This is a genomic window from Hymenobacter piscis, from assembly GCF_018760735.1.
Taxonomy (GTDB): Bacteria; Bacteroidota; Bacteroidia; order Cytophagales; family Hymenobacteraceae; genus Hymenobacter; species Hymenobacter piscis.
In genome coordinates this window covers 342,024-397,607 of sequence record NZ_JAHHZN010000002.1, presented here as the reverse complement: position 1 = coordinate 397,607, position 55,584 = coordinate 342,024, and the positions used below count along the sequence as shown (strand labels likewise).

The 55,584-nt window shown below is 62.4% G+C and carries 52 protein-coding genes (1 of these 52 cut by a window edge); 19 read left to right on the top strand and 33 right to left on the bottom strand.

Annotated features, from left to right (window positions below):
• The first annotated feature begins 66 nt into the window (after positions 1 to 66).
• From KLP40_RS03805 to KLP40_RS03795, 3 genes are all read left to right on the top strand, one after another.
• On the top strand, positions 67 to 1,152 hold the full coding sequence (locus KLP40_RS03805; protein ID WP_215592315.1) for a FecR family protein: 1,086 nt from the start codon (positions 67 to 69) through the stop codon (positions 1,150 to 1,152).
• A gap of 180 nt (positions 1,153 to 1,332) precedes the next feature.
• Positions 1,333 to 4,806, top strand: a complete 3,474-nt coding sequence (locus tag KLP40_RS03800; RefSeq protein ID WP_215592314.1) for a SusC/RagA family TonB-linked outer membrane protein — start codon at positions 1,333 to 1,335, stop codon at positions 4,804 to 4,806.
• A 31-nt stretch (positions 4,807 to 4,837) separates the two neighbouring features.
• Positions 4,838 to 6,358: a SusD/RagB family nutrient-binding outer membrane lipoprotein gene (locus KLP40_RS03795; RefSeq protein WP_215592313.1), complete on the top strand. Its 1,521-nt coding sequence runs from the start codon at positions 4,838 to 4,840 to the stop codon at positions 6,356 to 6,358.
• Positions 6,359 to 6,566: 208 nt separating this feature from the next.
• Here the strand turns inward: KLP40_RS03795 and KLP40_RS03790 are convergent, their stop codons facing one another.
• Both KLP40_RS03790 and KLP40_RS03785 read right to left on the bottom strand, forming a co-directional pair.
• The gene (locus KLP40_RS03790; RefSeq protein ID WP_215592311.1) at positions 6,567 to 9,014 is read right to left on the bottom strand and encodes a TonB-dependent receptor; all 2,448 of its coding nucleotides are present in this window, start codon (positions 9,012 to 9,014) and stop codon (positions 6,567 to 6,569) included.
• A 75-nt stretch (positions 9,015 to 9,089) separates the two neighbouring features.
• The gene (locus KLP40_RS03785) at positions 9,090 to 10,232 is read right to left on the bottom strand and encodes a J domain-containing protein (RefSeq protein WP_215592310.1); all 1,143 of its coding nucleotides are present in this window, start codon (positions 10,230 to 10,232) and stop codon (positions 9,090 to 9,092) included.
• Between the two features lie 144 nt (positions 10,233 to 10,376).
• Here KLP40_RS03785 and KLP40_RS03780 point away from each other — a divergent pair, with 144 nt between their 5' ends.
• Genes KLP40_RS03780 through KLP40_RS03770 form a run of 3 tightly spaced genes read left to right on the top strand, consistent with a single transcriptional unit; the run spans position 10,377 to position 12,336 of the window.
• Complete coding sequence (locus tag KLP40_RS03780; protein ID WP_215592309.1) at positions 10,377 to 10,763, top strand: phage holin family protein; 387 nt, start codon at positions 10,377 to 10,379, stop codon at positions 10,761 to 10,763.
• 9 nt (positions 10,764 to 10,772) lie between these two features.
• Positions 10,773 to 11,519, top strand: coding sequence for a hypothetical protein (locus KLP40_RS03775; protein ID WP_215592308.1), 747 nt, complete (start codon positions 10,773 to 10,775; stop codon positions 11,517 to 11,519).
• Positions 11,497 to 12,336, top strand: coding sequence for a geranylgeranylglyceryl/heptaprenylglyceryl phosphate synthase (locus KLP40_RS03770; protein WP_215592307.1), 840 nt, complete (start codon positions 11,497 to 11,499; stop codon positions 12,334 to 12,336). Before KLP40_RS03775 ends, KLP40_RS03770 begins: the two co-directional genes overlap by 23 nt.
• Positions 12,337 to 12,476: 140 nt before the next feature.
• Here the strand turns inward: KLP40_RS03770 and KLP40_RS03765 are convergent, their stop codons facing one another.
• The 7 genes from KLP40_RS03765 to panC all read right to left on the bottom strand — a co-directional run bounded on the left by KLP40_RS03765 (position 12,477) and on the right by panC (position 18,834).
• Entirely contained in the window at positions 12,477 to 13,400 is a 924-nt protein-coding gene (locus KLP40_RS03765; RefSeq protein ID WP_215592306.1) for a helix-turn-helix domain-containing protein, read from the bottom strand.
• A 158-nt stretch (positions 13,401 to 13,558) separates the two neighbouring features.
• The gene (locus KLP40_RS03760) at positions 13,559 to 14,698 is read right to left on the bottom strand and encodes an acyl-CoA dehydrogenase family protein (protein WP_215592304.1); all 1,140 of its coding nucleotides are present in this window, start codon (positions 14,696 to 14,698) and stop codon (positions 13,559 to 13,561) included.
• Between the two features lie 338 nt (positions 14,699 to 15,036).
• A complete protein-coding gene (locus KLP40_RS03755; protein ID WP_246558611.1) occupies positions 15,037 to 15,732 on the bottom strand; it encodes a zinc metallopeptidase in 696 nt (231 codons plus the stop codon).
• Between the two features lie 64 nt (positions 15,733 to 15,796).
• The gene (rfaE2, locus tag KLP40_RS03750) at positions 15,797 to 16,282 is read right to left on the bottom strand and encodes a D-glycero-beta-D-manno-heptose 1-phosphate adenylyltransferase (RefSeq protein ID WP_215592303.1); all 486 of its coding nucleotides are present in this window, start codon (positions 16,280 to 16,282) and stop codon (positions 15,797 to 15,799) included.
• A 93-nt stretch (positions 16,283 to 16,375) separates the two neighbouring features.
• Positions 16,376 to 17,428: a lysylphosphatidylglycerol synthase transmembrane domain-containing protein gene (locus KLP40_RS03745; protein ID WP_215592302.1), complete on the bottom strand. Its 1,053-nt coding sequence runs from the start codon at positions 17,426 to 17,428 to the stop codon at positions 16,376 to 16,378.
• Between the two features lie 85 nt (positions 17,429 to 17,513).
• Entirely contained in the window at positions 17,514 to 17,861 is a 348-nt protein-coding gene (gene panD / locus KLP40_RS03740; protein ID WP_019948715.1) for an aspartate 1-decarboxylase, read from the bottom strand.
• Positions 17,862 to 17,982: 121 nt separating this feature from the next.
• Positions 17,983 to 18,834, bottom strand: a complete 852-nt coding sequence (panC, locus tag KLP40_RS03735; protein ID WP_215592301.1) for a pantoate--beta-alanine ligase — start codon at positions 18,832 to 18,834, stop codon at positions 17,983 to 17,985.
• A 120-nt stretch (positions 18,835 to 18,954) separates the two neighbouring features.
• Here panC and KLP40_RS03730 point away from each other — a divergent pair, with 120 nt between their 5' ends.
• The 3 genes from KLP40_RS03730 to glmS all read left to right on the top strand — a co-directional run bounded on the left by KLP40_RS03730 (position 18,955) and on the right by glmS (position 23,194).
• Positions 18,955 to 19,767 (top strand): glycogen/starch synthase, encoded by an 813-nt coding sequence (locus KLP40_RS03730; RefSeq protein WP_215592300.1) that lies wholly within the window; start codon positions 18,955 to 18,957, stop codon positions 19,765 to 19,767.
• The gene (locus KLP40_RS03725; protein WP_215592299.1) at positions 19,751 to 21,244 is read left to right on the top strand and encodes a DUF4270 family protein; all 1,494 of its coding nucleotides are present in this window, start codon (positions 19,751 to 19,753) and stop codon (positions 21,242 to 21,244) included. Before KLP40_RS03730 ends, KLP40_RS03725 begins: the two co-directional genes overlap by 17 nt.
• Positions 21,245 to 21,355: 111 nt before the next feature.
• Positions 21,356 to 23,194, top strand: coding sequence for a glutamine--fructose-6-phosphate transaminase (isomerizing) (gene glmS, locus KLP40_RS03720; protein ID WP_215592298.1), 1,839 nt, complete (start codon positions 21,356 to 21,358; stop codon positions 23,192 to 23,194).
• 132 nt (positions 23,195 to 23,326) lie between these two features.
• Here glmS and KLP40_RS03715 read toward each other — a convergent pair whose 3' ends face one another.
• Positions 23,327 to 23,992 (bottom strand): 3-hydroxyacyl-CoA dehydrogenase family protein, encoded by a 666-nt coding sequence (locus KLP40_RS03715; RefSeq protein WP_215592297.1) that lies wholly within the window; start codon positions 23,990 to 23,992, stop codon positions 23,327 to 23,329.
• 66 nt (positions 23,993 to 24,058) lie between these two features.
• On the opposite strand from KLP40_RS03715, the gene KLP40_RS03710 reads away from it, so the two are divergent.
• The 6 genes from KLP40_RS03710 to KLP40_RS03685 all read left to right on the top strand — a co-directional run bounded on the left by KLP40_RS03710 (position 24,059) and on the right by KLP40_RS03685 (position 28,588).
• Entirely contained in the window at positions 24,059 to 24,448 is a 390-nt protein-coding gene (locus KLP40_RS03710) for a RidA family protein (RefSeq protein WP_215592296.1), read from the top strand.
• A gap of 151 nt (positions 24,449 to 24,599) precedes the next feature.
• Positions 24,600 to 24,794, top strand: coding sequence for a hypothetical protein (locus tag KLP40_RS03705; RefSeq protein ID WP_215592295.1), 195 nt, complete (start codon positions 24,600 to 24,602; stop codon positions 24,792 to 24,794).
• On the top strand, positions 24,794 to 25,408 hold the full coding sequence (locus KLP40_RS03700) for a pentapeptide repeat-containing protein (protein WP_215592294.1): 615 nt from the start codon (positions 24,794 to 24,796) through the stop codon (positions 25,406 to 25,408). Before KLP40_RS03705 ends, KLP40_RS03700 begins: the two co-directional genes overlap by 1 nt.
• Positions 25,409 to 25,567: 159 nt before the next feature.
• On the top strand, positions 25,568 to 27,109 hold the full coding sequence (gene gltX / locus KLP40_RS03695; RefSeq protein ID WP_215592293.1) for a glutamate--tRNA ligase: 1,542 nt from the start codon (positions 25,568 to 25,570) through the stop codon (positions 27,107 to 27,109).
• Positions 27,110 to 27,282: 173 nt separating this feature from the next.
• Positions 27,283 to 27,648 (top strand): hypothetical protein, encoded by a 366-nt coding sequence (locus tag KLP40_RS03690; RefSeq protein WP_215592292.1) that lies wholly within the window; start codon positions 27,283 to 27,285, stop codon positions 27,646 to 27,648.
• A gap of 157 nt (positions 27,649 to 27,805) precedes the next feature.
• Positions 27,806 to 28,588, top strand: coding sequence for a TIGR00266 family protein (locus tag KLP40_RS03685; RefSeq protein WP_215592291.1), 783 nt, complete (start codon positions 27,806 to 27,808; stop codon positions 28,586 to 28,588).
• A gap of 71 nt (positions 28,589 to 28,659) precedes the next feature.
• Here KLP40_RS03685 and KLP40_RS03680 read toward each other — a convergent pair whose 3' ends face one another.
• The 5 genes from KLP40_RS03680 to KLP40_RS03660 form a co-directional block, all read right to left on the bottom strand.
• Complete coding sequence (locus KLP40_RS03680; RefSeq protein ID WP_215592290.1) at positions 28,660 to 28,842, bottom strand: hypothetical protein; 183 nt, start codon at positions 28,840 to 28,842, stop codon at positions 28,660 to 28,662.
• Between the two features lie 194 nt (positions 28,843 to 29,036).
• Positions 29,037 to 29,570 carry a toxin-antitoxin system YwqK family antitoxin gene (locus tag KLP40_RS03675; protein ID WP_215592289.1) on the bottom strand — a complete coding sequence of 178 codons (534 nt, stop codon included), beginning with the start codon at positions 29,568 to 29,570 and terminating at the stop codon, positions 29,037 to 29,039.
• 22 nt (positions 29,571 to 29,592) lie between these two features.
• Positions 29,593 to 31,119 carry a GH3 auxin-responsive promoter family protein gene (locus KLP40_RS03670; RefSeq protein ID WP_215592288.1) on the bottom strand — a complete coding sequence of 509 codons (1,527 nt, stop codon included), beginning with the start codon at positions 31,117 to 31,119 and terminating at the stop codon, positions 29,593 to 29,595.
• Positions 31,120 to 31,306: 187 nt separating this feature from the next.
• Entirely contained in the window at positions 31,307 to 32,038 is a 732-nt protein-coding gene (gene lptB, locus KLP40_RS03665; RefSeq protein WP_215592286.1) for an LPS export ABC transporter ATP-binding protein, read from the bottom strand.
• 111 nt (positions 32,039 to 32,149) lie between these two features.
• The gene (locus KLP40_RS03660; protein ID WP_215592285.1) at positions 32,150 to 33,991 is read right to left on the bottom strand and encodes a M61 family metallopeptidase; all 1,842 of its coding nucleotides are present in this window, start codon (positions 33,989 to 33,991) and stop codon (positions 32,150 to 32,152) included.
• Positions 33,992 to 34,148: 157 nt separating this feature from the next.
• Here KLP40_RS03660 and KLP40_RS03655 point away from each other — a divergent pair, with 157 nt between their 5' ends.
• On the top strand, positions 34,149 to 34,508 hold the full coding sequence (locus tag KLP40_RS03655) for a DoxX family protein (protein ID WP_215592284.1): 360 nt from the start codon (positions 34,149 to 34,151) through the stop codon (positions 34,506 to 34,508).
• Positions 34,509 to 34,624: 116 nt separating this feature from the next.
• Here the strand turns inward: KLP40_RS03655 and recJ are convergent, their stop codons facing one another.
• The 12 genes from recJ to pdhA all read right to left on the bottom strand — a co-directional run bounded on the left by recJ (position 34,625) and on the right by pdhA (position 49,209).
• Complete coding sequence (recJ, locus tag KLP40_RS03650) at positions 34,625 to 36,349, bottom strand: single-stranded-DNA-specific exonuclease RecJ (RefSeq protein WP_215592283.1); 1,725 nt, start codon at positions 36,347 to 36,349, stop codon at positions 34,625 to 34,627.
• Positions 36,350 to 36,457: 108 nt separating this feature from the next.
• Positions 36,458 to 38,281 (bottom strand): tetratricopeptide repeat protein, encoded by a 1,824-nt coding sequence (locus KLP40_RS03645; RefSeq protein WP_246558610.1) that lies wholly within the window; start codon positions 38,279 to 38,281, stop codon positions 36,458 to 36,460.
• Between the two features lie 158 nt (positions 38,282 to 38,439).
• Positions 38,440 to 40,572, bottom strand: a complete 2,133-nt coding sequence (locus KLP40_RS03640) for a peptidylprolyl isomerase (protein ID WP_215592282.1) — start codon at positions 40,570 to 40,572, stop codon at positions 38,440 to 38,442.
• A gap of 172 nt (positions 40,573 to 40,744) precedes the next feature.
• A complete protein-coding gene (locus tag KLP40_RS03635) occupies positions 40,745 to 41,026 on the bottom strand; it encodes a hypothetical protein (protein ID WP_215592281.1) in 282 nt (93 codons plus the stop codon).
• Between the two features lie 5 nt (positions 41,027 to 41,031).
• Positions 41,032 to 41,622: an LPS export ABC transporter periplasmic protein LptC gene (gene lptC / locus KLP40_RS03630; protein WP_215592280.1), complete on the bottom strand. Its 591-nt coding sequence runs from the start codon at positions 41,620 to 41,622 to the stop codon at positions 41,032 to 41,034.
• A 10-nt stretch (positions 41,623 to 41,632) separates the two neighbouring features.
• The gene (locus tag KLP40_RS03625; RefSeq protein WP_215592279.1) at positions 41,633 to 42,985 is read right to left on the bottom strand and encodes a hypothetical protein; all 1,353 of its coding nucleotides are present in this window, start codon (positions 42,983 to 42,985) and stop codon (positions 41,633 to 41,635) included.
• Positions 42,972 to 43,724, bottom strand: coding sequence for a type III pantothenate kinase (locus tag KLP40_RS03620; protein WP_215592278.1), 753 nt, complete (start codon positions 43,722 to 43,724; stop codon positions 42,972 to 42,974). The genes KLP40_RS03625 and KLP40_RS03620 overlap by 14 nt, the downstream gene beginning before the upstream one ends.
• Before the next feature lie 170 nt (positions 43,725 to 43,894).
• Positions 43,895 to 45,778 carry a pseudouridine synthase gene (locus tag KLP40_RS03615; RefSeq protein WP_215592277.1) on the bottom strand — a complete coding sequence of 628 codons (1,884 nt, stop codon included), beginning with the start codon at positions 45,776 to 45,778 and terminating at the stop codon, positions 43,895 to 43,897.
• A 165-nt stretch (positions 45,779 to 45,943) separates the two neighbouring features.
• Positions 45,944 to 46,327: a TraR/DksA family transcriptional regulator gene (locus KLP40_RS03610; protein WP_215592276.1), complete on the bottom strand. Its 384-nt coding sequence runs from the start codon at positions 46,325 to 46,327 to the stop codon at positions 45,944 to 45,946.
• A 248-nt stretch (positions 46,328 to 46,575) separates the two neighbouring features.
• Entirely contained in the window at positions 46,576 to 47,052 is a 477-nt protein-coding gene (gene ribH / locus KLP40_RS03605; protein WP_215592274.1) for a 6,7-dimethyl-8-ribityllumazine synthase, read from the bottom strand.
• Between the two features lie 144 nt (positions 47,053 to 47,196).
• Positions 47,197 to 47,973: a tetratricopeptide repeat protein gene (locus KLP40_RS03600; protein ID WP_215592272.1), complete on the bottom strand. Its 777-nt coding sequence runs from the start codon at positions 47,971 to 47,973 to the stop codon at positions 47,197 to 47,199.
• Between the two features lie 57 nt (positions 47,974 to 48,030).
• Positions 48,031 to 49,209 (bottom strand): pyruvate dehydrogenase (acetyl-transferring) E1 component subunit alpha, encoded by a 1,179-nt coding sequence (pdhA, locus tag KLP40_RS03595; protein WP_215592271.1) that lies wholly within the window; start codon positions 49,207 to 49,209, stop codon positions 48,031 to 48,033.
• Between the two features lie 68 nt (positions 49,210 to 49,277).
• Here pdhA and recF point away from each other — a divergent pair, with 68 nt between their 5' ends.
• Together recF and KLP40_RS03585 are read left to right on the top strand one after the other, a co-directional pair.
• Positions 49,278 to 50,390 (top strand): DNA replication/repair protein RecF, encoded by a 1,113-nt coding sequence (gene recF / locus KLP40_RS03590; RefSeq protein ID WP_215592270.1) that lies wholly within the window; start codon positions 49,278 to 49,280, stop codon positions 50,388 to 50,390.
• Between the two features lie 62 nt (positions 50,391 to 50,452).
• The gene (locus tag KLP40_RS03585) at positions 50,453 to 50,776 is read left to right on the top strand and encodes a DUF721 domain-containing protein (protein WP_215592269.1); all 324 of its coding nucleotides are present in this window, start codon (positions 50,453 to 50,455) and stop codon (positions 50,774 to 50,776) included.
• Between the two features lie 440 nt (positions 50,777 to 51,216).
• Here the strand turns inward: KLP40_RS03585 and KLP40_RS03580 are convergent, their stop codons facing one another.
• From KLP40_RS03580 to KLP40_RS03570, 3 genes are all read right to left on the bottom strand, one after another.
• Positions 51,217 to 51,780: an acyl-CoA thioesterase gene (locus KLP40_RS03580; RefSeq protein ID WP_215592267.1), complete on the bottom strand. Its 564-nt coding sequence runs from the start codon at positions 51,778 to 51,780 to the stop codon at positions 51,217 to 51,219.
• A gap of 237 nt (positions 51,781 to 52,017) precedes the next feature.
• Positions 52,018 to 52,416 carry a helix-turn-helix domain-containing protein gene (locus tag KLP40_RS03575; RefSeq protein WP_215592265.1) on the bottom strand — a complete coding sequence of 133 codons (399 nt, stop codon included), beginning with the start codon at positions 52,414 to 52,416 and terminating at the stop codon, positions 52,018 to 52,020.
• 228 nt (positions 52,417 to 52,644) lie between these two features.
• Entirely contained in the window at positions 52,645 to 53,490 is an 846-nt protein-coding gene (locus KLP40_RS03570) for a glycerophosphodiester phosphodiesterase family protein (protein ID WP_215592263.1), read from the bottom strand.
• Between the two features lie 141 nt (positions 53,491 to 53,631).
• Between KLP40_RS03570 and KLP40_RS03565 the strand changes: the two genes are divergently transcribed.
• A complete protein-coding gene (locus KLP40_RS03565) occupies positions 53,632 to 54,243 on the top strand; it encodes a hypothetical protein (RefSeq protein WP_215592262.1) in 612 nt (203 codons plus the stop codon).
• 80 nt (positions 54,244 to 54,323) lie between these two features.
• Here KLP40_RS03565 and KLP40_RS03560 read toward each other — a convergent pair whose 3' ends face one another.
• From KLP40_RS03560 to KLP40_RS03550, 3 genes are all read right to left on the bottom strand, one after another.
• Entirely contained in the window at positions 54,324 to 54,599 is a 276-nt protein-coding gene (locus tag KLP40_RS03560; RefSeq protein ID WP_215592261.1) for a PLD nuclease N-terminal domain-containing protein, read from the bottom strand.
• A gap of 115 nt (positions 54,600 to 54,714) precedes the next feature.
• Positions 54,715 to 55,344, bottom strand: coding sequence for a rhomboid family intramembrane serine protease (locus KLP40_RS03555; RefSeq protein WP_215592260.1), 630 nt, complete (start codon positions 55,342 to 55,344; stop codon positions 54,715 to 54,717).
• A 154-nt stretch (positions 55,345 to 55,498) separates the two neighbouring features.
• On the bottom strand, positions 55,499 to 55,584 hold the final stretch of the coding sequence (locus tag KLP40_RS03550; RefSeq protein ID WP_215592259.1) for a polyprenyl synthetase family protein. The gene runs 886 nt beyond the window's last position; only the last 86 of its 972 coding nucleotides appear in the window; the start codon falls outside the window, past its right edge; its stop codon occupies positions 55,499 to 55,501.

The window sequence follows — 55,584 nt, the reverse complement described above, 5'->3', positions numbered from 1 at the left end:
GGCTTAGGGGATAGGCCCGGATAATATGTCTGTACATTATCCCCTGTGTTATCCGCGCTATCGTTAATGGAACTCTCCACAGTACACGAGCTTATTGGGAAGGAACTGGCCGGCGAGCTAACGGCTGAGGAGGGCGAAGTGCTGGCGGCCTGGCTGGCCCAGGCCACCCCGGAGGAACGCAGTACCTACGAAGCCACCCACCACTACTGGAGCCTGCCCGTAGTCCCGCTCGTGCGACCTGCCGAAACGGCTACGGCCCTCACGGCCCTGCTCAGTCGACTGGAGGCAGACGAACCTGCGGCGGCCGAAGCCCCATCTGCCGTGCCGGTGGTTCGGCCCCTGTATGCGGCACCCGCTCCCTGGTGGCGCAGCCGGGCCGCTGCCGCCGTGGCCGGGCTGGCCCTGGTTGGCGGGGCGGCCGGATACGGTTTCCTGGCTTACCGGCAGGCCAATGGCCAACCACCCCTGACGTACGAAGAGCGCATTACCCCGCGGGGAGCAACGGCCAAGGTGCTGCTGGCCGATGGCACGGCCGTCTGGCTTAATGCCGATACCCGCCTGTGGTACCCGACCGAATTTTCCGGCCGCCGCGAAGTATATCTGCAGGGAGAAGCGTTTTTTGAAGTGGCCCCCAACCCCCGGCACGCCTTTGTGGTGCACATGGGCCGGGAGCAGGTTCGGGTGCTGGGCACCTCTTTCAACGTGCAGGCCTACCCCGAGGAGCCCACGGTGGAAACGGCCGTTGTGACGGGGCAGGTAGCCTTCATTCGGGCCGGAAACGGGCAGCCCGGGTCCCACGACACACTCTATATAGCACCCAATCAGCGCGCCGTTTTCACCAAGCAGACGGCTTCCATGCACCGGGAATTAGGCCGCGGTCAGGACTTCAAGGCCTGGAACAACGGCGAGCTGGTATTCGAGGAAACCCCGCTTGACGAAGTAGCCCGGGTGCTGGCCCGGCAGTACGCCGTAAACGTGGATCTGGACAACAAGCAGCTGGCTCAGTGCCGCCTTACGGGCCGTTTCAAGAATCAGAGCCTGCGCGAGGTAGTCCGCCTGCTTTCCATGACCGGCACGTTCGGCTTCGAGCTGACCAACGAGCGGCTGCTGCTCACCGGCCCGGGCTGCTTCAACCCCATCGCCAGAAAATAGCAGATTGGCGTATATTGGGCAGGTAGTCCGCCTGCTCCTCTATTTGCCGTGTTTTGCTCTCGAAAGTGGGAATACCAGTCTGCGAAGCTCCTGACCCGGAGCCGCACAATGGGGCTGTGGCTATTGATCAGCCTGGCACTTCCCCGGTTAAGTCAGGCTCAGTCGGGGCCGCTGCCCAGCGTGACGCTCTACACCCGCCACCGGCCCCTGCCCGATCTGCTCCGTGAGCTGGAGCGACAAACCGCCTACACCTTCGTGTATAGCACCAGCCAGCTTGGCAAGGTGCTGCCGCCTGAGGCCGAGCTGGAAAATCTGCCCCTCGACCAGGTTCTGCGGCACCTGTTACTGCCGCTGGGCCTGGAATTCCAGGTTTCGGGCCAGCAGATTATCCTGCGCCGCCGGCCGGCCGCAGTTGGGGCAACGTTGCCGGCCCCGCCCCCCGGCCCGGCCCCGCGCCGTCCGAATCCGACGCCATTCCGGGGCCGGGTGCTGGATGCGGCCACCGGGCAGCCCCTGCCGGGAGCCAGCGTGGTGGTACGCAACGATACGCGCGGCACTGCTACCGCCGCTAACGGCACGTTCTCCCTACCCCTCACCCCCGCCGATTCGGTGCTGGTGGTGAGCTCTCTGGGCTTCGCGCCCCAGGAAATCCGGCCGGCTGGCCGCCCCACGCTCGATATCCAGCTCCGGGAAGGTCTGCGGGCCCTGGCCGAAGTGCTGGTGACGGGGCCGGGGCCGGGTCGGGATCAGAAATCAGTGGCCTATGCCGTGCAGGTGCTGCCCGCGGCCCAGGTAGTGGAGGCCCGCGAAGTCAACTTTATCAACTCGCTCAGCGGCAAGCTGGCGGGGGTAGACATTGTGCGCAATGGCTCGGGGCCGATGGGCTCCACCAACATCATCATTCGGGGCTATACTTCCCTGAGCCGCGACAGCCGGCCGCTGGTGGTGGTGGATGGGGTGCCCATCGACAACCAGAGCCCGCTCCAGGCCACGCGCTTCGGAGGCTACGACCTGGGCGACGGGCTGTCGGCCATCAACCCGGAGGACATTGAAAACCTGACGGTGCTCAAGGGCGGGAATGCGGCGGCCCTCTACGGCAACCGGGCGGCCAATGGGGCGCTCATCGTCACGACCAAGAAAGGCCGCCGCGGGCTGGGCCTGCACCTGAGCTCCAACACCACCTTCGACCAGGCTCAGGTGCTGACCGATTACCAGAACGACTACGGGCAGGGTTCCCAGGGGCGTTTTCTGGTGGATGCCAACGGAGACCTGAGCCGCACGCCCGAGGGCTACCCCATCATTGCTCCGGCGGGCACCAGCATCGGTAGCTGGGGGCCGCGCATGGAGGGGCAGCTGGCACGCCACTGGACCGGCGAAATCAAGCCCTTTGTGGCCCAGCCGGGCAACCCGGCCGGGTTTTTCCGGACCGGCTTCACGACCGCGAATACGGTGGTGCTCACAACGGGTTCCGACCGGGGCACACTGCGGGTATCGGCCACCGACCTGCACAACCGGGGCACCTACCCCAACAGTCACCTGCACCGCGACTACCTGACGCTGCGGGCCATCCGTAACCTGGGCAACCGCCTATCGGCCGACCTGAAGGCCGGGTACGTGTATTCCGACAACTTCAACCGCCCGACCCTGGGCGCCAATCCGGACAACGTGATGGGCCAGTTTTCGCGGCTGCCCCGCAGCGTGGATCTGGCGGACCTGCACCCCTACCGCGACCCAGTGACCCGGCAGCCCGTGCTCTGGAACCAGAGCCGGCTGCAACCCTTCCAGCCCACTCCCCGCCAGAACCCGTACTGGGCGGCCTACCTGAATACCAACCGCACGCATCAGCACCGGCTCAACGGCTCCGTGGCCCTGCGTTACGACTTCACCGACTGGCTCTGGCTGCAACTGCGTGCCGGTACTGACCGCTACCAGACCCGGTTCCGGTATCAGTACGCCAGCTACACCTCCTGGAACAGCACGGCCCAGCCCGACCGGGGTGGCTACGCCGAATCGGAGCTGACGATGCGGGAGGACAACATCGACTTCGTTCTGAATGGCCGTCGGCGCCTGAGTTCTGAGTGGGAGCTGACGGCCCAGGCCTTCGGTAACCTGCTCCAGAAACGCAGCGCAACCACCGGCACCACCGGCCTCGGCCTGCGGGTGCCCAACGTGTTCCAGCTCGATAACGTGGCCGCGGCCACGGCGGTACGGGCTTTCTCGCAGTTCGAAGTGCAGTCGTTGTTTGCCCGCGCCCAGCTGACTTACCACGACGCCGTATTTCTGGAGCTGACCGGCCGCAACGACTGGGACTCCACTCTGCCGGCGGGCGACTGGTCGTACTTCTATCCCAGCGCCTCTTTGGCCGTGGCCTACACCGACCTGCTGCCCTGGCAATCGGAGCTGCTGACGTTGGGCAAGCTGCGCGCTTCCTGGGCCCTGGTGGGCAAGGGTACCGGCCCCTACGAGCTTACCACCCGCTACGACCTGACGACGTCCGGGGTGCCGGAAGCGCCCGGCGTGGGCAGCTCCTACCTCGGCCAGCCCTTCGCCAGCCTCCAGAATCAGCTGGCCCCCCGCCAGCTCAGGCCGCAGCTTACCCGGGCCGTGGAACTGGGCTCCGAGATGCGCTTCGGGGCCGGCCGGGCCCTTCTCGATGTGGCCGTGTACCGCACCAATACCTACAACCAGGTGGTCAGTGTGCTGACTGCGCCGTCCTCGGGCTTCCAGACCCAGCTCATCAACGCCGGCAACATCCGCAACCAGGGGCTGGAAATCACGGCGACGGTGGTGCCCGTGCGTACGGCCCGGGGCCTGAACTGGGAGCTGAGCCTCAACTGGGCCACCAACCAGTCGCGGGTACTGCGCCTGGCCGACGCCAACGACCGGTATCAGCTGGGCCTCGAATCGAATAACGTAGCCATTGTGGCCCAGGCCGGGCGGCCCTTCGGCGAAATCTACGGCACCCGGCTGCAACGCGCCCCCACGGGCCAGCTGCTGCTCGGGCCCGATGGCCTGCCCCTGGCGCCCGCCGGCCCCACCGTGCCCCTGGGTAATTTTCAGCCCCGCTGGTTTGGTGGGGTGCAGAACCAGTTTCGCTACCGCCAGCTTCGGCTGAGTGCGCTGGTAGACGGCCGCTGGGGCGGGCAGATTTACTCGGTTTCGCAGCAGCAGGCCGCGCAGTTCGGCAACAGCCACGTCACGCTGGCGGGCCGGGCCGGCTGGTACGCCTCGGAGGAGGCGCGCCGGGCGGCCGGCCAGTTGCCCGGGGCCTGGACGCCCACCGGCGGCTTGCTGGTGGAAGGGGTGGTGAAGAATCCCGATGGGACGTTTTCGCCCAGCCGCCGCTACGTCAACCCCGAGCAGTACTGGAGTCGCCTGGCCACCATTTCGGAACCCTTCGTCTACGACGCCTCCTTTCTCAAACTCCGGGAGGTGAAGCTGACCTGGCAGCTGCCGGCGGCCTGGGTAGCCCGGGTGGCCCACCTGAAAAGTGCCAGCGTGGCGGCCGTGGCCCGTAATCTGGCGTTTCTGAGTCGGGCCACCGTGGGCTTCGACCCTGAGTCGGCGTATAACCTGGGGCAGGCGCAGGGGCTCGAATCGGGGGCGTTTCCTCAGAGCCGGAGCTGGGGCTACCACCTGCAGCTCGATTTTTAACCGGCTCGCCCGCTTCGTATTTTTACCGCCGATGCGTCTGTTTGTTCCCGTTGCGTTGCGTGCCCGGTGGCTGGCCCTGAGTTTGGCGGCCGGGCTGGCCACGGGCTGCACCGAGCGGTTTACCGATCTGAACACCGACCCTACCACCGCCGCCAACGCCACCGCCGACGCCCTGTTTGCCCGCGCCCTGAAGTACGGCACCCTCTACGACGATGATTTTCAGGTGGGCGAGCACCTGCACGCCAACATGTGGGTGCAGTTTTTTGCCAACTCCACGCCCGCCTTCGGCACCGACCGCTACGAAAGCAACGACGAATGGACCACCAAATTCTGGACCCGGTTCTACGCCGGCTACGGCATGGACCTGGCCCAGGCCATCCGGCAGGTAGCCCAGCAGCCCGGCCAGGTAAACCGCCTGAGCCAGGCCCGCATCTGGCGGGCGTTCCTGTTCCAGCGCATCACCGACTATTGGGGCGACGTGCCTTACCTGGAAGCCTTCGAGGGCGGTACCGGCACCGGCCAGCCGGCCTACGAACCCCAGGCCATTATCTACCTGAGCCTGCTGCAGGAGCTCACCGAAGCCGCCGCCGCCCTCGACGACACCCAGCCGGGTAATTTCGGGCCGGCTGATTTGCTGTATGCCAACCCCGCGGCGGCCTACCCCGCCCCGGCCGTGGCCGAGGCCAATCAGCGCTGGCGGCACTTTGCCAACTCGTTGCGCCTGCGCATGGCCCTGCGGCTGACTAAGGTGGCCCCTTCGCTGGCCCAGCAGCACGTGCGCACTGCCCTGGCGGCCGGCGTGATGAGCAGCCACCCGGAATCGGCAATTATGAACAACACCGGTGGCAGCGTGCGCATCAGCCAGAACCCGCTGGCCGTGGTGTTGGGGTTCAAGGACTGCCGCATCAGTGCAACGCTGGTGGCGTACCTGCGCCGCTTCAACGACCCGCGCCTGCCGATCTACGTGGCGCCCGTTTCAGCTACTAACCCCAGTCTGGCGGGTATGCCAAACGGGTTATCGGCCAGCGAACTGACCCTGCCCCAGAACCGGCCGGCCAATTTCAGTCTGGCCGGAGCCCGGTTCCAGGACGCTGCCCACGACCAGTACCTGCTCACGTACGCGGAAGTGTGCTTTCTGCGGGCCGAAGCCTGTCTGCGCGGCTGGGATGCCACCGGCACGGCCGAGCAGTGGTACCAGACCGGCATCCGGGAGGCCCTGGCCCAGACCGGCGTCAGCTCCGCCGCCCTCGTGGAGGCCTACCTGCGGGAGCCCGGCGTCCGGTTCGAAGCAGACCGGGCCCTGGAGCAGATTATCACGCAGAAGTGGCTGGCTTTGTTCGGTCATAACGGCTTCGAGGCTTACGCCGAGTACCGCCGCACGGGCTTTCCGGTGCTGCGCCCCATCCCCAACCCCGGCGAAACCAACGGCCGGGTGCCCCGCCGCCTGCGCTACCCGCTCCTCGAGCAGCGCCTCAACCCCGCCTCTTACCAAGCCGCTATCAGCCGGCAAGGCCCTGATTTACTGACGACTCGGGTGTGGTGGGATAAATAGTTCGGTTTTTTTAGGGGGCCGGTTAGGGGTAATTGTTGCCAGGCCGGTCTTACTATCAAAACCACTTACATTTTTAGGTTTACCGCATTCATTCTTAGGGCATCCGGTGTGTGTGTGATGCCAAGGGCAACGTATAATTAGGCATCATTGCTTGTGTTATGAAAGCCTCTCCTGGTTCCAGGAGAGGCTTTTTTCGTTTCCAACACGGCTAAAACTCCACGATGAACCCAATGGTGGGCGTCACCAAAGCGTCGTCGTTGGCCAGCAGGATGGGGCGGGCGTTGCTGCCGTCGGGTAGTAAAGGCTGGCCGTCGGTGGTGAGGAAGGCTGTGTTGTCGTCGGTGCGCTGGAAGGCGTACTGGGGGTAGGCCGCGCCTTTCTGCAACAGGGCATTCTGAATGTCTACGTAGAAATCCAGCGTGACGCGGCGCAGGTTCACCTTTTTATCGAGCCGGAAATCGAGCTGCTGGAAGCTGCCCAGGCGCTGGGTGTTGAGGCGGCTGTAGTCGAGGATGCCGGTGCCCAGGGTGGCGTAGTTGAGGCGGGAGGCGTCCTCATCGAAGGGCGTGTAGGGGGCTCCGCCCGAGTAGCGGTACTTCAGGCCCAGCTCCCAGCCCCGCCCAAACTTGCGTCCCAGCAGCGCCGATACCAGGTGGCGCGTATCCCAGGCCGAGGGCTTGTACACCCCGTCCTGCCCGGTAAACTCGCTGCGGAAAGCCGTGTACGACAGCACCCCGAACACGTTTTTGGTTAGCTTTTGCTGCACGAAGAACTCGCCCCCGAACGCCCGGCCCTTGCCCGCGCTGCTCACGGCCTCGTTGCCCAGGGCAGTGAAGTCGCCGCCCAGGTTGGCCAGTGAAATTCCGTCGCGCCTCGACACGGGGTAGTGGTCGTAGCGTTTCAGGAAGCCCTCCAGCGTGATGCGGGTGGCCGGGCGTGGCACCAGCTCCAGACCGGCCACGTAGTGGGTGCTGCCGATGTAGCGCGCCGAGCGGTTCACCCGCTGCCCACTGTTGTTCTGAAAACCCAGGATGGTGCTGGGCGGAATCTTGTAGTAGCGGCCCACCGAGGCGTTCAGGCTCAGCTGGGGTGTGAAGGCCAACGAGGCCGATACCCGCGGCGAGAGGGTGCGCAGCAGGTTGCGGCCGTCGTCGGTGAAGGAGTTGCCATCGGTGCGCAGCCCGGCCGACACGGTAAGCCGCTCGGAGGGCAGCAGCCGGCGGGTGCCCTGCACGAAGGCCCCGAAGCGCACCAACTGCAAATCGGTGCGGAAAGCCACGTTCACGGCGGGCTGCACCACGTTGCCGCTGGCATCGAGCACCTCCCGGCGCAGGCGGTTACGGAAGTCGTTGCCGTAGCCGATGAGCTGGGTCACAGCCCCGTAACTGTACGTCCAGCGGCCCAGGGTTTTGTTCACGTCGAGGCGGAGCTTGTTTTCCTGCTCGCCGGACCGGGTGCGCAGCACGCGCTTCGTCTCGTCGCCAATCTGCCGGTCCTCAAACAAGTCTACCTTATTATAGAGCTGGGTGCGACTGAGGGCCAGGTTGAGGTAACCGTTGGGCAGCAGCCGGCGCAAACTCAGGCCCAGCGTGTAGTTCCACTGGTCGTAGGTAGGCGTGGAGCGCAGCAGGTACTCTTTGTCGGCCGAAGTGTTGCGGGGCACGCCCAGCTCGAAGTGGTCGAGAGCCCCCAGCCCCAGGGCCGTAAGGGTGGTTTTGTCGTTGAGCTTGTGGGTAATTTTGAACTGCGAATCCCAATAGTCGGGCCGGATAGGCAGGTCGAGGGCCTTGAACAGCAGCTGCAAATAGGACCGGCGCACCGAGGCCAGGAACGTGGTTTTGGGGCCCAATGGGCCTTCCAGCGTGCCGGCCAGCTCGGTGCCGCTCAGGCGCACGTTGCCCTGCACCCGGTTGGGGTTGCCGTCGCGCTGCCGGAACTGCAGCACGCTGCTCAGGGCATTGTCGTAGCGCGCCTCAAAGGCCGAGGAGCTCAGCGTCACGTCCTCAATAAACGACACGTTGAGAATGCCCACCGGCCCGCCCGCCGAGCCCTGGGTAGCAAAGTGATTGATGACGGGCACCTCGATGCCGTCGAGGTAGTACACGTTTTCGTTGGGAGCCCCGCCCCGGATGATGATGTCGTTGCGGAAGCCACCGGTACCGGCCGTGCCCCCCACCCCGGGCAGCGACTGAATGACGCGGGATATATCGAAGTTGCCGCCGGGGTTGCTCTTGATTTCCTCCACGTTGAGCCGCTGCACGCTCAGGGGCGTTTCAGCGGTGGCCACCCGAATGGCGCGGTTGGCCGTTACCACTACCTCCTGCAGCTCCTGGCCCTGGCGCAGCTCCAGGTTCAGCAGGTTGTCGTTGCCGGACGTGACGTTCACGTTATAGCGCGTATCGGTCTGGTAGCCAATCAGGGTGGCGCGCACGTTGTAGCTGCCGGTGGGCACGCCCGTCAGGCGGAAGCGGCCGTTTTCATCGGTGCTGGTGCCCAGTTGGGTGCCTTCCAGCAGCACGGTGGCTCCGGGCAGCGGCTGCTGGGTGCCCCGCTCCCGCACCACTCCGCTGATTACGCCGGTCGTCTGGGCCTGGGCAGCAGTAAAGCCGCCACTCAGGCCGGCGGCCACCAGCATGAAGGGTATAGCGTGTTTCATAGGAGCGTAATACGGTGGGTCCGATGATTGTTTCGGGCCGCAAACATAGCGTTTGAATAGTATTCCGGACCCAGTTTACCGCTTTATGCAGGTAGTATCGCGGGCGGCTTGGGCAAAGCCGTAGCCCTGCACGATGGCGCGCCCGAAGTATTCGCAGGCGCGGGCCGGGTCCTGCTGCTGCTGAGCCACCCGCCCCAGCAGGAAGTAGAGCTGCCCGCTGCGGGGCGTGATGTCGAGCACCTCCCAGTAATCCTGCTGGGCGGCCTCGTAGTGCTGCTGCTTGAAACGGGCCAGTCCGCGGTAGGTGAGCAGCTGGCCCCGCAGCCGCGAGCCGGCCGGGGCGTGCCGGAGCCCGCGCGTCAGCTGCCGGTCGGCCTTCCCGAACTGCCGCCGCCCAAACAGCGCAGCCTCCGCGCGCAGCAGCCAAGCCCGGGCCAGGGTGCTGTCGAGGGCCGTGGCCCGGGCGTAGGCGGCCTGGGCGGCCCGGGGGCGGCGCAGAGCGGCCTCGCACTGGCCCAGACGCAGCCACAGCTCCCCCTGCTCGGTGCGGGGAGCATCAGCCAGGGCGGCGCGCAGGTCGGGGCGGGCGGTATCGTACTCGCGCAGACCCAGCTGGCTGACTTCCGCCCGCCGCCGCCGGGCCGGGTAGTAGTCGGGCTTGAAGTGCAGGGCATCGGTGAAGTAGCTGTGGGCCGCCACCCAGTCGTGGCGTACATAGGCCCGCAGCCCCCGCTCGTAGTTGCGCACGCCCGAAACGTGGTCCATGGTCATCTTCACGGAGAAGATAAACAGCAGCAGCCCCAGTCCCAGCAGGGCCGTCAGCCAGTAGTCGCGGCGCGTGAACTTTACCTGCTGACGCGGAATGGGCCGGTAGTGCCGCTCGTGGGCCCCGGCGGGGCGACGGGTGCGCAGCGGGGCGGGCGCCGGCATGGGCACTCCGTACACCCGCTGGCCCTGGTGGCGGTACTCCTGCTGGCGGCGCACCTCCTCGGCCCGCCGGGCGGCCTGGCGCAGCTGCTGGTCGTAGTGGGCGCGGCGGCTTTCGTGGCCCAGCACATGGTAGGCGGCGGCCACGGCCTTGAACAGCTCCTCGTACAGGGTATTGCCGCCGTGCTTATCCGGGTGATACTGCACCGCCAATCGCCTGTACGCCAGCCGGATATCCTGGGCCGAAGCCGTGGCCGAAAGCCCCAATACCTGGTAGTGATTCTGAGTCAAGGAAACCGCGCTATACAGTAAAAGTAACTCAATTTCAGACACGCCGCCGCCTTTTCCGTATGGACGACTACCGCGCATTTCGTGGCCCCGTGCTTTGCTGCGTGGGTACTCCGTAACATTGTTCTCCGCAAATAGTCTCTCCCCATGGGCCTTTTCTCCACCGAAGAAGACACTTCCAAAACGCCCCGCACCGATAACCTGATGGGCAATCTGATGGGCTACCTCGATACGCGCATCGACATCGTGCGGCTGGAAGCCCAGGAAAAAGCCAAAAGCACCTTCGTGAACGTGATGCACGGCGTTTCCATGGCCGTTATCGGGCTGCTGTTTTTCGTGTTCCTGAATCTGTTTATTGCCTTGGTGCTCAACGACGCGCTCGACAGCCCGTACTGGGGCTTCGGCATCGTGGCGGCGTTCTATCTGGTGGTGCTGATCATCTTCGTAGTTGGAGTTGACAAGAAGGCGTTCCAGGGACTGGCCGATAAGCTGCTGAACGACACCATTTACAAATCCGACAAACGCCAAGCTTAATTCCCTTCCATGTCCGATCTGCACAACCCCCTGTTTGAGGATGAAAAAGAGTTTCTGGAGCGTCAGAAACTGGAGTATGAGCGCGCTTTGCGCGGCGACGTTGATGAAATCAAAGCCAAAACGCTGGAGGTCGGCAAATACGCCGCCATTGGGGCCAGCGTGCTGGGCGGCATCTGGCTGGTATCGAAAGCCTTTGGTGGCCGCAGCAAAAAGCCCAAAGGACTGAAAAGTCAGCCGAAGCGTGCTCCGAAGCGCCTGACAGCCGGTAGCCGCGCCCCCCGCCCCCTGGCTTCCACGACCGTCGATACGGCGGTGGCCGACGACCTGGGCTTTGGCGCGGGACACCCGCACTCAGCCCGTCCGCGCAGCCGCCGGGCCGATATTGCGCCCGAGGTCTACCACACCGACGCCGACCCGTTTCAGCCCGTGACGAACCGGCATGAAGAGAACGAGGCTGGTTTTGCAGCCAACGGATACCAGGCAGCAGAACCGCAGGGCGACCATTCTTCGGAAGCTTCGTCTATCCTGGCGTCCACTTTCCGGGCCTTTATGCAGTCGGATACCGGCAAAATGCTGGTAGCCCAGGCCTCGGCAGTCCTCATTGCCTTCGTGGCCAAGAAGGCCGGCGAATATTTGCCAGTCCTCAAAAATGTCGACCTTGCAACTCCGGGCGCCCGCGCTACGGAGCCGGAAACCCGGGATATCGACTTCACTTACCACCACGACGACGCGGATGCGCCTCACCAGCCTGCATGATACGTTAAGTAACCGCCGCGCCCACGGCCAGAAGTCACTGGCTGTTTTGTTGGATCCGGATAATCTGGACGAGACCGGGTGCCGGCACCTGCTTGACTTAAGTGAACAGCACGCGGTAGATTTCTTTTTTATGGGTGGCAGTCTGGTGCTGAGTTCGCGCCAGGCTGCCCTCATTCGTTTTATCAAGAGCCGTTCGGCCGTGCCGGTGCTGCTGTTTCCCAGCCACAGCCTCCACCTCGATGAGCAGGCCGACGGCATTCTGCTGCTCTCCCTGATTTCGGGCCGCAACCCCGATTTTCTGATCGGTCAACACGTTATTGCCGCGCCCCTGCTGCGTCAGAGCAACCTCCAGATTCTGCCTACCGGCTACATGCTGGTAGACACCGGCCGGCAGACCACCGCCAGCTACATCAGCGGCACCACGCCCCTGCCCCACGACAAACCGGCCATTGCTGCCTGCACCGCCATGGCTGGGGAGCAGTTGGGTCTGCGCCTGATGTACCTCGACGGGGGCAGCGGGGCCCTCTACCCGGTAGCGCCGGCCATGATCCGGGCAGTGCGCCAGGCCGTGGAAGTGCCCCTCATCGTGGGTGGCGGCGTCAACACCGTAGAGAAGGCCCAGGCGGCCCTCCAGGCCGGCGCCGACGTCATCGTCATCGGCAACCAGATTGAAAAGGAGCCGAGCTTCCTGGCCGATATGGCCCGCACCGTTGCCCAGTTCAACCAGGAACGCGGCTTACACCAAGGATTAACGCACGCCCTGACGGATTCCGCGGATTTTGCGGACGGCTCCGCACGCAGAAACCCCGCGTCATAATTAGGAGTTGAATTGGCCGACTGATTACCCCCCTGAAACGCAGTAAACAGAAAGAAGCGGCCTCACCGGGAGCCGCTTCTTTCTGTTTATGGTTCACCGAGCAATCAGTGAAATCACGATTAATCAGCGACAATCCGTGATTAAATGTTCATGGCCGACTCGCGGCGGCGCATTTTGCCGGCCGGAATCCCGAACATCATCTTGAAGCGGCGGCAGAAATAAGCCGTGTCCTTGTAGCCCACTTCTTTGCCGATGTCGCGGATGCTCTTCTTGGTGGTGCGGAGCAGGAATACGGCGCGCTCCATGCGCTGGTACTCGATGTAGTCCTGGGGGTTGATGCCAGTGAGCATCTTGAAGTACTGGCCCACGTAGTCCTCGCTCACGTTGGCCACGCCCGAGAGCACCTTGTTCGACAGGTCGCCGCCGATGTTCTCCTTGATATAGTTGAACAGGTCGATCAGGCGCGGATCCTTGAAGTAGGTGCTGTTGGTGGCCAACTGCTCCACAAACATCTTGTTCTTGAGGATGTAGCGCACGATTTCCACCACAATATTCTCGGTGTAAATCGTAATCAGCCGCTCGCGGCCGGGCAGCTCCTGCAGACTTTCCTCCACTACCTTAATCACCAGATTGGCCAGCTTGGAGTTGCCCGTGATGAGGAAGGCCGGCACGTCGAGTGAGGCGAAGAAGTTCACCGAGTCGAATACCTTGGCCTCGAAGCTCACAAAGGAGTGGCTTTCCTCAGCATCTCCGATCAGATCGAGGTCGGAGTTGGAGTGGAAGAACTTGTCTTTGTTGGTGATGAGGTCGTCGTTGGTAATGCTCTTGCTCGAAGGCTCTCCGTAGCTCACTTTGGTGGCCCGGCCGCCGGGGATGAAGAGCATTTCGCCTTCTTCCACCACTTGCTCCTCGTCGCCGAAGGAAACCCGGCCCTTGTGCAGCAGAATGAGGTTATTGCCTACGTCGTAGGAATTGCGAACCGTAAAGGGCTGCTGAAGTACGAGGTTTTTCGCTTTGATGTATCGAACACCCAGCGACTCTATCACTTTATTATAATCTTCCATCTTTAACGGGCGGGTGAAATTGTTCTGGTGTGGCCGGGAAATGGCACCCCGGACTTATCTAATGCAAAATAACATATAAAAATTCACACAAACACAAAACCCAGCCTAAAAAAGGCTGGGTTTTGTGCAACGGTTCTGACTTTTAGGCAATTCGCCCGTTATTTTAATATTTCCCGCGAGATTACAATTTTCTGAATCTCCGAGGTTCCTTCGTAAATCTGGGTGATTTTGGCGTCGCGCATCAGGCGCTCGACGTGGTATTCTTTCACGAAACCGTAGCCGCCGTGCACCTGTACCGCTTCCACGGCCGTGTCCATGGCCACCTTGGAGGCGAACAGCTTGGCCATGGCACCCGACTTGGCGTAGTCCTGGTGGGCATCCTTGTCGTGGGCGGCCTGCAGGCAGAGTAAGCGGGCCGCGTCGATGTTGGTGGCCATATCGGCCAGCTTGAACTGGATGGCCTGGTGCTGGGAAATCGGCACGCCGAAGGCCTTGCGCTCCTTGGAGTACTTCAGGGCCAGCTCGTAGGAGCCGGATGCAATGCCCAGGGCCTGAGCGGCAATGCCGATGCGGCCGCCGGCCAGCACCTGCATGGCGAACTTGAAGCCGAAGCCGTCTTCGCCAATGCGGTTTTCCTTGGGCACCTTCACGTCATTGAACATGAGCGAGCAGGTGTCGGAACCACGGATGCCCAGCTTGTTTTCCTTGGGCCCGGTCACGAAGCCTTCCATGCCCTTATCCACGATAAGCACGTTGATGCCGCGGTGCTTGGCCTCGGCGTTGGTCTGGGCAATAACCAGGTACACCGAAGCGGTAGTGCCGTTGGTAATCCAGTTTTTGGTGCCATTGAGCAGGTAATGGTCGCCTTTGTCTTCGGCCGTAGTGCGCTGCATGGTGGCATCGGAACCGGCTTCGGGCTCGGAGAGGGCGAAGGCCCCAATGATTTCACCCGAGGTCAGGCCCGGCAGGTACTTGCGCTTCTGCTCCTCGGTGCCGTACTTCTCCAGGCCCCAGCACACCAGCGAGTTGTTCACGCTCATGATAACGGAGCAGGAAGCATCCACCTTGCTGATTTCCTCCATGGCCAGCACGTAGCTCACGGTGTCCATGCCGCCGCCGCCGTACTCGGGGCTGACCATCATGCCCATGAAGCCCAGCTCGCCCATCTTCTTGATTTGCTCGGCGGGGAATTTCTGGTGTTCATCGCGCTCAATTACGCCGTCCCAGAGTTCAGACTGGGCAAATTCGCGGGCGGCGGCCTGAACGGCTAGTTGTTCTTCGGTGAGCTGGAAATCCATGCGGTAAGAATGGGGTGGGATGGGAAAACGTATCAGGAGCGGCCGAGCGTAAATTCGCTGGCCGCTTCAAAATTAACCTACAGATTTTGGAGATTAGGCAGATGAACTGGTTTTTTTCTCCGCGGACGGGATTATAAGGCCCAGGGCCGGTTTTTTGTTTCCGAGCCGTCCAACTATCTACTATTCCCGCCCGCAGCTTCGGCGGCAGCAGGTTTTGAGTCCGGAAACAGGCTACCGGCTTTTGCAGAATTCCAACAACCTGGCCACCCCTAAACGAGCTGCGCCACCCCGCAAGGGAGTGGCGCCGCTCAGAAAACTTAGCGAGGCTTGCCGTCGGGTTAGTCGCGGCGGCGACCCATGAGCAGGGTGGCGTAGTAGAAGAGCGTGGCCAGGGAGCCCAGGGCGGCTACCACATAGGTCATGGCGGCCCACCACAGGGCATCCTTGGCCATCGCGTGCTCCTGGGTTGTCACGATGCGGCGCTTGTCCATCCAGGCCAACGCCCGTTTGGAGGCATCGAACTCCACGGGCAGGGTCACGAAGCTGAAGAGCGTGGTCAGGGAAAACAAGGCGACGCCGGCCGCCAGGGGCAGCGGGGTATTCTGGAGCATAATTACGCCCAGAAACAAGAGGATGGGCATGAACTTCGAGACGGCACTCAGGGCCGGCACCAGGGCCGAGCGGAACTTGAGGGCACCGTAGGCGGTGGCGTGCTGCACAGCGTGGCCGCACTCGTGGGCAGCCACGGCGGCGGCGGCGGCGCTGCGCTCCTCGTACACCGCCTCGCTCAGGTTCACGGTTTTGTCGGCGGGGTTGTAGTGGTCGGTGAGGCGGCCGGCGGTGCTGATAACCCGCACGTCGGTAATACCGTGGTCGGCCAGCATGAGCTCGGCCACCTGCCGGCCCGAGAGGCCGTTTTGGAGGCCAATGCGCGAGTACTGCTCAAATTTGCTTTTCAGTCGCCACTGGATCAGCCAGCTGGCAATCATCGTAAGGATGACGATGATATAAGCGGGGCTCAGGGAGTACATCATGGAAGAAGAAGATGGAAGGTGAACGGATGGCGGCCCGGGGCGGGCAGCTCTTCTGCGCCGCGCCTTAACCGGAAATGTGCTGACTGATGCGCTCCACGATACGCGTGGTACTGTAGCCGGCCACCAGTGGTACGGTGAGCACCTGGCCACCGTTTTGTAACACCACTTCGTGGCCCACAATTCCGCTGAGGGCGTAGTCGTCGCCCTTGACCAGAATATCGGGCCGCAGGGCTTCAATGAGAGCCAGCGGGGTTTGCTCCTCAAACAGCACTACCGCATCCACGAACAAAAGAGAGGCCAATACCCGGGCGCGTGACACTTCGTCCTGCAGGGGCCGGCCGGGCTTGAGGCGGCTGACCGAAGCATCCGTGTTCAGGCCCACTACCAGCCGCTGGCCCAGGTGACGGGCTTTCTCCAGGTAGTCAACGTGGCCGAGGTGCAACAGGTCGAAGCAGCCGTTGGTGAACACCACTTTCTCGCCGGCGGCCTGCCAGCCGGCCACTACCGGCAGCAGCGCCGCCCGCTCCAGAATTTTATCTTTGGCCCACATGGCGCAGTTCGATAGTTGAGGTGGTTGAATAAGGGGAAGAGTCAGAACGTCAGCGGGCTGTGGTGCTCCGGTACCCGCCCGGGCCGGACCGGGCTACCGCAGCGCCGCGTCGGGCTCCAGTTGCCCGGGGGCGACTTCCGGAAAGGCCGCCGCCTTGCCCGATTTAAGCATGCTGGCCGCAAAGCTGATGCCGCCCATGAGCACTACCAGCAGCGTCTGGGAGCCGTGCACCACCAGGGCGTAGGCAATACCGGCTTCCTTGCTGATGCCGTAAGCCAGCAGAATGCCCTGCACCATGATGTGAAACGGCCCGATGCCGCCCGCCACCGGCGCGGCCATCCCGAAGGCCCCGAAGGTGAGCACGGCCAGACCGGCACGCATACCCAGGTCGTAGGTTTCGGGGAAGGCGAAGAAGGCCAGGTAGTCCATGAGGTAGTACACGGCCCAGGTGAAGAAAGTGTGAAACAGGAACAGACCCTTGTTTTCCAGCTTCAGCACGCTGAAGGCCCCGGCAATGATGCCCTTCACGAAGCTCATCGTTTTGTTGAACAGGGCATTCTGACGCAGACGCTCCAGGTTGCGGAATACCGCGTAAGCCAGTCCCAGCAGCAGCAGCGTGGCAATGCCCAGGGCCAGCACCAGCGGCGCGGGGTTGCGCGACAGCGCATCGTAACGGCCGGCCAGCACTTTATCGGTTACGAAGGACCAGAAGGTGGTGAAATCGAGCAGCAGCGTGCCGCCCAGCAGACTCAGCAGTACCAGTACGTCAATTACCCGCTCGGTTACCACGGTGCCCAGGGCTACCTGCACCGGTACGCCGCTGGTACGCCGCAGCACCGAGCACCGGATAACCTCGCCCATGCGTGGCAACACCAAGTTGGCCAGGTAGCCGACCATCATGGCGTGGTACACGTCCCAGTAGCGCGGACGGTGCCCGGTGGGCGTAATCTGCATCTTCCAGCGGTAGGCCCGGCTGAAGTACCCCAGCACCGAGAGCAGCATCGTCAGCAGCAGCCACCAGTAGTTGGCCCCGCGCACGTACCCGCCGATGCGGCTCAGGTCCTGCCCCTGCAGGGCGTACCACATCAAAAGGCCCGATACGGCCAGCAGCAACGTGTATTTGATGACGTTGAGCAGTTGCTTCATTTATAGGCTATTAGCTGAGAGCCGCTAGCTGACAGCTCTTCTTATTGACGAAAGCCAACAGCTATCAGCTAATAGCTGAAAAAAATCAGGCTACGCGGTTGTGCTGATCGGGAAAGATGACAGTAGGCTGGTGGGCCTTGGCCTCCGCAAAATCAATGAGAGCGTAGGAGATGATGATGACGATGTCGCCCACGGCCACGCGCCGGGCGGCCGGACCGTTCAGGCAGATCATGCCCGAGCCCCGCTCGCCCTTGATGGTGTAGGTTTCGAACCGCTCCCCGTTGTTGATGTTGACGATGGTTACCTTCTCGTTTTCCACCATGTTGGCCGCGTCCAGCAGGTCCTCATCAATGGTGATGCTGCCCACGTAGTGGAGCTCCGCCTGCGTAACCTTTACGCGGTGAATTTTCGACTTGAGAACCTCGATATGCATGAGCTGAAAAGCGGGTGGACTATTTTCCGCAAAGATAGGCAAGCGGCAACGGGGAAAGGAAAAAGCGGGGCGGGCAGTTCCGGAGAGTCATTCGAGTGGTCCGGCACTAGCCCATCCCCGGCTACCGTTCCACCACCACGTTGTCAATCAGGCGCACACCGCCCAGATGAGCCGCCAGACACAGGGCCACCGGCCGGCCGGGCCACCAGGCTGTGAGAGGCTGCAGACTGTGAGCATCCACTACGGCTATGTATTCCAGCTCCAGCCCCGGCACCGAAGCCAGTGCCTCCGTTACGGCGGCCTGCACGGCCGCCGGACTCAGGGCTCCGGCCCGTACCAATTGCTCAGCCAGCTGCAGGCTCTGGTACAGGCGCGGCGCCAGGGCCCGGGCTGTGGCATCGAGCCGGCGGTTGCGCGAAGACATAGCCAGCCCATCGGCTTCGCGCACGGTGGGGAAGGCCACCAGCGTCAGGTCGAACGACAGGTCGCTGATGAGCTGGCGCACAATGGCCACCTGCTGAAAATCCTTCTGCCCGAAATAAGCGCGGTGGGGCCGGCTCAGGTGAAACAGCTTGCTGACCACTGTGGCCACCCCATTGAAATGCCCCGGCCGGTGCTCGCCTTCCATCACCCGCTCCAGGGCGCCAAAATCGAACTGCAGGGCCGTGGGGCGCGGGTACATTTCTTCTACCGAAGGCAGAAACAGGGCTGTGCAGCCGGCCGGAGCCAGCAGGGCCGCATCGGCCTCGGGCAGGCGCGGGTAGAGCCGGAAATCATCGGGATTGTTGAACTGTGTGGGGTTGACAAAAATGCTGGCCACTACCACCTCACACTCGCGGGCTGCGGCGCGCACCAGCTGCAAATGGCCTTCGTGCAGGGCTCCCATTGTTGGCACCAGACCGATGCGCTGCCCGCGCTGGCGCCAGATTTCCGTCTGGGCTTGCAACGCCGCCGCCGTATTGAGTATCTCCATAGAGTAAAAGCGGCGCTTGGACGAGCCGGCAACCGAACTAGATTGAAAATTCCCTCAAAAATGCTTAATTTTGTGCATCCCAAAGTGTTGCCCTTTCCCAATAACCCCAACTGACTCTATATGTCCAAGTTGAGAATACTCTATGCTGCCACGGAAATCAACCCGTTTTTGCAAACCACTAAGGTAGCAGAGTTTTTGCGGCGGCTGCCGCAGGGAATGCAGGAAATGGGGATGGAGATCCGCATTTTTGTGCCCCGGTTCGGTATTATCAATGAGCGTAAAAACCGCCTGCATGAAGTAGTCCGGCTGTCGGGAATTAATATTGCGGTGGGCGAAGACGAGAAGCCGCTCATTATTAAAGTGGCCTCCATTCCGAATGCGAAGCTGCAAGTTTACTTCATTGACAATGAAGATTACTTCCACCGCAAATCGGTACTGGTAGACAAGAACGATAAGTTTCACTCCGACAATGATGAGCGTGCCATTTTCTTCTGCAAAGGCGTGCTCGAAACGGTCAAGAAACTCGGCTGGGCCCCCGATATCGTGCACTGCAACGACTGGATGACGGGCCTGATTCCGATGTACCTGAAAACGACCTACAAGAAGGATCCGATTTTCAAGGATGCCAAATCGGTGTTCACCATCTACAATAACGAATTCGATTTCAAGTTTGAAGGCGACATTGTGGAGAAGGCCAAAATGCTGGACATCGATGACGATATGCTGGCTTCGCTGAAAACGGCCGATTTCGGCGGCTTCATCAAAGTAGGCATGGAGTATGCCGACACGGTAGTGAAATCCGACGAGGACTTCAGTGAGAACCTGAATACGCTGTTCACGGAGTACTCCACCAAAAAACAAATTGAGCAGGTCGCCGCCGACGACAACCTGCTGACTTCTTACTACGCGCTGTATAATGAATTGGCCAACTAGCGCCAGCCGACTTGCTTCGGTTTCTCTCTTTGCCGTTGGCCTGCTGGGCCTCACCACGGCCTGTGAAAAGGCCACTGACCTGGGCCTCGACCTGCCCGGCACTTCGCCCATTTCAGCTACTTTTCTCGACCTGCCCCTGAAGGCGTCCACTGTTCGGCAACAACCTGTTCAGACGGTTAAAGCCGATCAGTATCTGGCGGGCCGGTTGAAGGATTCGTTTGTGGGTACGACTACGGCTACCTCATTTCTGAATCTGCTGGTGCTGTCTAACCCCGATTCGCTACCGGCCAGATTCACGACGCCGGTACTGGACTCGGTGGTGCTGACGCTGCCCTTCAGCCAGGTATACGGCTCGGCAGCGCAGCCCCTGCGCCTCGACCTGCTGCCCCTGCAGCAGCCGCTTGATGAGCGGACGGTATACACGTCGGAATCATCCGTCGCCACGGATCCGGCGCTGGTGAGCAACTTTGCGGCGGCTCTGAACCGGGAACGCACGGTCCGGACCGTGGTATCCACGGTCAGCGGAGTCAACGACACCATCAATACAACTGCCCCCGATCAGGTTGTTCGTATTCGACTCCAGCAGTACCCGAGCGCGGCCGGCCCGACGGCGGCTTTGTTTCAGGCCCTGAAGAGTACCTCTTTCAACCAAGCCGCACTCGACGCCGTTCTTCCGGGAATTGCCTTGCGTCCCACGGCTACCCACACGGGCAACATTGTTGGGTTCTCGCGGACTTCGGCCGCGCAACTGCGATTCTATTTCCAGGGCACGACGGCGGCCGGCGTGAAGAAGAATAATCTTAGTTACGCTCTTTACCTGGCCAGCATTCCGCCCCAGGCGGGGAGCTTCGCCGACGGCAAGTATTTCACCCAGCTCACCACTGACCTGTCGGGCTCGGCGCTGGCCGGCCTAACGCCCCAAAACCCACTTCCGGCAGCTTCAACCAACGGCCTGACGTACGTGCAGGAAGGCGTGGGACTGGGAACCCGCATCGAATTTGAGGGGCTGGAGGCGTTGCGCGATCAGGCAGGTCTGGCTATCAACCGCGCCGAACTCCTGATTCCGGTTAAGCCGTTCAGCAACGCGTTGTTTCCTTACAATGGGGGTCTGTACCTGTACGAAGTGAATGATGCCAATCAGCCGCTGGTCCGGACGGCCGGGGCCAGCACTGCAGAACGACTGGTTCAGCAGGAAGGGATTATCAGCACATCCGCTGGCAGTTACCGCTCTACCCCTACTTCGGTGGGCGCGCCGGCGGCGGCTACCCTGGTGGGCTCAGGCACTTCAAACCAGTACTACGCCGTGGCTATTACCGAATACCTGCAAGCCTACCTGCAGAATCGTTTGAATGGGGAACTGCCTACGGGGCTATTACTGTCTCCCATCCTGCGTTCTTCCACCAGCCTGACCCTGAATCGCGCGCAACTGGACGCCAGCGGATTTAAGTTGCGCGTATACTACTCCAAGCTCCGCTAGCCCCCTGGCTGCTGGCGAAACTTGCCGAACAGGGCGGCACGGCTTTTGCCGTTGCCGCCCGATTTTTGCTTTCTTTTTCGGAATTTTCTGCTCTGAACCACTCAAAACACTATGTGCGGAATTGTCGCTTACATCGGGCACCGTGAGGCTTGTCCCATCATCATTAAAGGTCTGCGCCGGCTGGAATACCGCGGCTACGACTCGGCCGGCGTTGCTTTGCTCGACAACAGCCAACTCAGCGTGTACAAGAAGAAAGGCAAGGTTGCTGATCTGGAAGCCTTTATCGAGCAGAAGGATACGCATGCCAACATCGGTATGGGCCACACCCGCTGGGCCACCCACGGGGAGCCCAACGACGTGAATGCTCACCCGCACTACTCCACTTCGGAGCGGATTGCCATCATTCACAATGGTATCATTGAGAACTATGCGGCGCTGAAGAAGCACCTACAACTGCAGGGCCACGTTTTCCACTCCGATACGGACACGGAAGTATTCGTGAACCTCATTGAGGAGATTCAGAAAAACAATAACTGCTCCTTGGAGCAGGCCGTGCGTCTGGCTCTGCATGAGGTGGTAGGCGCTTACGCCATTGTGGTGCTCAGCAAGGACAATCCGGGCCAGCTCATTGCCGCCCGTAAGGGTTCCCCGCTGGTAGTAGGCATCGGCGAAAACGAGTTCTTCCTGGCTTCCGATGCCACTCCCATCATCGAGTACACCAACGAAGTAGTCTATGTTAACGACTACGAACTGGTGGTTATCAAGGATGGCGAAATGGACCTGCGCAGCCGCGAGGACGTGAAGCAGACGCCTTACATCCAGAAGCTGGAGCTGGAGCTGGACCGCATTGAGAAAGGCGGTTACGAGCACTTCATGATGAAGGAGATTTTCGAGCAGCCCCGCTCGATTCTCGACTCCATGCGCGGCCGCCTGGAGCTGGAAGCCGGCCACCTGAACATGGGCGGCGTGCGCGCCTACGAGCGGAAATTCGTGAATGCCGACCGCATCCTGATTGTAGCCTGCGGTACTTCCTGGCACGCCGGCTTGGTGGCCGAGTATCTGCTGGAAGACCTGGCCCGCATTCCGGTAGAGGTGGAATACGCCTCGGAATTCCGTTACCGCAACCCCGTTATCACGGAGCGCGACATCGTAATTGCCATTTCCCAGAGCGGCGAAACGGCCGATACGCTGGCGGCCCTGGAACTGGCCAAGAGCCGCGGCGCCACCATCTTCGGGATCTGCAACGTGGTGGGCTCGAGCATTGCCCGCGCCACCGATGCGGGTGCCTACACCCACGCCGGCCCCGAAATTGGCGTAGCTTCGACCAAAGCCTTCACGGCCCAGGTAACGGTTCTCACGCTGCTGGCCATGATTGTGGGCCATAAGCGCGGCACCCTCACCGATACGCGTCTGCGCGAGCTGATGGTGGAGTTGAACACTATTCCGGCCAAAGTGGAGAAGGCTCTGGAGCTGAACACGGAAATCATGCAGATTGCCGAGATCTTCAAGGACTCCACTAACTTCCTCTACCTGGGCCGGGGCTACAACTTCCCCGTGGCCCTGGAAGGCGCCCTCAAGCTCAAGGAAATCAGTTATATCCACGCGGAAGGCTACCCGGCCGCCGAGATGAAGCACGGCCCCATCGCCCTCATTGATGAGAACATGCCGGTAGTGGTCATTGCTACCAAGGACAGCTCCTACGAGAAGGTGGTCAGCAACATCCAGGAGGTGAAGGCCCGCAAAGGCCGCATCATTGCCGTGGTAACCGAAGGCGACGACGTGATTCCGGCCATGGCCGAGTTCACGATTGAGGTGCCCGCCACCAGTGAGGTGCTTATGCCCCTGGTATCGGTAGTACCGCTGCAACTGCTCTCCTACCACATTGCTGTGATGCGCGGCTGCAACGTAGACCAGCCCCGTAACCTGGCCAAATCGGTGACGGTGGAGTAAAAATCGGTAGCTGCTGGCTATTGGCTGATAGCTATCAGCTTATGCGTTGCCAGCTTATCACTACTCACATAGAAACGGCCACTTCGGAGCTTCCGAAGTGGCCGTTTCTATGTGGGCCGAGCCGCAATGCGCTTACAGCTCAAACTGCTCCCCACGCAGACACATCGTTTTCAGCAGCGGGCACACTTTGTAACGCTCCTCGTGGGTATCCTCGTAGAGGGCCTCCAGCGTTTCATATACCCGGTTTACGCCGATGGCGTTGGCCCACTCGAAAGGCCCATGGGGGTAGTTGGTGCCCAGTTTCATGCCCAAATCAATGTCCTGGACGGTGGCGGTGCCTTCCTGCAGGGTGTAGCAGGCCTCGTTGATAACCATGCACAGCACCCGGGGCGTGACCAGACCCACACGGTCCTGCACCAGCCGGTAGTCGGTGCCCAGGGCGGCGCAGGTGGCGGCCAGCTCGGCGGCATCGGTAGGGCGGTACAGGCTGACTTCCAGCAACGGGCGGTCCAGGAGGGTGGGCAGGCCGCAGAAACCGAAGACCGGGCCAAACGGGGCCGCTTCGCCCTGGAATACCTGGGCCAGACTGCGGGCCGTGGCGTTGTAGAACAGGGGTTGGCGGGGCTGCTCGTAATGCAGCTCGGGCCAGTCGCGCAGGTCGAAGGCTACATCGGCGGCGGCGAGACGGGCGGTCAGGTCAGCGGCCGGGGCAGGACAGAAGTCGTAGGAGTGCGCGGGGCCAAATTTGCGGCGCAGCTCCGCTTCCACGGTTTCGCCCCCTACAATGAACAGATGCATAGTTTTTCGGCTTACTTTCGCTCAAAGATAGACGTTCCTTTTCCTCCCTCCTGTTCTTCTGCCCACATGGCCCATACCATCGTTTTCTCGCCCCAGGCCCCCGCTCCCATCGGCCCCTACAGCCAGGCCATCCAGGCCGGCAACACCGTGTACGTTTCGGGCCAGATTGCCCTCGATCCTACTACCGGCCAACTGGTGGGCGGCGGCGACGTAGCGGCCGAAACCCACCAGGTAATGCGCAACCTGCAGGCCGTGCTGGGCGCCGCCGGCCTCACGCTGCGCCACGTGGTGAAGTGCAGCATCTTCGTGAAGGACCTGGGCAATTTCGGCCTCATCAACGATATCTACGGCAGCTATTTTGAGGTCGATTACGCTCCCGCCCGCGAAACAGTAGAGGTCAGCCGCCTGCCCAAAGACGTGCAGGTAGAAATTTCCTGCATCGCCGTGGGGAGTTAGAAAGTTGAGAAGTTTGTAAGGGGGGGAAGTTAGAAAATGACTCACGTGGTCTGCTTTCTGACTCTCTCTTTCCCATGCCTCACAGTGCCCTTCGCTCTGCTCCGCATTACTTTCTAACTTATCCACTTCCCAACTTATAAACTCAAAAACTATGCGTGAATTAGGCATCTTCTTATTCTGCGCCGGGCTGATTGCCCTGCTGGCGCCTTACCTGCTGCCCGCCAACTTCCGGTTCCCCCTCCTCGATTGGATCTACACCTGGGGCCCGACGGTGGCCTGGGCCATTAAGGGCGGGGCGGTGCTGCTGGGTCTGGGGCTCTGGCTCGGGTTTAAAAACCGCTCCTGATGCGCCGACCGTCCTCCCGCAAAGCCGCCAAAGCCCTGGCCCAACCCATCTATTTTCCGCCCGAGAATGTGTTGCACCGCGTGCTCCCGCCGGAGTTGGAAGGGACGCGCGATTTTGAGCAGTTCCACTTCATCGGGTTCGATTGGAGCGGGGCCGATTTGTCGGGGTGGCGGCTGAGTGAGTGCCGGTTCGAGAACTGCAACCTGGCGGGCGTCACGCTGGCCAATACCAGCCTGCAGAACGTGGCCTTTGCGGGCTGTAAACTGCTGGGCCTGCCGTTCAACGCCTGCCGCGACCTGCTCTTCGACGTGCATTTCGACCGGTGCCAGCTTGATTACGCCTCGTTCTGGGGCAAGGGGATGCCCAATACCCGCTTCGTGGGCTGCTCTCTACGCGAAGCCGATTTCACCCGCACCGACCTCACCAACGCCGTATTCGACGAGTGCGAGCTGCCGGGCGCGGTATTCAGCCAGACCCGCCTGCCGGGCGCCGACTTGCGCACCGCCCGCCACCTCGTGCTCGACCCGGAGCAGAACGAGCTGAAAAAAGCCCGCTTCGCCCTGGCCGGTTTGCCCGGGCTGCTGGGCAAGTATGGCCTTGAGGTGAGTTGGTGATGTAGTGAAATGGTGAGTTTGACGGTCATTCGGAACTGGTGCCGTAGCGCCAACGGGCAGTCTGAACAGGAAACTCACCATTTCACCACTTCCCCAACTCACCTTTCGTACCTTTGCGGCGCGTTTTCTTACCCGACGACGCCGTGAACTCCCTGACTTATGGAAAGAGAAGTACGGGTGCGCTTTGCGCCCAGCCCCACCGGACCGCTGCATATTGGCGGCGTGCGCACTGCGCTGTATAACTATCTGCTGGCCCGCAAGCTGGGCGGCAAGATGCTGCTGCGCATCGAAGACACCGACCAGAACCGCTTCGTGCCCGGCGCCGAGCAGTACATCATGGACTCGCTGCGCTGGTGCGGCATCGAAATCGACGAAGGCATTGAGCAGGGCGGCCCCCACGCCCCCTACCGCCAGAGCGAGCGGAAACCCATGTACCGCCAGTACGCCGACCAGCTCATCAGGGACGGCTACGCTTACTACGCCTTCGATACGCCCGAGGAGCTGGACGCCATGCGCGCCCGCCTCACGGCCGCCAAGGTGCCCAACCCCCAGTACAACAGCATCACCCGGGCCCAGATGCGCAACTCCCTCACCCTGCCGGCCGAGGAAGTGCAGCAGCTGCTGGATTCGGGCGCGCCCTACGTTATCCGCCTGAAAGTGCCCCGCAAGGAGGAAGTCCGCTTCCAGGACCTGATCCGGGGCTGGGTGGTGGTGCACTCCTCGGCCATCGACGACAAGGTGCTGATGAAGTCCGACGGGATGCCGACTTACCACCTGGCCAACATCGTGGACGACCACCTGATGGAAATCACCCACGTGATTCGGGGCGAAGAGTGGTTGCCCTCGGCCCCCCTGCACGTGCTGCTGTACCGCTACCTGGGCTGGGAAAGCACCATGCCCCAGTTTGCCCACCTGCCCCTGCTGCTCAAGCCCGACGGCACCGGCAAGCTCAGCAAGCGCGACGGTGACAAGCTGGGCTTCCCGGTGTTCCCGCTCGAATTCCACGGCACCGACGCCCAGACCGGCGAGCCAACCGTAAGCAGCGGCTACCGTGAGTCGGGCTACCTGCCCGAGGCCTTCATCAACTTCCTGGCCTTCCTGGGCTGGAACCCCGGCACCACCCAGGAGCTGTTCACGATGGATGAGCTGATTGAGAACTTCTCGATTGAGCGCGTGAGCAAGTCGCCGGCCCGCTTCGACCAGAACAAAGTGCGCTGGTTCAACGAGCAGTACCTGCGCGCCAAGCCCGACGCCGAGCTGGCCCAGTACCTCATCACGGACCTCGCGGCCCAGGGCCTGGCCGTGGACGCCGCCAAAGCCGAGCAGATTGCCGCTCTGGTAAAAGAGCGTGCTACCTTCCCGGCCGATCTGGCCCGGGAGGCCCAACTGTTCTTCCAGCGCCCCAGCAGCTACGATGAGCAGGTGATCAGCAAGAAGTGGAACCCTCAAGTAGCCGCCGCCCTCACGGAGTTTGCCGCCCAGCTGCCCGCCCTCCCGGACGCTTCGCCGGAAGGCATCAAGGCCCGCCTGACGGAGGTGCTGGAGGCCCAGGGCGTGAAAATCGGGCAGGTGCTCCAGGCCCTGCGCGTGGCCGTCACCGGCCAGGCCGCCGGCCCCGACCTGATGCACATCATGCACATTCTCGGTCCCCAGGAAACGGCGGAACGCATTCAGGCCGCCGTGGCCGCACTGCCCGCTTAGGTAGCTCCTGCCCTTCCAGCGCTTACCCGAGCCCGCCCGACCTGACGTCGGGCGGGCTTTTTGCTGGCGGGCGGCCAGTGGCCGGGCGGGCACATCTTTCCCCCTGGAGCTTGCGTACCAAGAAGGCGCGGGTTCCGGCCCGGTGCTTTCCATCTACTTCAGCGCCCTGCATCATGGCTAAAAAGTCCGTCAACCCGAAGAAAAAGAACGAGCCCGAGAAAAAAGCACGGGTGCATAAGGAGCTGGAAGGCTTCGAAATCAAGGTAAATCCCCTGGGCGAAATCACCTCTAACTACTCCATTGAGGAAATCAACCAGTTCCTCAACCGCCACGTGCGCGACAAAAAGCTCGTGAACCGCGACGGACAGTTTGGCGAAAAGGACGAGGAGGAAGAAGACCTGCCCGTGGAGGAAGTAGAAGAGTCGGAGGAGGACTTTGTGCGCCGCAGCAGCACCGAGGCCAAAAACAAGAAGCCCAAGGCTAACGCCAAAGGCCAGGAAATCGACGAGGACGAGGAAACGCCCGAAGACGAAGAATAACGCTCCGGCGGCGTACAGAAGCGCGCCATGCCCGGTGGCGGGACGTTGGCAGGGCTGTCGGTTGACAGCTTCTGCCGGCTCTCCGCTTCCCGGCATGGCGCGCTTTTATGCGTCTTTTGCTATACTTGACTTATCCTTTCCACTTTTTCTTCCTCTGATGCAGTCTCACGAAATCGACTACAAAATCATCGGCAACGACATTCAGGTGCTCGAAGTCGAGCTGGATCCTAACGAAACGGTGGTGGCCGAGGCCGGTGCCATGGTGTACATGAGCGAGGATATTGCCTTCGAAACCAAAATGGGCGACGGTTCGGAAGCCAACCAGAGCATCATGGGCAAGCTGTTTTCGGCCGGTACACGCCTGCTCACCGGCGAGTCGCTGTTTATGACCCACTTCACCCACCGCGGCAGCTACGGCAAGGCGCACGTGGCGTTTTCGGCCCCCTACCCCGGTACCATCATCGCCCTGAATATGCGCGACCTGCCCCAGGGCCTGATTGTACAGAAGGACGGGTTTCTGGCCGCGGCCAAGGGCACCAAGATCAGCATTCACCTCAACCAGAAGCTGGGCGCGGGCTTTTTCGGGGGCGAAGGCTTTATTCTGCAGAAAATAACCGGCGACGGCCGCGCCTTCGTGCACGCGGGCGGTACGGTTATCGAGAAGCACCTCAATAACGAGCTGCTGCGCGTCGATACGGGCTGCGTAGTGGCTTTCGAGCCCGGTATCGACTTCAGCATTGCCCGGGCCGGGGGCCTCAAGTCCATGATTTTCGGGGGCGAAGGCTTGCTGCTGGCCACCCTGCGCGGCACCGGCCGGGTGTGGCTGCAATCGATGCCCGTCAAGAAGCTCATCCAGGCTCTGGCCCCGAATGGCAGCAATGCCCGCAAGGAAAGCGGCAGCGTATTGGGCGGCCTCGTTGGCGGTATCCTCGACGAATAACAAGCAACTGCGCCGTTTTGGCTGCCCTGGGGCGGTCAAAACGGCGTAGCGGCCGAAGAGCAACGGCAGACTTAGTGGACGGCGTTGGCAGCAATAACGCCCAGACTCGCGAGCAAGGCAAAAGCAATGAGGCCGAGAATACCAGCCGTGATATAGCGGGAGCGTTTTTCCGCCTTCTCTTCGGCTTGCAGGCGGCTGTAACTACGGCGGCGGCGGCCGCCCGAACGGTGTGTTGGGGTGGTAACGGCGGACATAATGTGGGAATTTGGGGGCGGGAACGAAGCGAAATATAGACTTTTTTCCAATAATAGTTCAAGCCTAACGCCCGCTAAAATCAGCGACAGGATTGCTACTATTCCGGGTCTAACTTACGGCAGGCTATGGGGCAGCGGATTTTCTACTGTGATTTTTCCCACGACTATCTCGCTTTCACTATCCCTTTAACGTCCTATTCAGATTTTTTACTGGAAATAGTCTCGCCCGCCGGCGTAGTGAGCGGGGTATCTTGTTTTATGCCATTAGTGTAGTATTCCGACGGTAGGGGCCGGCCCGAGGAGGCATAGCAGCGCCACTCCCCAAACCAGAAAAACTGGACCGACGAGGCGTTGTCCACGTAACGGGCGCGCCCGCGCTTGGCGACGCGCCCGTTGGGATGGTACACGGTAAGCGTTACCAAGCCGGCCCGGTGGAAATGCTCGGTACGCTCCCGTTGGCCGCTCGGGCTGTAGTAGTGCCACCTCCCCACCGTCTGCCCGTGGCGGTAGCGCCCCCGGTTGGCTAGGTGGTGCTCCGCCGCATCGAAATACGCCCGCCAGGGGCCGTGGCGGTAGTCGCCGCTACGGTCGAAGCGGTTGCGGGACCAGAAGCCGATGGGGCCGCGGGGCGGCTTGGTGGCACAGCCGGTCAGGCTGAGCGCTACGGCCAGGGCCAGAAGGGCCGGCAATAAGGCAGAAGCGGATAGGGTCATAGCAAGCGCGGACATGTGGCGCGCAGGCTAGGTACAACTATTTTTTTAGTTGTAAAAGGATTTCGTCCAGCAGCTCCCGGGAATTGCTCAGGCGCGGCACTTTGTGCTGGCCGCCCAGCTTGCCCCGGCCCGCCAGCCAGCGCTCAAACGTGCCCGCCGGAGCCACGGTCAGGGTGGGCAGCGTGAGGGCCAGGTCGCGGTGGCGCTTGGCGTCGTAGTCGGAGTTGAGCTGGCGCAGGGTATCGTCGAGCACCTGCGTAAAGCGGGCCGCATCGGCAGGCGGGTGAGTAAACTCGACCAGCCACTGGTGGCCGCCCCGGGAAGCGCCGTCGTGGGCCGTGAAGTAGATGGGAGCGGCAGTGTAGTCGCGGACAGTGGTGGCGGTGGCGCGGCAGGCGGCGGCCAGGGCAGCATCGGCGTGCTCCACTACCACTTCCTCGCCGAAGGCATTGAGGAAGTGCTTGGTACGCCCGCTGATGCGGATCCGGTACGGGGCCAGGGAGGTAAAGCGCACCGTATCGCCGATTTTGTAGCGCCACAGGCCCGCATTGGTACTGATGAGCAGGGCGTAAGTGCGGCCCAGTTCCACCTCCGCCAGCCCGATGGCCCGGGGCTCGGAAACGTCCCACTGGTTTTGGGGCAGGAATTCGTAGTAGATGCCGTGGTCGAGCAGCAGTAGCAGGTCCTCGGAATCGGGCTCATCCTGGAGGGCCAGGTAGCCTTCGGAGGCATTGTACACTTCGAGGTAGTGCATCCGCGGGCTGGGGATAAGCTGGCGGAACAGCTCCCGGTAGGGCCCGAAGGCCACCGCCCCGTGCAGAAACAGCCCCAGACGGGGCCACACGTCGTGCAGCGAATCGGTGCCGGCCAGCGCCAGCACCCGGCGCAGCAGCACGATCATCCAGGTGGGCACGCCGGCCAGCACCCGCACATCCTGGGTGAGCACGTGGCGGGCAATGCGTTCAATCTTCTCCTCCCACTCCTCCAGCAGGGCCAGCTCCAGCGGCGGGGTACGCACAAACTCGGCCCAGGCAGGCAGATTCTGCATAATCACGGCCGACACGTCGCCGGCGCGGGAAGAAGCATCGTCGGGGCGCAGGGGGTTGGGGCCGTGGGTGCCACCCAGGGAAAGCGTCTTGCCAGCCAGAATGCCCACCTCGGGGTAATGAAGGGTAGCCAGGGCCGTCATGTCGCGGCCGGCGCGGTAGTGGCCGTCATGGAGGGCCGCGCGGGTGACAGGAATGTACTTACTGCGGGCGTTGGTGGTGCCACTGCTTTTGGCGAACCACTCTACCCGGCCGGGCCAGAGCACATCGGCCTCTCCGCGCATCACCCGCTCCAGCTCCGGAAACAGCTCCTCGTAGCTGCTCACGGGCACGCGCTGAGCAAACTCCCGGGCCGAGGGCGCATCGGGGTAGCCGTAACGACGGCCCCAGTCAGTACCGCGGGCCGTTAGCAGCAGCTCCCGGCGCAGCTGCTCCTGCACCTCGTGCGGGTGTTGGCGGAAATGCTCAATGCTGGCCAGTCGGCGCTGCACGGCCCAGGTCAGAACGGTGCCAATCATGTATTCAGTTGTCAGTTGCCGGTTGTTAGTTGCCGGTAAAGAACGTCATTCAGAGCGAAGCGAAAAGTATTGCGTGTTGCAGCGAATAGTCATTATAACGTCAGCACGTGAGATTCTTCGCTTCGCTCTGACTGACGTTCTTTTCATCATGCCCCTGACAACTGACAACTATTAACTAGCAACTAAATCAGACTTTGCGCTTGAGCTCGAAGTGCTTGCCCAGGTACACGCGGCGCACCATTTCGTCGGCGGCCAGCTCTTCGGCGGTGCCGGCTTTGAGCAGCTTGCCTTCGAAGAGCAGGTAGGCCCGGTCCACGATGCTGAGCGTTTCGTTCACGTTGTGGTCGGTGATGAGGATGCCGATGTTCTTGTGCTTGAGCTTGGCCACGATGCCCTGAATTTCCTCCACCGCAATGGGGTCGACGCCGGCGAAGGGCTCATCGAGGAGCACGAATTTGGGGTCCACGGCCAGGGCGCGGGCAATTTCGGTGCGCCGCCGCTCCCCCCCGCTCAGCACCCGGCCCAGGTTTTTGCGCACGTGGGTCAGGCTGAACTCGTTGAGCAGCTCCTCCACCTTGTCGCGCTGGGCCTGCTTGGGCATATCGGTCATTTCCAGCACCGAGAGTACATTTTCCTCCACCGTCAGGTCGCGGAACACGGAAGCTTCCTGGGCCAGGTAGCCGATGCCGAGGCGGGCGCGCTGGTAGATGGGCAGCTTCGTGATGTCGCGGTCATCGAGGAAGACCTTGCCCTCGTTGGGCTTCACCATGCCTACCGTCATGTAGAAGGAAGTGGTTTTGCCGGCTCCGTTCGGCCCCAACAGGCCCACGATTTCGCCCTGCTCCACGTGCAGCGACATATCGTTCACCACCGTGCGCGACTTATACTTCTTAACCAGGTGCTCAGCGCGTAGAATCATCTTGAGGTTGTAAGGCGGGAAGTTAATACGTTAGAAAGTTGAGCCGTCCGGTATGGGGCGCCGTTATTCAGAATCAGTACCCACTTTCTGACTTCTCACCTTTTAAACTTTCTAACTCCCTTTCAGCAGCGCGTCCTGGAGCTGCTGCTGGGTGGGCGTGGGCGAAGGCACGGATTCGACGAGGTTCTTGACCTGCACCTCGAACTCCTTGGGCGTGGCTTCCAGCTCCTGCACCGCGCCGCCGCTGCCGTGGCGGAATTTGAGGCGCACTGCCTCGGCGGTGGCGGGCTCCACGAGGGGGCGCAGCAGCTGCTCGGCGTTCTGCATGGTGAGGGCCTGGTTGTTGACGGCCACGATAACGTCGCCTTCGGCCAGCCCGAAGGCGTTCTGCGCGGGCTTGGTTTTGGCGGCCCGGAACTGGTCCTTGCTCTGGTCGTAGGCGAAGCCCAGGTTCCCGAAGGCCTTGATGCGGGCGTTGGCCACCGGCTGGTACACCCACCCGATTTTGCCCAGGTACTCAGCCAGGGGTAGCGGCTCGGCGCCCTGCACGTAGCGGCCGAAGAAGGTCCCGATTTCGGGGTTGGTGAGGGCCACGATTTCGGGAATCAGGGCGGCATCCTCGAACGAGCGGGTGGGGCCGTACTTCTCGCGCAGAGCCAGCAGCACGTCGCGCAGGGTCTGGCGGCCCTGGCTCAGCTCCCGCAGGCGGATATCGAGCAGCAGGCCGATGAGGGCACCCTTGTCGTACACGTTCTCATACATGTCCTGGTAGGGTGCCTCCAGAATGTGCTTGCTCATCTCGGTGAACGACACCGCAGGGTGCTTCTCGGCCTTATCAATTTTCTGCTTGATGCGCGCCTGGAACTCGGCGGGCGTGGTCAGGCCGCCCTGCACCTGCACCAGCTGCGAGACGTACTCCGTCACGCCCTCGTAGAGCCACAAGTGCTGCGACATCTGAGGGTTGCGGAAATCAAACTCCCCGATTTCGCGGGAGTGAATGTTGAGCGGGGCCAGCATGTGCAGAAACTCGTGCGAGGCCACTTCCAGCACCATGCTTTGCAGACGGGCCGGGTCGGGCACCTCGGGCAGGAAGTAGAGCGAGGAGTAGCTGTGCTCCATGGCCCCGTAGCCGCCCTTTTCGCTGCTCAGCGGCGAGTTCAGGCTGGGGAAGTAGAACAGGAACTGGTAGCGCGGCACCGGCATCTTGCCGAAGTACCTGGTCAGAGCCTCCGACATGGGCCGCAGCATCCGGCTCACGTCGGCCGCCTTCACGGCGCCGGTTTCCGAGAGGACGGCCACCGAAATGCGGGCCCCGCCGGTGCTGAAGCTGGCCGTATCGGGCTGGGCATACAGAATGGGGCCGTCGGCCAGCGTCACGTAATCGGGGGCCGTGAACACGTCCTGGGTGGCCGAGGGGCGGCGGGCGGACAGGGCGGTGGCGCCGTAGAGGGTGGCCGGTTTGAGCACGTCCACCTCGTAGGGCTGCATTTTGTAGCCCTCGAAGTAGCCGTAGAAGCCGTAGTGGTTGATGGTGAAGTTGCGGCCGGCATCGATGTTGGTGCCGCCGGGCTGGAAGATAAACTGGTCGTCCTGCTTGGCGTCCCAGGTATCATCCACGAGGTATTCGAGGCGGGCGAGCTGACGGGCGTTGCTGATGACGAACAGGTTGGGGCCGTCGTTTTTCACCTTCAGGGTCTTGCCGTTCTTATCGAAGGCCTTGAAGCCCGTCACGAAGCGGCCGTAATCCTTCTTGGAGTACGAGCCGGGCACCACCGAGGGCATCACGTAGGTGGCCTGGTCTTCCTGAATAGTCGGCGTGTTGATGACCACCTTCACCCGGTCGTTGGTCACGTGCTCCAGGTCGAGGCGGATGCGGTAGCCGGCGGGCTGCTGGGCCAGGACCCCCGTGGCCGTAGCCAGACTCAGGCCCAGGGCCAGCGGAAATAATTTCATGCGCTAAAAACAGATAGAGGTGAATACGGCACTAACGCCCCCACGAAGGTACGTAGTGTTCGGAAGCTACCAGCTTTCCGCGGCAAGCGGCACGCTCGACCGGGTTGCTACTCTCCTATGCCTAGCTTGCGGCTTATACCTGACTGCTTGCCGCTCCATGAACCTAAAATCCATCGGCCGCCTGGTGCTGGCGCTGCTGTTTCTGAATGCCGGGCTGCTGCACTTTCTGCGGCCCGAGGGGTTTGTGCGCATCGTGCCGCCCTACCTGCCCCAGCCGCTGCTGCTGGTGTACCTGAGCGGGGCCGCCGAAATTGCCGGGGCCTTAGGGCTGCTGGTGCCCGCCACCCGCCGCTGGGCCGCCGGGGGCCTGGTGGCCCTGCTGGTGGCCGTATTTCCGGCCAACGTGTACATGCTGCAAACCGGCGGCGCGGGCCTGTCGGTGCCGGAGTGGGCCCTATGGGTGCGCCTGCCGTTGCAGCTGGTCCTGATGGCGTGGGCGTGGTGGGTGCGGCGGTGAAATGGTGAGCTGGTGAAATGGTGAGTTTGATGTTCAACTGGTCCTAACCGCACCATCTGCGTAGACAGGACCGGCCGAACATCAAACTCACCATTTCACCAGCTCACCATTTCACCTTACTTCTCCCAGCGGATGTCCTTCACGCGGAGCTGGAGGGTTTTGGTGCCGCGGTATTCATTGATTTCCACGGTATAGCACACGCTGAAGGGCTGGCCCTGCCGGATCCGGTCATAGTAGTCGCCCAGACCGAAGCCGATGGCGTCCACGCTGCGGTGGCCGTCCTGGGTGAGGGCCAGCTTGAGGTGGGAGTTGCCCACAATGCGCACCGAATCGGGGGTGGCGTACACCTGCTCGGAGGCGAAAACGGGGTTGGGATTACCCGGGCCAAAGGGCTCCATCTGACTCAGCAACCTGTAAAACGACGGCGTAATGTCGCTCAGCTGCACGGTGCAGTCGATTTCGACGGGCGGAATGAGCTGCTCGGGCCGGATGCGGCCGGCCACAATCTGCTCGAACTTGGCCCGGAAGGCCGGCACGTTTTCCACGGGCAGGGTGAGGCCGGCGGCGTACATGTGGCCCCCGTACTGGTCGAGCAGCTCGGCGCACTCCTCAATGGCCTGGTGCACATCGAACCCCACCACCGAGCGGGCCGAGCCGGTGGCCTTGCCGTTGCTCTCGGTGAGGATGATGGTGGGCCGGTAGTACTTATCGAGGCAGCGCGAGGCCACGATGCCCACCACGCCTTTGTGCCAGCCTTCCTTGAACAGCACGGTGCTGGAGGCGGTGCGCAGGACCTCGTCGTCCTCAATCATGGCCAGCGCCTCCTTCGTGATGCTGGTATCGAAGCCGCGGCGCTCCTGGTTGGTTTTGTCCACCACGCCGGCCTTTTCCTTGGCCTGCTCGGCGCTGTCGGCCAGCAGCATGGCCACCGCCCGCTTGGCGTCGCCCATGCGGCCGGCGGCATTGATGCGGGGCGAAAAGCCGAACACGAGGCTGCTGATGTTGAGGTCGGTGGTTTGCAGGCCGGCCAGCTCGCGCAGGGCGTCGAAGCCGGGGCGCTGGCGGCGGGCCCGGTCGTTGAGCAGGCGCAGGCCGTGGTAGGCCAGAATGCGGTTCTCGCCGTAAATGGGCACGATGTCGGCGGCAATGCTCACGGCCACCAGGTCCAGCAGCTCGTGCAGCTCGGCGGTGGGCAGGCCCTGGTGCTCGGTGAAGGCCTGCATCAGCTTGAAGCCCACGCCGCAGCCGCTCAGCTCCTTGAACGGGTACGGGCAGTCGGCGCGCTTGGGGTCGAGCACGGCCACCGCGGCGGGCAGCTCGGCACCGGGCAAGTGGTGGTCGCAGATGATAAAGTCCACGCCCCGCTCGTTGGCGTAGGCCACCTTATCCACCGATTTCACGCCGCAGTCGAGGGCAATGATGAGCTGGTAGCCTTCCGCCTGGGCGTAGTCGATACCGGCTTCCGAAACCCCGTAGCCTTCCTTGTAACGGTCGGGAATGTAGTACTCAATGCGCTCGGGCCCGAAGAACCGGCAGAGGTAGCTGTAGACCAAGGCCACGGAGGTGGTACCGTCCACGTCGTAGTCCCCGAACACCAGTACCCGCTCGCCGGCGTGCAGGGCCCGCACGAGGCGGTCCACGGCGCGGTCCATGTCGCGCATCAGCAGCGGGTCAGGCAGCTGGCTCAGGTCGGGCCGGAAGTAGGCGCGGGCCTCCTCAAAGGTGCACACCTGCCGCTGGCAGAGCAGGCGGACGATGGCCTCGTTGACGCGCAGTGCGTCGGCCAGGTGCCGGACTGGTGCAGCGTCGGGCGCAGGCTTACGAATCCACCGTTTTTCCATAATCTCACAGTCGCCCTATAGGGAGCGCACCTTCAAAAGTAACCAATCGAGCACGGACTAGCGCGTAATTCCGGGATTTTGTAGCCCCGGCCGGGCCAGCCGGCGTGCCTATTGGTTCACGTCGCCGCGCAGCTGGCGGAACCGTTTGCGGGCTTCAGCCACGTAGATGCTGCCGGGGTATTTGGTGATGACCTGCTGGTAGAGCTGCTGGGCCTGCGCGCGGTCCTGGAGGTTTTCCTGCTGGATGGTGGCGGCCAGAAACAGGGCGTCGTCGCTGAGCACGTCGTACTTGGGGTTGCTGGTGATGCGCTCCAGGGTGCTGAGGGCCCCGGCGTAGTCGGCGGTGCGGCGCAGCAGCTGGGCCTTGAGGTACCAGGCCTCATCCTGAAGGGCATGGCCGGGGTATTTTACCAGCAGGGCATCGAGGCCGCGCAGGGCTTCGGGCACCTTGTTCTGAAACACGAGCTGCTCCACCACGGCGTAGTCGCGCAGGGCCAGGCCGGCGGTGTCCATGGCCGTGTTGTCGGTGATGAGCAAGCTGAGCTGCATGGCATCGTTGGCAATTTCGCGGCTGGTGGCCTGCTTGAGAATGTCGAGGTGGGACTTGGCCAGCTTGAAGTCGCCGGCGAAGTAACTCAGGCGGGCGTTGCGCAGCTTGGCGTCGTAGCCCAGGGGCGTATCCTTGTGCGACTTCTCCACCTGCGAATACAGCAGCGTAGCCTCCCAGGGCTCGGCCCGCAGCACGTAGATATCGGCCAGGTCGATTTTGGCCTGATCCACCACCTCCAGGCTGGCGCGGGGCATGGCGATAACCTCATTGAGCAGCTTCATGGCCGGCTCCTGCTCGCCGAGCTGGAAGGCCAGCAGGGCGGCCATGCTCCGCAGCACGGGCGCTGTTTCGGGCGTACGGCCCAGGTCGGTGAGCACCTGCTCGTACTCGCGCAGCAGGCTCTGCAGCTGGGCCACGTTCACCGGATACGTCGTCCGGACCTGATCCTCGCGGGTTTGCACCAGGCGCTGGCGGGCCAGGGCGTAGTAGGGCTTGCCGGGGTACTCGCGGGCCACGTACTGGTAGCCGGCAATGGCGTTTTCGTAGTCCTTGTTGCGGCGGGCAATTTCGGCCACTTCCAGCACCCGCTGGCCCTCAGTGCGCCCCCGCCGGTCGAGGGCCTTGGCCTGCACCAGCGCCCCCATGAAGTCGCGGCGCTGCACCTGCAGCCAGAGCAGCAGTTCGCTGTACACGGGCCGCTCAGGGTTGCGTTGTACCAGCGTGAGCAGCTCCTTTTCCAGGGTTATAAAGTCCTGATCGTTCTGGAGGCTGTTCTGGAGCATGTTGCGCACAAAGGGGAGCTGGCGCTCATCGTCGCGCACCAGGCGCAGGGTTTCCACCATCAGCTGGCTGGTCTGGCCAGCGCGGGTATAGAGCTGGATGAGCTGGGGGCCGAATTCGGTTTCGTTGGCGGCCAGCTCGCGGCCGCGCAGGTAGGTGCGGGTGGTCCAGGCGGGCAGGTTGAGCTGCTGGAACTCCGTGGCCACGGGCACTACTTGGTCGGGGGTCAGCTGGCTGAGGGTCCGCTCCCACTGCCTGCGGGCGGCGGCCGAGTCGGCGGTGGCGGCGTACACCTGCCCGAGCGTCACGCCCAGGGCCACTTCCCCGGGCCGCTGCTTCTGGGCCCGCTTCACGAGCTTCTCGGCATCTTTAGTGCGGCCCAGGGCCTGGAGGGCCGCCAGGTAGTCGGGCAGGATGTTGGGGGCGGCCTGCTCGTCGTTGCGCAGGCGACCGAACAGGAAGGCGGCCTTCTCGTGCTCGCCCTTGCGCGCATACTCGCGGGCCAGCTGCACGTTGCTGTCCTCGGGCCCCTGGGCCCGGACCGCCGGCGCCACCGCCAGCAGCGTGGCGCCCAACATCATTCCACCCACCAAGTTTTTCATAAGCAGCTAACGAAGAGTACCGGCCGGAAGTGCCATTTGGGGACCGGGGGTCTGGGGGCCTGGGGCTCATTCCTCCACCTCCCGGTACGGGCACAAAAAAAGGACCGTCCCCGAAGGTACGGTCCTTTTGCTTTTCGGTCCGCGAAGCGGCTTGGCGCTTAGAAGAACTTCGAGCGGTTGTCGGTTACGTTGGCCTGCTGCTTGATGGCTTCGTAGATGAGGCCATCGGCCCGGGCCGTGCGCTGGGCGGCCAGCTGCTGGCGGGCGGCCTGCACGTCGGCGGCGGCGGGGGCGGGCGTGGTGCTGGTGGGTTCCACGATCAGCACGCCCTGCTCGCCGGCAATCGGGGCCGATTTCTGGCCCACTTTCAGCCCGAAGGCGCGGCCCACGGCCACCGGCTCGCTGCCGAGGCCCGGAATCATGGCCTGACCCAGTACCACGTTGTCGGCCGTTTTCACCTGGGCGCCGTTGCCGTAGGCCTGGGCGATTTGCTCCAGGGTGCCTTTGGCGGCGCTCAGCTTCTGCTTGATCTGCTCGGCTTTCAGCTCATTGCGCACCAGCGCCGTTACCTCGGGCTTCACGCTGGCTACATCAGCAGTGCCCTTGCTCCGCTCCCCGGTCAGGACGGCAATAACGTACTGGTCGCCGATTTCGAAGGCCGGCGACACATCGCCGATGCCCTGGGCGCCGGGGCCCTGGGAGCCATCGGCCCCGTAAGCCCAGCGCACCAGGTCGCGGGCACCCTGGAGGTTATTCACAGCCTGGTCGCCGCGGCCGAGACCTTTGGCTTCTGATTTCTGCAGGCTCTTGTCGGCGGCAATAGCCTTACGGAACGACTCCAGGTCGGTGGCCTGGCCCTTCAGCTCCTGGGCCTTGTTGTAGGCGGCGTCGCGGGTACCTTCGGTGGGCTGGATGCTCTTCTGTACCGTGGCCACCTGGTAGGTCTGGGCCGTTTTGGGGGCCGTGATTTTGATGATGTGGTAGCCAAACGAGGTCTTCACCAGGTTGGGCAGCAAGCCGGCTGAGGAAGCGCCGAACACGGCCTTCTCGAACTCGGGCACCATGCGGCCCTGCTGGAACCAGCCCAGGTCGCCGCCGGTGGCGGTGGTGCCATCCGAGCCGTACTGGCGGGCCATGGCGGCGAAATCCGCCCCGCCCTTGATCTGGTTGAGCACGTCCGTGGCCTTGGCTTTGGCGGCGGCATCGGCCTCGGGCGTGGTGCCGTCGGCCTTGATGAGGATGTGGCTGGCGCGGGCGGCTGCCTGGGCGCCGGCTTTCTGGCCGCTCACTTTGTAGAGCGAGTAGGTGCCGTTTTCGGCGTAAGGGCCGTACACTTTACCTACCTGCAGGGGCAGCTGCTCGCGCAGTTTCTCGGGCATATCGGCCGGCGAGAGGTAGGCGGGGCTGGTGGGGTTCTCGGAGTTTAGCTTCACGAAGGCCGAATCGACGGGGGCGGCGGCGAACTGGGTGGCCAGCTCGTTCACGCTGGTCTGGATGGTGGTGCTGTCTTCCCGCGAAGCCGTTACCGGAATGGTCACGTACTCAATGGTGCGGCCGTCTTCCACCTTATAGCGGCCCTTGTTCTTGTCAATGTAAGCCTGGATCTGCGCGTCGGTCACTTTCAGGCTCGAATCCGACACCGTGAAGTAAGGCACGAAGAGGTAGCGCAGGTTCACCTGGGCAGCCTGGGCTTCGTTGTAGCGCTTGGCTTCGGCCGTAGTCACGTAAGTGCTCATTTTGAGCAGGTTGTTGTACTTGGTGCCGAGGCGCTCGGGGCGCAGGTTGTTCTCGAAGTTGGCAAAGGCAGCCTGGGCCTGGGGGTCCATCTTGTCGAGGTTGCGCAGGTACTCCTTCACCTTCGTCACGTCGAACTGGCCGGTTTGCGGGTCCGTGAAGGCCTGGCGGATGCTGGGGTGCACGTTGTTGCCCTGTACCATGTCGGTCAGCTCGTCGTCGGACACTTTCAGGCCCAGCTCGTCGAACTGCTTCTGGAAGGCAATGCGGTAGAGCATCTGGTTCCAGGCCTGGTCGCGCAGGTAGCCCATGGTCTGCTCATCGGGCTGGCGGCCCTGCTGCTGAACAAAGGACTGCTTGGCCTGCTCCAGGGTAGCCTGAAACTGGTCGTAATCCACCTTCTCGCCGGCAATTTCGCCAACCGAGCGGTCATTGCGACCAAAGAAGCTGTTCTGGCCGGTGAACAGGTCCCCGCCCACCATGAACAGCAGCAGGCCGATAATGATGGCGCCGACGGCCCAGCCCGATTTTTCCCGGATCGTGTTAATTAATGCCATTTACTTGAAAAAAAGCGCAGTAAGAAAAGGTGAATGAGGCGCAAAATAACCAAAAAAGATGGTCAATAGATAATGTCGGACAAAAGCAATCCGCCCGGCCGGAACGGTCGGGCGGATGCGTGCAGGCCGCAGGGCAGTTGGGGCTGCCTGAGGGGGAAGGCGGCGGCGGCCCCTACTTCCTCTTTTTGAGCTTGCGCCCGGTTTTGGCCGTTGTTTTAGCGGCCGCCCGGGCAGCCGCCTGCTGAGCGGCCTCGGCGGCGGCTTCCTTGTCGCGCTGACGCAGGTAGCGCACCGCGATGATGCAGCCAAACGCTATCATGAACAGCCAGTAGTTATCGTAGAGGCCTTCGAGGCCGCCGGTAACCAGCGTGCCGTAGGTGGCAATCACGAACGTGAACACCCCCAGCACGAACAATATGGTCCGGCTGATGCCGGGGTCCCAGAAGCGTTTCATAGGCGTTAGCGGTTGGTGGGCGCGGGCGCCGCGGTGGGGGCATCCTGCAACGTGAACACGCCGGTGGGCGTGAGGATGCGGTACCAGGAGAAATCCTGGTTGGCCTTCAGGCCCCGGCCCGTAAGTACCTCGGTGGGCGTGGTTACCTTGATTTCGGTTTGCTCCTTGGTGTAAATCGAGGCCTTGTTCTGATCGTAGAAGGCCTCCTCGGTATTCATGCGCTGCTGCTTGGGCACGTTGGCTACGCGCACGTCGCCGCGCATGGTATAGAGGCTCTTGTTCTTCTCGAACTTGCCGTACTTGCCCGTGATGGTGTTGATTACCGTCTCCCCATCGGTATCGAGGAAAGTGAGCTTCACGCCCTTCGGATACTCCGAGTCGCCGGACTCGTAGTCCTGTTGCAGGGGGGCCGTGAGGCGCACCCGCAGCCGGGCCGAGTCGCTGACGAGCATGAGCACGTTCTCGGTTTCCAGCATCGGCCCCTTGTAGTCCACGGCTTTCACCGGCGCCGCTTCATCGGCCGGGTGGCAGGCGGAAGCCAGCAGGGCCGTGGCCAGCAGCAGCCCCCAGGTCTGGAAAAGCGGGCGGACGTACATAGCTGAAACGTTATTCAATCCGACGCTTGATAAACCAGCGGTTGTTGAGCGTGACGCCCAACTGCATGCGTACGTAGTCTTCCTTAATATTGCGCTCCAGCGCCCCGGTATCGAGCGTGCGCACGTCGGTGTTGCCACGCTGCCCGTAGGTGAAGCCCAGGCTGATGGTGGTGGCATCGAGCGGGGTAGCCGTGGGCAGCGGGAAGGCAAAGCCCCAGCTCACCGAGCGGTCGTAGAGCGTGGTTCCGCCGGGACGGTACGGGAGCTGGGCCACATTGAGGCCGGCCCGGTACGTTACGCGGCTGAAGTAGCTGTCTACCGACGTAGCGTCCGGGGTCAGCTCCCCGCCCACCCCGAAGCGGTAGGTGTCGCTGAGCGGAATGCCCGCGGCCCCGCCCTGCTCGCCAAAAGCCCGGAACTGCGACCATTGCTGGCGGCTCCCTTCCAGACTCAGGTTCCAGTTGCGGTTATTGTCGAAGCTCACGCCCAGCTGGGTCAGGGCCGGTACCTGGGCCCGGCCGGCCGACTCCACTTCCAGGGCCGTAGTGGACGCCTGTACCCCGCTCCCGTCTTCGCGCAGCAGGTTCAGGTTCTGCTTCCCGTTCAGGTTGGAGCGGAAGCTGTACACGCCGCCAAGGTTGTAGTTGACTTTATCGTTGACTTTGCCCCGGTAGTGGATGCCCGTGCGAAAAGCAAAATCGGAGTAGCGCACCTGCTGCTGGAAGATGTCGCGGTTGGCAATGGCCAATGGCAGCGTACTGGTCCCGATGCGGGTGCTGGTTTCCCGGTCGATGGTGCCAAACACGTAGCTGGCCGAAGCACCTACTACCAGCCCCTTGGTCACGCGCACCGCGTGGCTCATGTAGGCTTCGGCAATGCCGCCGCTCCCGTTATACTGCTTTTCCACCTGCGCCTGCGGGTCGCCGGCCACCGTGTTGTCTACGGTAGTCGACTGGTAGTCGACGGTGCTATAGGGTTTGAGGCCGATGGCCGCGGCCCAGCCCCGGTTGATGGGCAAGGCCAGGGCCAAGTAGCCCAGCGTGCCGGTGCCGGTGCGCTGGCTGGTCTGGTCGTTGCGCAGGGTCTTGAACTGCCCGGTGTAGCCCGCCTCGAACGTCGTCCGGCTGGTGTAGTAGAGCAGGGCCGGGTTCAGCTCGTTAACGTTGACGCTGTTGGGCGCCGCCACCCCGATGCCACCCATGCCCATCTGCCGGACCCCGCCCGCGTTCGGGCTGGCGTCGCCCAGGCCCAGGCGCGAATACGGGGAGTTGCCCAGGCCCTGGCCCAGGGCGACTGACGAGGCGGCCAGCAGCCCCAGCAGCGAAAGACCCCCGGCTAGGCCGGAGAAGTTAGGTTGCGACATGATGTACTAAAATTCGATGGAGCCCGATTAACACGAGCTCGGGAACAACAAAGATAGGCCGTTTCAGCCGGCCCCGGAAAAAAGCCGCGTCGCCGCCGGCCAGCACCACCGCCAGGTGCGGAAACCGGGCTTCGTACTGGGCCAGCAGACCGGCCACTTCGGCCGCCGCTCCGTTCAGCACCCCGCTCCGGATGGCCTCCTGGGTGTCGGTGCCGGTGAGCGGAACGTCGGTAGCGGGGTCGGGCAGACCGGCCACCAGTGGCAGCCGTCCGGTAAACGTATGCAGGGCCTGAAAACGCATACGCAGGCCGGGCGCAATGCTGCCGCCCCGGAATACCCCGGCCGCATCCACTAGGTCGCACTTGATGGCCGTGCCGGCATCCACTACCACCACGTCGCGCCCGGGCAATAGCCAGGCCGCGCCCACGGCCGCCGCCAGCCGGTCGGCCCCCAGGGTGTGGGGAGTGGCGTAAGCGTTGCCGATGGGCAGCGGCGTGGTAGCCGGAACGAACTCCAGGATTTCGCCCGGCACTGCGGCCCGCAGCTCCCGCGCCCAGTCGGCGGCCGGGCCGGCTACGGAGGAGAGAATCACGTGCTCGGGGCGCAGGCGCTGCACGGCGGCCCGCACCTGCGCGGGCGTCTGACCGGTGGCGGATTCCTGCAGCGTATCCTGCTCGAAGTAGCCGTACTTGACGGCCGTGTTGCCAATATCGAGGGAAAGCGTACGCAAGGCGAGCATGCAGGAAGCAAAAGGCGAAAAAAAGACCCGGGGCCCGGCCCCGGCCGGCCCGCGAGCCGGCAGGCCCGAAGGGTGGCGCGCGGCCGGGCCCCGGCAAGGGCGCAAAACCGAACGCCCGGCCCCCGCGCCGGCACCAACAGGAGACAGACGGGAGCCGGGCGGTTGCGTGGCTACATGAAATACTTGAGACGAATGACTTCCTTCTCGGTCAGGAAGCGCCACTTGCCCCGGGGCAGGTCCTTCTTGGTGAGGCCCGCGTACTGCACCCGGTCCAGGGTCACCACGTCGTAGCCGAGGTGCTCGAAGATGCGGCGCACGATGCGGTTCCGGCCGATGTGGATTTCCACGCCCACGAAGTGCGGGTTGCCGGCCACCACGGCCACGTCGTCCACCTCCGCCTTGCCGTCTTCCAGGGTCACGCCCGCGGCAATCTGCCGCAGGTGTTCTTCCGTCAGGGGCTTGTCGAGCTCCACCTGGTAGATTTTCTTGTTGCGGTGCGAGGGGTGGGAGAGTTTCTGGGCTACTTCGCCGTCGTTGGTGAACAGCAGCAGGCCCGTGGTGTTGCGGTCGAGGCGGCCCACCGGGAACACGCGCTCCTTGGAAGCCGATTTGATGAGCTCCATCACGGTGCGGCGGCCTTCGGGGTCATCGGTGGTGGTGAGGAAGTCCTTGGGCTTGTTGAGGAGCAGGTACACCTGCTTCTCGCGGTTGAGGTTGGTTTTACCGTACTGCACGGTATCGGTGGGCTGCACCTTGTAGCCCATCTCCGTTACCACTTCCCCGTTCACCTTGATTTCGCCGGCGGCAATGAGGGCATCAGCATCCCGGCGGGAGCAGATGCCGGCGTTGGCGATGTAGCGGTTGAGGCGTACTTCGTTGCCGTCGGCGTCGTCTTCCTCGCGGCGGCGCTTGTTGCCGCGGGTCTTGTCCTCCTCGTAGTGGCGCAGGTTGGCGTAGTCGGGAGCCTGGCCGGCTACCTCGCCGCGCCGGGGCTTGCCCGCCTGGTTCGAGGCCGGGGCATCGGAGCGGCGGTCCTGGTCGTAGGCGCGGCGCGGACGCTCATCACCCGCACGGTTGTCGCGGCGCTCCGTGCTGAAGGGCCGCTTCTTGTCGAAGCTGCTGCTGCTGCCCCGCCGCTCGTCGCGGTCGAAGGCGCGCGGCTCCCGCCGGTCGTCGCGGGCCGGACGCTCGGTCCGCTCGCTCCCGAAGGAACCGGGGCGGGCCGTGCGCCGCTCGCCGCTGGCGCCGGCTCCGAAGCCCTGGGGTTTGCGGTCACCGGAGTCGCGCCGGTCGCGGCCGAAATCGTCGTCGCGGCGAGCGGACTGCACCGGGCGCTCGTCCCGGTCCTCGGAACGGGGCGGGCGCTGGTCGGCTAGGTCCTCGGGGCGGCCCCGGAAATCGAAGGAGCGGGCAGGCCGGATGGGCCGGTCGGCACCGTATTCCTTCGAACCCTGGAAATCCTCCTGCGGCCGGGGCCGGGGGGCTTCTTGGCGGGGCTCGTCGGCGGCGTTGGGGTTCTGCTTTACAAACTTGCGGTTCCGCTCGCCGGGCAGGCCCCGCGGCACGGCCGACTGGCCATCCTCGCGCCGGTAAGGCTGGCCCTGCCACGTTTTCTTGGGCTCGAAGTCGCGCACCGGGCGCTCGTCGCGGGCGGGGCGTTCCTCCCGGTTGTCGCGGCGGAAGTCCCGGGCCGAACGCTCGTCACGGCCTTCGCGGCGGAAGTCACCGCCGCTGTTACCAAACTTGCGGGGGCCGCCGAAGCTGTTGCCGCCATTACCGAATTTGCGCGGGCCGCCCGTGCTCCCATCGGCCGGCCGGCCGAAGGAAGGGCGGTCGTTGCCGCGGCGGCTGTCGTCGCGGCGGCTGTCGTCGCGGTCGCTGCGGTTGTCGCGGTCATTGCCGAAGCGGGCGTTACCGCCGGGGCGGCTGGCCCGCTCCGCGCCGGGCTGTATGAATTTGCGGAAGCCCTCGGCGCCCGGGCCGGCGGACCGGCCGGAATCGGTGGAGCGGCCTTTGCGGCCGGAAGCGTCACCGGAAGAATGTTTCTTACCCATGTGGTAGAAGCGTGCGTGCCGTATCGCTACGGTACCGTGAATGATCTAGAATGAGCAGCGCGGAAATTCCGGTCTGCTAAAAACAGGTCCCGGACCAGCGGCCGGCTCCGCCTGGTAGCGGGGGCCGGTCACGGGTCCGGGTACTTAAAACAGCGGGCAGCGAGATTAGTCGCGGCGGGCCATTTTGGCTTCGATGGAGTGCTGGGTGTGGGGCACGGCCCGCAGGCGCTCCTTGGGGATGAGTTTGCCGGTGCCGATGCACACGCCGTAGGTACCGTTCTTGATGCGGACCAGAGCGTTTTCGAGCTGCTGGATAAACTTCATCTGGCGGGAAGCCAGCTGGTTCATGCTTTCCTTCTCGGCCGTGTCGGCGCCGTCTTCCAGCACCTTCGAAGAGGAGGCCGTGTTGTCGGTACCCGTATCGTTCTTGCGGCTCAGGGTTTCCTTGATAAAGGCGACTTCCTTGCGGGCAGCCGTGAGCTTGTCCTGAATGATTTGTTCAAACTCGGCCAGATCTTCCCTGGAATAGCGTAGGGATTCGTCATTCATGTCGTTCAGGAAGGAAGGTTATACTAAAGGGTGATTGAGCAGGGTGCCGACTACGGTTCTGCGGAACAACCGGTTAGCAGGCCCAACATCGGCTTCTGGGAATAAGTTTACCTTACTCCCCGCACCAACAACGGATCAGCCGAGCCTGGATTTCCCACAGGCCCGCCGGCCAGTCGTATTCGGCCGCAAAGCTACGGTTTTGTCCGCTAATCAGCGTGATAGTGTTTTGCTTCGCGGAGCAGCCCGGACTAGAAGCCCAGCATGTGGATGGCGGCCACGGCCCCTTCCACCCCTTTGTTGCCATGCTTGCCGCCGGCCCGGTCCCAGGCCTGCTCCAGGGTATTGGTGGTCACGAGGCCGAAGATGACGGGCTTGTTGAACTTCAGGCCCACATTGGTGATGCCGCTGGCCACCGCGTGGCAGATGTAGTCGTCGTGCTTGGTTTCGCCCTGAATCACCACGCCCAGGCAGATAACGGCGTCGATTTCCTCGTGCTGGGCCAGCAGTTGGGCCCCCAGCGTGAGCTCGAAGCTGCCGGGCACCGTGTTGCGGAAGATGTTCTCGGGCTTGGCGCCGTGTTTGAGCAGGGTATCGTAGGCGCCCTGGGCCAGGGTGTCGGTGATGTCGCGGTTCCACTCGGCCACCACCAGCCCGAAGCGCTTGTCGGAGATGTCGATGAAGTGGTCGGAGGTGTAGTCGCTCAGGTTTTTGAGGGAAGTGGCCATACGGGAGGGTTCAGTGAGGTAACTGGCGGGGCAAAGATAGGGACGGCGGCGGGCCCGGTCCGGCGCCGTTTGTGGGTGGTACCGGCATCCAACAAAAAAGGCGGCCGATTGGCCGCCTTTTTCTGCAGTAACTCCGGGCGCTGCTTATTTACCCGACATGCCTTCGGCGCGGGCCTTGTATTCCTTGGCCTCGTTGACCTCGGCCGCGGCCGGGTAGTCGGTCAGGATTTTGTCGTAGGCGGCAATGGCGCCGTCGTAGTCTTTGGCCTGCTCGCGGGCAGTGGCTTCCTTGAGCAGGTAGCCGGGCGAGAAGAACTCGTTGGCGTTGTAGTTAGCGGCCTTGTTGTAGAAGTCGGCGGCTTCCTTGGGCTGGTTCTGCTCCAGGTGGGCGTCGCCGAGCAGGGAGTAGGCGCGGGCCTGCACCAGGTAATCATCGGAGCTGAACTCTTCCAGGTAGTCGATGGCCTCCTTGTATTTGCCCTGCTTGAGGGCGGCCACGCCGGCGTAGAAGTTGGCCAGATTGCCCGCATCGGTACCGTTGTACTCCGACGATACGCGCTCCAGTCCCAGGTTGCGGCCGTCGCCCTTCATGGCTTTCTGCAGGGAGTCCGCCTCCCAGTAGTTCACGGCCTGAAACAGGGCAGCCTGCCCCTTGGTATCCTGGGAATCCCGCCACAGGTAGTATCCGAAGCCCCCGGCCACGGCCAGCACCACTACGGCCAGCAGCCCCAGCAGCACGTTCTTGTTGCGGCGCAGGAAATCCTCCGACTCCACCAGGCGCAGGGCCAGGGCATCGGGGTCTTCCAGGAGCGGGTGCTCGGGGTTGTAGACTTCGGCGGGCTGCAACGGGTCCGTGGAAACGGGCTGCTGCTGCTGCTGGCGGGCCTGCTGGCTCTTGCCCGTATAAGGAATCTTCGACATGGTGTAAGTTACTCGAAAAAGAGGCCGCCGGGGGCGACCGGAAAATCGTCCGCCCGACTAGTCGCGGATGTAGGGGTAATCCTCCTGCACGTACACGTCCTTGTACAGCTCATCGGCCGTGGGGAAGGGCGAGTTCTCGGCGAATTCCACCGACTCAGTTACCTGGGCCTTGATCTTTTCATCAATGGCTTCCAGATCAGCCTCGGTGGCCATGTTATGGGTCAGGATGGTATGGCGCACGGCTTCAATGGAGTCGCGGGAACGGTAGTCCTCCAGCTCGTCCTTGGTGCGGTACTTGGCCGGGTCACTCATGGAGTGGCCCTTGTAGCGGTAGGTTTTAAACTCCAGCAAGGTGGGGCCTTCGCCGGCCCGGGCACGCTCAGCGGCGCGGGCTACGGCGTTGTGCACGTCCTCCACGTTCATGGCATTCACCGGCTCGGAAGGCATGTCGTAGCTCTCCCCCAGGGTGTAGAGCTCCGTCACGTTGGACGTGCGCTGCACCGAGGTACCCATGGCATAGCCGTTGTTCTCGATAACGAAGATGACGGGCAGCTTCCAGAGCATGGCCATGTTGAAGGCCTCGTGCAGGGCCCCCTGGCGCACGGCGCCGTCGCCCATGTAGGCGATGCACAGGTTGCCGGTCTTGTTGTATTTCTCGGCGAAGGCAATGCCGGCGCCCATGGGCACCTGAGCCCCCACGATGCCGTGGCCGCCAACGAAGTTCACGTCCTTGTCGAACATGTGCATGGAGCCGCCCTTGCCCTTGGAGCAACCGGTGGCTTTGGCAAACAGCTCGGCCATAATGGCGTTGGGCGACGTGCCCAGGGCCAGCGGGTGGGCGTGGTCGCGGTAAGCGGTAATCCACTTGTCGTCCTTGGTCAGGGCCGATACGGCTCCGGCCACGCAGGCTTCCTGGCCGATATAGAGGTGGCAGAAACCTTTGATTTTCTGCTGGCCGTAGAGCTGGCCGGCCTTCTCCTCAAACTTGCGCATGAGCATCATCTGCTCATACCAGGTCAGGTAGGTTTCTTTGGAAAACTCGGGCTGGCTCGCGGAGGTTGCCTTGGGGGCGCCCGTGGCCTTCTTGGCGGCCGCATTGGTGGCCGTCAGGGTTGCGGCCGGTTGCTTGGCCGTTTTCACCGTAGCTTTCGCACTCTTGCCCTCGGCCGGTGCCTCCGATGATTTCGTCTTCGGGTTGGAAGCCTTGGAGGCAGCCTTTACTTTCGTCTCCGCCATCTTGCTTTCGATTGTTCGCGTTTGGGAGGCGAAAGTACGTAAAAGGATTGCAATTCCGAACCCCAAGCATGAACCTTGAAAGCCTCCATCTGCTATTCTTCAAGAATTACGAAGAAGCGCAGTTATCCTTCTCTCCCCACATCAATTGCTTCATCGGTGATAACGGCAGCGGCAAGACTAATCTGCTGGATGCCATTCACTACCTCTCCCTGACCAAAAGCGCCTTCACCGTTTCCGACACCCAGAGCATCAAGCAGGGGGAGGAGTTCTTCGTGACCCGGGGCCGCTTCCAGGGCCTCGGCGACGAGCCGGCCGAAACCATTCAGTGCAGCCTGCGCCTGGGGCAGAAGAAAACGGTGACCCACAACAAGCAGGCCTACGAGCGGGTGTCCGACCACATCGGGCGCTATCCGGTGGTGCTCATCTCGCCCTACGATACCGACCTGATCCGGCAGGGCAGCGAGGAGCGGCGTAAGTACTTCGACAGTCTGATGTCCCAGCTCGACCACGCCTACCTCGAGCAGCTCATCCGCTACACCCAGCTGCTCAAGCAGCGCAACTCCCTGCTCAAGCTGGCCACCGACCGCCAGGCTGGCTACGACCGTGACTACCTGCTGGTGCTGGACGAGCAGCTGGCCCCGGCGGGCGAGGAGCTGGTGCGGCGGCGCCAGGAATTCCTGACCGAGTTCGAGCCCGTGTTCCAGCGCCACTACGCCCAGCTCGCCGACGGCCAGGAAGTCGTGACGCTTACCTATAAAAGTGAGCTGCCCGGGGCCGACTTCCTGAAACTGCTGCGCCTGCAGGAGCGCCGCGACCTGAGCCTGCAGCGCACCACCGTGGGCCCCCACCGCGACGACTTCACCTTTTTGATGGATGAGCTGCCCGTGAAAGGCTACGGTTCCCAGGGCCAGCAAAAGTCGTTTGCCATTGCCCTCAAGCTGGCCCAGTTCGAGGTGCTGGCCCAGCGCAAGCAGCAGAAGCCCCTGCTCCTGCTCGACGACATCTTCGACCGCTTGGATGAGAAGCGCATCACCCGGCTCATGCAGCTGGTAGCCAACCACACCTTCGGCCAGATTTTCCTGACCGATACCCACCTCGAACGCACCGACCGGGTGCTGGCCAACCTCTCGGAAGATATCCGCCGGTTCCGGGTGCAATCGGGCGTAGTCACGCGGCTTTAGGCGGCGGGGGCGGTACCTTTACGGGCTGGGCCGGTAGTCTGGTTCGCGCGTTAATTACTGCAATGACCACCAAAAAACCTTACTCGTCTGAAACTTCCCGTAAGTCAGATGTCGTGCCGCTCAAGGATGGCATCACGGCTCTGCTACGGGTTTACCGCCTCCAAGGGAAGCTCAACGAGGTAACGGTGGTGGCCAGCTGGGAACGGATCATGGGCAAGGCCGTAGCCATGAAAACCCAGCAGATTTACGTGAGCAACCATAAGCTTTTCGTGCGCCTGTCTTCGGCCCCGCTCAAGCACGAGCTGGTGATGGCCAAGACCCAGGTGCTGGCCAACATCAACGCCGAAGTCGGTGAAGATGTCATCAAGGAAGTGGTCTTTCTCTAAGGCCATTCCGCTGGCTACTCTTGTCGGCCGATCTGTTGCCCCAACCCGCCGCCCGGCTATTGGGCCTTTGCCGCCGCCCCTCCCCTATCGGGCGGGCTGTATCCTGGTTGTCCAGGGTTTGTAATTGAGCAACCCAGTCGAACAACATCGGCAACGACGGGCCATAGCCCAGCACCCCGGCAGACCACTCCCGACCTGCGGCGGCAACCCTGAACTGGCCGCGTTCCGGGTAACTGCGGCTACCCAGTAAGTGTGCGACTCAGCAATCCTTTGGGTACCTCACCAGGCAACCAGCCCGGCCGGCTCCTCTTAACCAGATTGCAGGAGGGTACTGCGGCCGGCAGCACGATGGCGCCGCGTTGCGTGGGTGCTTCCTCCTCACGCATTCACTTCCCCCGCCTGACCTAAATGAAGGGTGAGTGCGGAGCAGCCTCCGGACCTTAATAGGCCAACTGGCACCGCTCGTTTTCCAGCAGGTGCAGTTGCTGCTCCACCGCCAGGATGGTACGGGCATTATCGAACTCCTGGTGGTAGCGCCCCTTGAACTCCCGGCGCTTGATGGCCTCCTGAAAGCGGCGGGTATCGTCGCGGGTTTCCAGCAGCAGGCCGGGTACCGGTGTGGGCTTGCCGGCGTCGTCTTTGGCGACCATGGTGAAGTAGCAGGTGTTGGTGTGTTTCACAGTTCCGGTGCGCACGTCTTCGGCCGTCACCTTGATGCCTACCAGCACCGAGGTCCGCCCCACGTAGTTCACCGAGGCCAGCAGGGAAACCAGCTCCCCAACTTCTACCGGCTGCAGAAAATTCACCCCGTCCACGCTCACCGTCACGCAGTAGTTACCGGCGTGTTTGGAGGCCGCGGCGTAGGCCACCTTATCCATGAGGGAGAGCAAAATGCCGCCGTGAATTTTGCCGCCGAAGTTGGCGTACGAGGGAATCATCAGTTCGGTGAGCGTGACGCGGGAGTAGGAGACGGGACGGTAGTCGGGCAGCTGGGAAGCGGACATGTGAGAGCAGTAATGTCGGTTAGTTGCCGCAAGATAAAGCCCCGCTTTACAGCGTCCATCTCCACCCTTGATCCAGACTTCCAGGCCGGCTGTGGTGTCCGGTCATTACCACCGCTCACGTCCCTGTATCAGCCCGGTATTGCCTCCCCGGACGGACCGGACGGGCCCTGGTCAACTCCGGCGTATCATAGACCAAAGACCCGCCGAACAGATATGTTTCACGTGGAACACAAGCCTTTACTTCGGCCCGTACACCTTTAACAGCAACTCATTATAGGCTTCGAGCAGGGAAATATACTTCTGCTGCAGCGTCATCAGCTGTTTTAAACTATCCGCTTCCATCGGCGCTACAGCAGTGTTACGCGAAACAGCAGGTGTATCAGACGTTACAGCAAGTTGTTTTGTTACAGTTACATTATTCGATGTTACACCTGTATCGCCGGACGGTGTAAAATCATTACTAAAGTCGTGTCCGATAATTTCACCCACCCTTGTAACAAAGCTGTAATCCAGTGATACATCCTTGAATTTACGATAAATAGTAGGGCGTGTAATACCGAGTTCCTCTACCAAGTGTGTAATCGAAATCCCGCTGTTTTTAATAGCATCCTGCAGTATTTCGCCTTGGTGTATCATGGTGACCGGGTGTAACGAATGGTGAATAGGTAAATATCCTAAATGTGTCCGTTGTAACCAAACGATACAGCAACATGAACGGTGTAATACAAAAGATGATACAGCGCAATTGTAACACAACCGAAGTACTCGTTACACTTTTACACCTGTTACAGGTGCCACGCCAATCGTTACATCATGTTCATCTCGTTACAGCCGGTGATACAGATCCTTGTCCGGAAGGGTAGTTCAAAAACCGCGCAGCGCCAGCAGCCGGTCGGGGTAATCGGTGGTAATACCCCAGGGCTGCAGGGCCAGCATACGGCGTAGGTCCGGTACTTCGTTCACCGTCCAGGGCACGAGTTTTATAGACTGCTCCCGCAGCTCCGCGGCCAGCATGGGCGTAAGCAAACGGAAGTCCGGGCCCAGGACTTCCGGGCGAAAACCCAGGGCGTTCAGGTGAGCGGATACCGGCTCGGCATCCTCCACCAACAGGCACAGGGGCAGCGTGGGCAACGCCGGCCGAGCCAGTTGCAGGATGCGCTTATCGAAGCTCAGCAGGGTGGTGCGCGGCAGGATGTGCAGAGCCCGGAGCTCGGCCAGCACCAGCTCCAGAAACCGGGCCGGTGCCGGCTGGAACCGAGGCTCCTCCCCCACCCCACTTTTGATTTCAATGCTGTAGCCCACGGGCGCGCGCCCCAGTGCCCGGGCCAGATTTTCCAGCTCCGCCACTACCTCCCGGAGCAGGGGTTTGAAGGCGGGCACGGGCTGCTGCTGCGGGTAGCCGGGATGGCGCGTGAGGCCGCAGTCGTACTCCCGGATGTGGGCGTAGGACAGCTCGTAGAGGTTGTGCTGCCGCTGCTCCGCGGGGACAATGGGCAACCCCGCCGGCGTGCGGCAGATGGTGGCCGACATCCACGGCTCGTGAGACACCACTACCTGCTGATCGGCGGAAATCACCACGTCCAGCTCCACTACATCTACCCCCAGCCGCAGGGCTTCGCGAAAGGCGGGCAACGTGTTTTCGGGCAGCAGCCCCCGGCAGCCCCGGTGGCCGTGCACTTCCGGAAAACGGTAAACAGGCGGGAACGACATAGCCTCAAAAGCAGGAAAAAGGTGAAGGAGAAACAACCGTTCTACCTTACGCAGACTCCTCGAACAAGGCCCCAAAATCGGCGTACTATTCTGCACCTAGTCTTTAGGCATTCCCTTTTTTTACCTCTCTTGTTTGAGTCCATGAAGAAAATCCTTTTCGTGCTCCTGCTGCTGGCCGTAGCAGCCGGCGCCTATTTCTATCACCTGCGCACCACGCCCGAATACTCGCTCATGCAGGCCTACAAAGCCCTCAACGACCACGACGTGGCGGCCTTCGAGCACTACGTAGATATTAATAGCATCACTACCGGCCTAGTAAACGATGTGACCAGCCAGGGCGCGGCCCTGGGCGTACTTAATCCCGGGGGCCTGGCCATGACGGGCGCCTTGAGCCTCCTCAAGCCCCAGCTGGCCCAGGCAGCCCGCCGGGAAGTGAAGCGCTATGTGGAAACGGGTTCGGCCGAAGCCGCGGCAGCTCCCAGGCAACTGGTGAACGTTTCGGTGCTGGGACTGGCCGGTAAGGTGGTGGGCGAAGGCAGCCAGTTCAAGGGCGTGGCCTACACCCGCGAGGAAGGCGAGCAGGCTCTGGTGGGCCTGGAGTTTACGCAGCCCCGCTACGATACCACGCTGGTGCTGGAGGTGAAGATGCGCGACCAGGGCAGCCACTGGCAGGCCACCGAAATCACGAATACCGGCGCCATTCTGCAGCATGTGGCCCGCATGGAAAAGCGCCGGCTGGTAGGCGGCCGATAAGACCCAACAACCAATCCGGAACATAAAAAAGGACGCCCGGGCAGTTGCCCGGGCGTCCTTTTTTATGCCTTCAGCCCCGGTTATTTACGGCCGGAGAACAGGAAATAAATGATGGAACCACCGAAGGGGAAGAACCAAATGATCAGGCCCCAGATGATTTTCTTACCAATCGACCAGTCCTGCTTGATCAGGCTCAGGAAGGCGGCAATGGCCAGCAGTATGTAAATCACCCCAAAAATAGTGAGCGAGCCGTCAGCCTTACGGCCATTGCAGGAGGTGAGCAGGGTGGCTACCGCCATCGAAAGCAAAAGCGAAAAGGCGGGCAGGCGTTGGGTAAGGGTACGCAGGTGATGCATGGTGTAGGGAGGTTGAGTGATTAGGGAGAGAGATTATGCAGCCCTTTACGCACCAGACCTGAAATGGATATTGGCAGAGCACTATTTATGTTTTAAAATATTAATAATCATACACTTACGATATATAACCCTGCAATTGTTCCCAGAAAATGCCTGCAGCCCGGGGTATCAGAATGAGTGTCAGCACGATACCGTAAAGTGCCCCGTAAAAGTGGGCGTCGTGGTTGATATTGTCGCCGCGGCGCCGGCTCATGTAGTAGGAATAGGCCAGGTACAGGAAGCCGAAGATGAAGCCGGGAATAGCTATCGGCAGCGGGAAGATGTAGAGGCCGGCGACCGGGTCGAACAGGATGGCCGAGAAAATGACCGAAGCCACCCCGCCCGAGGCTCCGAGGCTGCGGTAGCCGGGGTCGTGGCGGTGGCGCAGGTAGGTGGGGATATCCGACACCACAATGCCGCCCAGGTAGAGCAGCAGGAAGCAGAGCAGCCCACTGGTGGGGCCGAATACTTCCTGAAATACCCCTTCCACCAGCCGGCTGAAGGAGTAAAAGGCGAGCATGTTGAACAGCAGGTGGCCGATGTCGGCGTGCAGGAAGCCGGAGGTGAGGAAGCGGTACCACTCGTTGTGGCGCTTCATGCGGGCGGGCTCCAGAATCCAGCTTTCCAGGAATTCAGGGTTCGACCAGGCGTAAAACGAGATGCCCGCCGTGAGGACGGCCAGGATGAGCGTGGCGGATAATTCCATGCGACAGATGAGGATGAGAGAGAATATGAGGAGGCACTTGGAGCGCGAAAAGCAGGTGCGCAACCAGCCCGGTAGGTACCGGCCGGAACAAGACGACGGGATACGCCCGATGTCCGCCCTGAAACCGGCTTCCGCGCTCCGGGAAAGCACGCGGCTACTGCTCGCGCTCCAGGAGTTGCAGAGCCAGTTGGTGCAGGGGCTTTTTGCGCGTTTCGGGGGCCGCTAGGCGCTCCAGGTGCT

Bases quoted from the DNA above. Each gene is read 5' to 3' on its own strand.
- KLP40_RS03805 (WP_215592315.1), top strand. From the start codon at position 67: ATGGAACTCTCCACAGTACACGAGCTTATTGGGAAGGAACTGGCCGGC.
- KLP40_RS03795 (WP_215592313.1), top strand. From the start codon at position 4,838: ATGCGTCTGTTTGTTCCCGTTGCGTTGCGTGCCCGGTGGCTGGCCCTG.
- KLP40_RS03790 (WP_215592311.1), bottom strand. From the start codon at position 9,014: ATGAAACACGCTATACCCTTCATGCTGGTGGCCGCCGGCCTGAGTGGC.
- KLP40_RS03780 (WP_215592309.1), top strand. From the start codon at position 10,377: ATGGGCCTTTTCTCCACCGAAGAAGACACTTCCAAAACGCCCCGCACC.
- KLP40_RS03775 (WP_215592308.1), top strand. From the start codon at position 10,773: ATGTCCGATCTGCACAACCCCCTGTTTGAGGATGAAAAAGAGTTTCTG.
- KLP40_RS03770 (WP_215592307.1), top strand. From the start codon at position 11,497: ATGCGCCTCACCAGCCTGCATGATACGTTAAGTAACCGCCGCGCCCAC.
- KLP40_RS03765 (WP_215592306.1), bottom strand. From the start codon at position 13,400: ATGGAAGATTATAATAAAGTGATAGAGTCGCTGGGTGTTCGATACATC.
- KLP40_RS03760 (WP_215592304.1), bottom strand. From the start codon at position 14,698: ATGGATTTCCAGCTCACCGAAGAACAACTAGCCGTTCAGGCCGCCGCC.
- KLP40_RS03755 (WP_246558611.1), bottom strand. From the start codon at position 15,732: ATGATGTACTCCCTGAGCCCCGCTTATATCATCGTCATCCTTACGATG.
- rfaE2 (WP_215592303.1), bottom strand. From the start codon at position 16,282: ATGTGGGCCAAAGATAAAATTCTGGAGCGGGCGGCGCTGCTGCCGGTA.
- KLP40_RS03745 (WP_215592302.1), bottom strand. From the start codon at position 17,428: ATGAAGCAACTGCTCAACGTCATCAAATACACGTTGCTGCTGGCCGTA.
- panD (WP_019948715.1), bottom strand. From the start codon at position 17,861: ATGCATATCGAGGTTCTCAAGTCGAAAATTCACCGCGTAAAGGTTACG.
- panC (WP_215592301.1), bottom strand. From the start codon at position 18,834: ATGGAGATACTCAATACGGCGGCGGCGTTGCAAGCCCAGACGGAAATC.
- KLP40_RS03730 (WP_215592300.1), top strand. From the start codon at position 18,955: ATGTCCAAGTTGAGAATACTCTATGCTGCCACGGAAATCAACCCGTTT.
- KLP40_RS03725 (WP_215592299.1), top strand. From the start codon at position 19,751: ATGAATTGGCCAACTAGCGCCAGCCGACTTGCTTCGGTTTCTCTCTTT.
- glmS (WP_215592298.1), top strand. From the start codon at position 21,356: ATGTGCGGAATTGTCGCTTACATCGGGCACCGTGAGGCTTGTCCCATC.
- KLP40_RS03715 (WP_215592297.1), bottom strand. From the start codon at position 23,992: ATGCATCTGTTCATTGTAGGGGGCGAAACCGTGGAAGCGGAGCTGCGC.
- KLP40_RS03710 (WP_215592296.1), top strand. From the start codon at position 24,059: ATGGCCCATACCATCGTTTTCTCGCCCCAGGCCCCCGCTCCCATCGGC.
- KLP40_RS03705 (WP_215592295.1), top strand. From the start codon at position 24,600: ATGCGTGAATTAGGCATCTTCTTATTCTGCGCCGGGCTGATTGCCCTG.
- KLP40_RS03700 (WP_215592294.1), top strand. From the start codon at position 24,794: ATGCGCCGACCGTCCTCCCGCAAAGCCGCCAAAGCCCTGGCCCAACCC.
- gltX (WP_215592293.1), top strand. From the start codon at position 25,568: ATGGAAAGAGAAGTACGGGTGCGCTTTGCGCCCAGCCCCACCGGACCG.
- KLP40_RS03690 (WP_215592292.1), top strand. From the start codon at position 27,283: ATGGCTAAAAAGTCCGTCAACCCGAAGAAAAAGAACGAGCCCGAGAAA.
- KLP40_RS03685 (WP_215592291.1), top strand. From the start codon at position 27,806: ATGCAGTCTCACGAAATCGACTACAAAATCATCGGCAACGACATTCAG.
- KLP40_RS03680 (WP_215592290.1), bottom strand. From the start codon at position 28,842: ATGTCCGCCGTTACCACCCCAACACACCGTTCGGGCGGCCGCCGCCGC.
- KLP40_RS03675 (WP_215592289.1), bottom strand. From the start codon at position 29,570: ATGTCCGCGCTTGCTATGACCCTATCCGCTTCTGCCTTATTGCCGGCC.
- KLP40_RS03670 (WP_215592288.1), bottom strand. From the start codon at position 31,119: ATGATTGGCACCGTTCTGACCTGGGCCGTGCAGCGCCGACTGGCCAGC.
- lptB (WP_215592286.1), bottom strand. From the start codon at position 32,038: ATGATTCTACGCGCTGAGCACCTGGTTAAGAAGTATAAGTCGCGCACG.
- KLP40_RS03660 (WP_215592285.1), bottom strand. From the start codon at position 33,991: ATGAAATTATTTCCGCTGGCCCTGGGCCTGAGTCTGGCTACGGCCACG.
- KLP40_RS03655 (WP_215592284.1), top strand. From the start codon at position 34,149: ATGAACCTAAAATCCATCGGCCGCCTGGTGCTGGCGCTGCTGTTTCTG.
- recJ (WP_215592283.1), bottom strand. From the start codon at position 36,349: ATGGAAAAACGGTGGATTCGTAAGCCTGCGCCCGACGCTGCACCAGTC.
- KLP40_RS03645 (WP_246558610.1), bottom strand. From the start codon at position 38,281: ATGAAAAACTTGGTGGGTGGAATGATGTTGGGCGCCACGCTGCTGGCG.
- KLP40_RS03640 (WP_215592282.1), bottom strand. From the start codon at position 40,572: ATGGCATTAATTAACACGATCCGGGAAAAATCGGGCTGGGCCGTCGGC.
- KLP40_RS03635 (WP_215592281.1), bottom strand. From the start codon at position 41,026: ATGAAACGCTTCTGGGACCCCGGCATCAGCCGGACCATATTGTTCGTG.
- lptC (WP_215592280.1), bottom strand. From the start codon at position 41,622: ATGTACGTCCGCCCGCTTTTCCAGACCTGGGGGCTGCTGCTGGCCACG.
- KLP40_RS03625 (WP_215592279.1), bottom strand. From the start codon at position 42,985: ATGTCGCAACCTAACTTCTCCGGCCTAGCCGGGGGTCTTTCGCTGCTG.
- KLP40_RS03620 (WP_215592278.1), bottom strand. From the start codon at position 43,724: ATGCTCGCCTTGCGTACGCTTTCCCTCGATATTGGCAACACGGCCGTC.
- KLP40_RS03615 (WP_215592277.1), bottom strand. From the start codon at position 45,778: ATGGGTAAGAAACATTCTTCCGGTGACGCTTCCGGCCGCAAAGGCCGC.
- KLP40_RS03610 (WP_215592276.1), bottom strand. From the start codon at position 46,327: ATGAATGACGAATCCCTACGCTATTCCAGGGAAGATCTGGCCGAGTTT.
- ribH (WP_215592274.1), bottom strand. From the start codon at position 47,052: ATGGCCACTTCCCTCAAAAACCTGAGCGACTACACCTCCGACCACTTC.
- KLP40_RS03600 (WP_215592272.1), bottom strand. From the start codon at position 47,973: ATGTCGAAGATTCCTTATACGGGCAAGAGCCAGCAGGCCCGCCAGCAG.
- pdhA (WP_215592271.1), bottom strand. From the start codon at position 49,209: ATGGCGGAGACGAAAGTAAAGGCTGCCTCCAAGGCTTCCAACCCGAAG.
- recF (WP_215592270.1), top strand. From the start codon at position 49,278: ATGAACCTTGAAAGCCTCCATCTGCTATTCTTCAAGAATTACGAAGAA.
- KLP40_RS03585 (WP_215592269.1), top strand. From the start codon at position 50,453: ATGACCACCAAAAAACCTTACTCGTCTGAAACTTCCCGTAAGTCAGAT.
- KLP40_RS03580 (WP_215592267.1), bottom strand. From the start codon at position 51,780: ATGTCCGCTTCCCAGCTGCCCGACTACCGTCCCGTCTCCTACTCCCGC.
- KLP40_RS03575 (WP_215592265.1), bottom strand. From the start codon at position 52,416: ATGATACACCAAGGCGAAATACTGCAGGATGCTATTAAAAACAGCGGG.
- KLP40_RS03570 (WP_215592263.1), bottom strand. From the start codon at position 53,490: ATGTCGTTCCCGCCTGTTTACCGTTTTCCGGAAGTGCACGGCCACCGG.
- KLP40_RS03565 (WP_215592262.1), top strand. From the start codon at position 53,632: ATGAAGAAAATCCTTTTCGTGCTCCTGCTGCTGGCCGTAGCAGCCGGC.
- KLP40_RS03560 (WP_215592261.1), bottom strand. From the start codon at position 54,599: ATGCATCACCTGCGTACCCTTACCCAACGCCTGCCCGCCTTTTCGCTT.
- KLP40_RS03555 (WP_215592260.1), bottom strand. From the start codon at position 55,344: ATGGAATTATCCGCCACGCTCATCCTGGCCGTCCTCACGGCGGGCATC.